General features: G+C 61.4%; 55 protein-coding genes and 1 tRNA gene (1 of these 56 only partly in view). 40 read left to right on the top strand and 16 right to left on the bottom strand.

The window, feature by feature from the left end:
- The 7 genes from ACSQ2A_RS14860 to ACSQ2A_RS14830 form a co-directional block, all read left to right on the top strand.
- Positions 1-1,004 carry the 3' portion of an ABC transporter substrate-binding protein gene (locus ACSQ2A_RS14860; RefSeq protein WP_436072872.1) on the top strand. The gene continues 289 nt to the left of window position 1, outside the view, so the window shows 1,004 of its 1,293 coding nt (coding positions 290-1,293); its start codon lies off the left edge, out of view; the stop codon is at positions 1,002-1,004.
- A gap of 160 nt (positions 1,005-1,164) precedes the next feature.
- Positions 1,165-2,106 carry a carbohydrate ABC transporter permease gene (locus tag ACSQ2A_RS14855; protein WP_295413621.1) on the top strand — a complete coding sequence of 314 codons (942 nt, stop codon included), beginning with the start codon at positions 1,165-1,167 and terminating at the stop codon, positions 2,104-2,106.
- 7 nt (positions 2,107-2,113) lie between these two features.
- A complete protein-coding gene (locus tag ACSQ2A_RS14850; RefSeq protein ID WP_295413624.1) occupies positions 2,114-2,983 on the top strand; it encodes a carbohydrate ABC transporter permease in 870 nt (289 codons plus the stop codon).
- A 4-nt stretch (positions 2,984-2,987) separates the two neighbouring features.
- Positions 2,988-4,007, top strand: coding sequence for a Gfo/Idh/MocA family protein (locus tag ACSQ2A_RS14845; RefSeq protein WP_436072871.1), 1,020 nt, complete (start codon positions 2,988-2,990; stop codon positions 4,005-4,007).
- Positions 4,004-5,083, top strand: coding sequence for a Gfo/Idh/MocA family protein (locus ACSQ2A_RS14840; RefSeq protein ID WP_295413629.1), 1,080 nt, complete (start codon positions 4,004-4,006; stop codon positions 5,081-5,083). The genes ACSQ2A_RS14845 and ACSQ2A_RS14840 overlap by 4 nt, the downstream gene beginning before the upstream one ends.
- A gap of 17 nt (positions 5,084-5,100) precedes the next feature.
- Positions 5,101-6,156 (top strand): ABC transporter ATP-binding protein, encoded by a 1,056-nt coding sequence (locus ACSQ2A_RS14835; RefSeq protein WP_295413632.1) that lies wholly within the window; start codon positions 5,101-5,103, stop codon positions 6,154-6,156.
- 108 nt (positions 6,157-6,264) lie between these two features.
- Entirely contained in the window at positions 6,265-7,077 is an 813-nt protein-coding gene (locus tag ACSQ2A_RS14830) for an alpha/beta fold hydrolase (protein ID WP_436072870.1), read from the top strand.
- An 87-nt stretch (positions 7,078-7,164) separates the two neighbouring features.
- On the opposite strand, the gene ACSQ2A_RS14825 is transcribed toward ACSQ2A_RS14830, so the two are convergent.
- Positions 7,165-7,446: a hypothetical protein gene (locus tag ACSQ2A_RS14825; RefSeq protein ID WP_436072869.1), complete on the bottom strand. Its 282-nt coding sequence runs from the start codon at positions 7,444-7,446 to the stop codon at positions 7,165-7,167.
- A gap of 285 nt (positions 7,447-7,731) precedes the next feature.
- Here ACSQ2A_RS14825 and ACSQ2A_RS14820 point away from each other — a divergent pair, with 285 nt between their 5' ends.
- The 8 genes from ACSQ2A_RS14820 (at position 7,732) to ACSQ2A_RS14785 (ending at position 17,198) form a co-directional block, all read left to right on the top strand.
- Entirely contained in the window at positions 7,732-9,591 is a 1,860-nt protein-coding gene (locus tag ACSQ2A_RS14820; protein ID WP_436072868.1) for an ABC transporter substrate-binding protein, read from the top strand.
- A 246-nt stretch (positions 9,592-9,837) separates the two neighbouring features.
- Entirely contained in the window at positions 9,838-10,839 is a 1,002-nt protein-coding gene (locus ACSQ2A_RS14815; protein WP_436072867.1) for an ABC transporter permease, read from the top strand.
- Positions 10,836-11,753 carry an ABC transporter permease gene (locus tag ACSQ2A_RS14810; RefSeq protein WP_436072866.1) on the top strand — a complete coding sequence of 306 codons (918 nt, stop codon included), beginning with the start codon at positions 10,836-10,838 and terminating at the stop codon, positions 11,751-11,753. The genes ACSQ2A_RS14815 and ACSQ2A_RS14810 overlap by 4 nt, the downstream gene beginning before the upstream one ends.
- Positions 11,750-12,664, top strand: coding sequence for an ABC transporter ATP-binding protein (locus tag ACSQ2A_RS14805; protein WP_436072865.1), 915 nt, complete (start codon positions 11,750-11,752; stop codon positions 12,662-12,664). Before ACSQ2A_RS14810 ends, ACSQ2A_RS14805 begins: the two co-directional genes overlap by 4 nt.
- Positions 12,661-13,485: an ABC transporter ATP-binding protein gene (locus ACSQ2A_RS14800; protein ID WP_436072864.1), complete on the top strand. Its 825-nt coding sequence runs from the start codon at positions 12,661-12,663 to the stop codon at positions 13,483-13,485. The genes ACSQ2A_RS14805 and ACSQ2A_RS14800 overlap by 4 nt, the downstream gene beginning before the upstream one ends.
- Positions 13,486-13,529: 44 nt before the next feature.
- Positions 13,530-15,128, top strand: coding sequence for a DUF5060 domain-containing protein (locus tag ACSQ2A_RS14795; protein WP_436072863.1), 1,599 nt, complete (start codon positions 13,530-13,532; stop codon positions 15,126-15,128).
- Positions 15,125-16,636, top strand: coding sequence for a DUF5060 domain-containing protein (locus tag ACSQ2A_RS14790; RefSeq protein WP_436072862.1), 1,512 nt, complete (start codon positions 15,125-15,127; stop codon positions 16,634-16,636). Before ACSQ2A_RS14795 ends, ACSQ2A_RS14790 begins: the two co-directional genes overlap by 4 nt.
- A gap of 91 nt (positions 16,637-16,727) precedes the next feature.
- The gene (locus ACSQ2A_RS14785) at positions 16,728-17,198 is read left to right on the top strand and encodes a VOC family protein (protein WP_295413655.1); all 471 of its coding nucleotides are present in this window, start codon (positions 16,728-16,730) and stop codon (positions 17,196-17,198) included.
- A gap of 170 nt (positions 17,199-17,368) precedes the next feature.
- Here ACSQ2A_RS14785 and ACSQ2A_RS14780 read toward each other — a convergent pair whose 3' ends face one another.
- The gene (locus ACSQ2A_RS14780) at positions 17,369-17,815 is read right to left on the bottom strand and encodes a DUF305 domain-containing protein (RefSeq protein WP_295413658.1); all 447 of its coding nucleotides are present in this window, start codon (positions 17,813-17,815) and stop codon (positions 17,369-17,371) included.
- A 142-nt stretch (positions 17,816-17,957) separates the two neighbouring features.
- On the opposite strand from ACSQ2A_RS14780, the gene ACSQ2A_RS14775 reads away from it, so the two are divergent.
- A complete protein-coding gene (locus ACSQ2A_RS14775; RefSeq protein WP_295413660.1) occupies positions 17,958-19,145 on the top strand; it encodes a hypothetical protein in 1,188 nt (395 codons plus the stop codon).
- Positions 19,146-19,198: 53 nt separating this feature from the next.
- Positions 19,199-19,633, top strand: coding sequence for an Rrf2 family transcriptional regulator (locus ACSQ2A_RS14770; RefSeq protein ID WP_436072861.1), 435 nt, complete (start codon positions 19,199-19,201; stop codon positions 19,631-19,633).
- Here the strand turns inward: ACSQ2A_RS14770 and ACSQ2A_RS14765 are convergent.
- Both ACSQ2A_RS14765 and ACSQ2A_RS14760 read right to left on the bottom strand, forming a co-directional pair.
- A complete protein-coding gene (locus ACSQ2A_RS14765) occupies positions 19,630-20,328 on the bottom strand; it encodes a glutathione S-transferase N-terminal domain-containing protein (RefSeq protein ID WP_295413662.1) in 699 nt (232 codons plus the stop codon). The two genes, ACSQ2A_RS14770 and ACSQ2A_RS14765, sit on opposite strands and share 4 nt — an antisense overlap.
- Positions 20,329-20,472: 144 nt before the next feature.
- Positions 20,473-20,547 (bottom strand) — tRNA-Gly (locus ACSQ2A_RS14760).
- 194 nt (positions 20,548-20,741) lie between these two features.
- Between ACSQ2A_RS14760 and ACSQ2A_RS14755 the strand changes: the two genes are divergently transcribed.
- The 3 genes from ACSQ2A_RS14755 to ACSQ2A_RS14745 are packed head-to-tail and all read left to right on the top strand — an operon-like array spanning position 20,742 to position 22,600.
- Positions 20,742-21,686: a tetratricopeptide repeat protein gene (locus ACSQ2A_RS14755; RefSeq protein WP_436072860.1), complete on the top strand. Its 945-nt coding sequence runs from the start codon at positions 20,742-20,744 to the stop codon at positions 21,684-21,686.
- 12 nt (positions 21,687-21,698) lie between these two features.
- A complete protein-coding gene (locus ACSQ2A_RS14750) occupies positions 21,699-22,364 on the top strand; it encodes an LON peptidase substrate-binding domain-containing protein (RefSeq protein WP_436072859.1) in 666 nt (221 codons plus the stop codon).
- Positions 22,364-22,600 carry a Trm112 family protein gene (locus tag ACSQ2A_RS14745; protein ID WP_436072858.1) on the top strand — a complete coding sequence of 79 codons (237 nt, stop codon included), beginning with the start codon at positions 22,364-22,366 and terminating at the stop codon, positions 22,598-22,600. Before ACSQ2A_RS14750 ends, ACSQ2A_RS14745 begins: the two co-directional genes overlap by 1 nt.
- A gap of 16 nt (positions 22,601-22,616) precedes the next feature.
- On the opposite strand, the gene ACSQ2A_RS14740 is transcribed toward ACSQ2A_RS14745, so the two are convergent.
- Positions 22,617-23,831, bottom strand: a complete 1,215-nt coding sequence (locus ACSQ2A_RS14740; RefSeq protein ID WP_436072857.1) for an FAD-dependent monooxygenase — start codon at positions 23,829-23,831, stop codon at positions 22,617-22,619.
- A gap of 277 nt (positions 23,832-24,108) precedes the next feature.
- Between ACSQ2A_RS14740 and ACSQ2A_RS14735 the strand changes: the two genes are divergently transcribed.
- From ACSQ2A_RS14735 to ACSQ2A_RS14725, 3 genes are all read left to right on the top strand, one after another.
- Positions 24,109-24,447 carry a P-II family nitrogen regulator gene (locus tag ACSQ2A_RS14735; RefSeq protein WP_295413691.1) on the top strand — a complete coding sequence of 113 codons (339 nt, stop codon included), beginning with the start codon at positions 24,109-24,111 and terminating at the stop codon, positions 24,445-24,447.
- A 21-nt stretch (positions 24,448-24,468) separates the two neighbouring features.
- The gene (locus ACSQ2A_RS14730; RefSeq protein WP_295413693.1) at positions 24,469-25,833 is read left to right on the top strand and encodes an ammonium transporter; all 1,365 of its coding nucleotides are present in this window, start codon (positions 24,469-24,471) and stop codon (positions 25,831-25,833) included.
- Between the two features lie 400 nt (positions 25,834-26,233).
- Positions 26,234-28,876 carry a DNA translocase FtsK 4TM domain-containing protein gene (locus ACSQ2A_RS14725; RefSeq protein WP_436073220.1) on the top strand — a complete coding sequence of 881 codons (2,643 nt, stop codon included), beginning with the start codon at positions 26,234-26,236 and terminating at the stop codon, positions 28,874-28,876.
- A gap of 54 nt (positions 28,877-28,930) precedes the next feature.
- Here the strand turns inward: ACSQ2A_RS14725 and ACSQ2A_RS14720 are convergent, their stop codons facing one another.
- Positions 28,931-29,230, bottom strand: a complete 300-nt coding sequence (locus ACSQ2A_RS14720) for a hypothetical protein (protein WP_436072856.1) — start codon at positions 29,228-29,230, stop codon at positions 28,931-28,933.
- A 97-nt stretch (positions 29,231-29,327) separates the two neighbouring features.
- Here ACSQ2A_RS14720 and ACSQ2A_RS14715 point away from each other — a divergent pair, with 97 nt between their 5' ends.
- A complete protein-coding gene (locus ACSQ2A_RS14715; protein WP_295413697.1) occupies positions 29,328-29,960 on the top strand; it encodes a LolA family protein in 633 nt (210 codons plus the stop codon).
- Between the two features lie 191 nt (positions 29,961-30,151).
- Here ACSQ2A_RS14715 and ACSQ2A_RS14710 read toward each other — a convergent pair whose 3' ends face one another.
- Positions 30,152-30,964 (bottom strand): undecaprenyl-diphosphate phosphatase, encoded by an 813-nt coding sequence (locus ACSQ2A_RS14710; protein WP_436072855.1) that lies wholly within the window; start codon positions 30,962-30,964, stop codon positions 30,152-30,154.
- A gap of 113 nt (positions 30,965-31,077) precedes the next feature.
- Between ACSQ2A_RS14710 and ACSQ2A_RS14705 the strand changes: the two genes are divergently transcribed.
- From ACSQ2A_RS14705 to ACSQ2A_RS14685, 5 genes are all read left to right on the top strand, one after another.
- Positions 31,078-31,755, top strand: a complete 678-nt coding sequence (locus ACSQ2A_RS14705; protein WP_295413703.1) for a glutathione S-transferase family protein — start codon at positions 31,078-31,080, stop codon at positions 31,753-31,755.
- A gap of 14 nt (positions 31,756-31,769) precedes the next feature.
- The gene (locus ACSQ2A_RS14700; RefSeq protein WP_436072854.1) at positions 31,770-32,639 is read left to right on the top strand and encodes an SDR family oxidoreductase; all 870 of its coding nucleotides are present in this window, start codon (positions 31,770-31,772) and stop codon (positions 32,637-32,639) included.
- A complete protein-coding gene (locus ACSQ2A_RS14695; protein ID WP_436072853.1) occupies positions 32,636-33,286 on the top strand; it encodes a GNAT family N-acetyltransferase in 651 nt (216 codons plus the stop codon). Before ACSQ2A_RS14700 ends, ACSQ2A_RS14695 begins: the two co-directional genes overlap by 4 nt.
- On the top strand, positions 33,283-33,801 hold the full coding sequence (locus ACSQ2A_RS14690; protein ID WP_436072852.1) for a DUF6886 family protein: 519 nt from the start codon (positions 33,283-33,285) through the stop codon (positions 33,799-33,801). The genes ACSQ2A_RS14695 and ACSQ2A_RS14690 overlap by 4 nt, the downstream gene beginning before the upstream one ends.
- 71 nt (positions 33,802-33,872) lie before the next feature.
- Positions 33,873-34,172, top strand: a complete 300-nt coding sequence (locus tag ACSQ2A_RS14685) for a GIY-YIG nuclease family protein (protein WP_436072851.1) — start codon at positions 33,873-33,875, stop codon at positions 34,170-34,172.
- A 60-nt stretch (positions 34,173-34,232) separates the two neighbouring features.
- Here ACSQ2A_RS14685 and ACSQ2A_RS14680 read toward each other — a convergent pair whose 3' ends face one another.
- Complete coding sequence (locus ACSQ2A_RS14680; RefSeq protein ID WP_436072850.1) at positions 34,233-35,000, bottom strand: alpha/beta hydrolase; 768 nt, start codon at positions 34,998-35,000, stop codon at positions 34,233-34,235.
- 165 nt (positions 35,001-35,165) lie between these two features.
- On the opposite strand from ACSQ2A_RS14680, the gene infC reads away from it, so the two are divergent.
- Positions 35,166-35,702 carry a translation initiation factor IF-3 gene (gene infC, locus ACSQ2A_RS14675; RefSeq protein WP_295414453.1) on the top strand — a complete coding sequence of 179 codons (537 nt, stop codon included), beginning with the start codon at positions 35,166-35,168 and terminating at the stop codon, positions 35,700-35,702.
- Between the two features lie 172 nt (positions 35,703-35,874).
- On the opposite strand, the gene ACSQ2A_RS14670 is transcribed toward infC, so the two are convergent.
- On the bottom strand, positions 35,875-36,579 hold the full coding sequence (locus ACSQ2A_RS14670) for an NADPH-dependent F420 reductase (protein ID WP_436072849.1): 705 nt from the start codon (positions 36,577-36,579) through the stop codon (positions 35,875-35,877).
- Positions 36,580-36,590: 11 nt separating this feature from the next.
- Here ACSQ2A_RS14670 and ACSQ2A_RS14665 point away from each other — a divergent pair, with 11 nt between their 5' ends.
- Positions 36,591-37,484, top strand: coding sequence for a LysR substrate-binding domain-containing protein (locus ACSQ2A_RS14665; RefSeq protein WP_436073219.1), 894 nt, complete (start codon positions 36,591-36,593; stop codon positions 37,482-37,484).
- Here ACSQ2A_RS14665 and ACSQ2A_RS14660 read toward each other — a convergent pair.
- From ACSQ2A_RS14660 to ubiE, 6 genes are all read right to left on the bottom strand, one after another.
- Entirely contained in the window at positions 37,478-38,209 is a 732-nt protein-coding gene (locus ACSQ2A_RS14660) for a HesA/MoeB/ThiF family protein (RefSeq protein ID WP_436072848.1), read from the bottom strand. The two genes, ACSQ2A_RS14665 and ACSQ2A_RS14660, sit on opposite strands and share 7 nt — an antisense overlap.
- Complete coding sequence (locus ACSQ2A_RS14655; RefSeq protein WP_436072847.1) at positions 38,199-38,945, bottom strand: DUF2259 domain-containing protein; 747 nt, start codon at positions 38,943-38,945, stop codon at positions 38,199-38,201. Before ACSQ2A_RS14655 ends, ACSQ2A_RS14660 begins: the two co-directional genes overlap by 11 nt.
- Positions 38,899-39,357 (bottom strand): dUTP diphosphatase, encoded by a 459-nt coding sequence (dut, locus tag ACSQ2A_RS14650; protein ID WP_436072846.1) that lies wholly within the window; start codon positions 39,355-39,357, stop codon positions 38,899-38,901. The genes ACSQ2A_RS14655 and dut overlap by 47 nt, the downstream gene beginning before the upstream one ends.
- The gene (locus tag ACSQ2A_RS14645) at positions 39,354-39,956 is read right to left on the bottom strand and encodes a hypothetical protein (protein ID WP_436072845.1); all 603 of its coding nucleotides are present in this window, start codon (positions 39,954-39,956) and stop codon (positions 39,354-39,356) included. The genes dut and ACSQ2A_RS14645 overlap by 4 nt, the downstream gene beginning before the upstream one ends.
- A gap of 63 nt (positions 39,957-40,019) precedes the next feature.
- Complete coding sequence (gene ubiB / locus ACSQ2A_RS14640) at positions 40,020-41,567, bottom strand: 2-polyprenylphenol 6-hydroxylase (RefSeq protein WP_436072844.1); 1,548 nt, start codon at positions 41,565-41,567, stop codon at positions 40,020-40,022.
- A 3-nt stretch (positions 41,568-41,570) separates the two neighbouring features.
- Positions 41,571-42,335 (bottom strand): bifunctional demethylmenaquinone methyltransferase/2-methoxy-6-polyprenyl-1,4-benzoquinol methylase UbiE, encoded by a 765-nt coding sequence (ubiE, locus tag ACSQ2A_RS14635; RefSeq protein ID WP_436072843.1) that lies wholly within the window; start codon positions 42,333-42,335, stop codon positions 41,571-41,573.
- A 116-nt stretch (positions 42,336-42,451) separates the two neighbouring features.
- Between ubiE and mutM the strand changes: the two genes are divergently transcribed.
- The 8 genes from mutM to ACSQ2A_RS14595 all read left to right on the top strand — a co-directional run bounded on the left by mutM (position 42,452) and on the right by ACSQ2A_RS14595 (position 54,654).
- Entirely contained in the window at positions 42,452-43,339 is an 888-nt protein-coding gene (mutM, locus tag ACSQ2A_RS14630; protein ID WP_436072842.1) for a bifunctional DNA-formamidopyrimidine glycosylase/DNA-(apurinic or apyrimidinic site) lyase, read from the top strand.
- Between the two features lie 312 nt (positions 43,340-43,651).
- The gene (rpsT, locus tag ACSQ2A_RS14625) at positions 43,652-43,918 is read left to right on the top strand and encodes a 30S ribosomal protein S20 (protein WP_035080045.1); all 267 of its coding nucleotides are present in this window, start codon (positions 43,652-43,654) and stop codon (positions 43,916-43,918) included.
- An 899-nt stretch (positions 43,919-44,817) separates the two neighbouring features.
- Positions 44,818-46,290: a chromosomal replication initiator protein DnaA gene (gene dnaA / locus ACSQ2A_RS14620; RefSeq protein WP_436072841.1), complete on the top strand. Its 1,473-nt coding sequence runs from the start codon at positions 44,818-44,820 to the stop codon at positions 46,288-46,290.
- A gap of 147 nt (positions 46,291-46,437) precedes the next feature.
- On the top strand, positions 46,438-46,851 hold the full coding sequence (locus tag ACSQ2A_RS14615) for a hypothetical protein (RefSeq protein ID WP_436072840.1): 414 nt from the start codon (positions 46,438-46,440) through the stop codon (positions 46,849-46,851).
- A 173-nt stretch (positions 46,852-47,024) separates the two neighbouring features.
- Complete coding sequence (gene dnaN, locus ACSQ2A_RS14610) at positions 47,025-48,146, top strand: DNA polymerase III subunit beta (protein ID WP_436072839.1); 1,122 nt, start codon at positions 47,025-47,027, stop codon at positions 48,144-48,146.
- A 143-nt stretch (positions 48,147-48,289) separates the two neighbouring features.
- Positions 48,290-49,402, top strand: a complete 1,113-nt coding sequence (gene recF / locus ACSQ2A_RS14605) for a DNA replication/repair protein RecF (protein ID WP_436072838.1) — start codon at positions 48,290-48,292, stop codon at positions 49,400-49,402.
- Between the two features lie 123 nt (positions 49,403-49,525).
- On the top strand, positions 49,526-51,979 hold the full coding sequence (gyrB, locus tag ACSQ2A_RS14600) for a DNA topoisomerase (ATP-hydrolyzing) subunit B (RefSeq protein WP_295413747.1): 2,454 nt from the start codon (positions 49,526-49,528) through the stop codon (positions 51,977-51,979).
- A 431-nt stretch (positions 51,980-52,410) separates the two neighbouring features.
- Positions 52,411-54,654, top strand: a complete 2,244-nt coding sequence (locus tag ACSQ2A_RS14595; RefSeq protein ID WP_436072837.1) for a hypothetical protein — start codon at positions 52,411-52,413, stop codon at positions 54,652-54,654.
- On the opposite strand, the gene ACSQ2A_RS14590 is transcribed toward ACSQ2A_RS14595, so the two are convergent.
- Complete coding sequence (locus ACSQ2A_RS14590) at positions 54,655-55,251, bottom strand: hypothetical protein (RefSeq protein ID WP_436072836.1); 597 nt, start codon at positions 55,249-55,251, stop codon at positions 54,655-54,657.
- Between the two features lie 222 nt (positions 55,252-55,473).
- On the opposite strand from ACSQ2A_RS14590, the gene ACSQ2A_RS14585 reads away from it, so the two are divergent.
- Positions 55,474-55,662: a hypothetical protein gene (locus tag ACSQ2A_RS14585; RefSeq protein WP_436072835.1), complete on the top strand. Its 189-nt coding sequence runs from the start codon at positions 55,474-55,476 to the stop codon at positions 55,660-55,662.
- Positions 55,663-55,668: the final 6 nt, after the last annotated feature.

Below are 55,668 nucleotides of genomic sequence, written 5' to 3'. Positions count from 1 at the left end.
ACATCGTCGAATACGCCAAGCGTAACGCCATTGCCCCGCTCGACGAATTCGTCGGCGGCGCTTTGAAGCTGGACGGCTTCGACGAAGACCAGCTCGAAGGCGGCAAGGTCGACGGCAAGCTCTATGGCATCTCGCTCGGCGCGAACTCGGTGGCGACCCTGGTCAACACCGTGGCCTTCCAGGAAGCCGGCGTCGAGCCCCCGACCAATGACTGGACGCTCGACGACATCATGACCAAGGGTGAAGCCTTCGCAAAGGCCAATATCCGCAATGGCATGAAGATGATGTCGGACGGCTCCTATACCGAGCCCATGCTCGACAACTGGCTGCGCCAGAAGGGCCTTGCGCTCTATACCGCTGACGGCAAGCTCGGCTTCGGCGCCGATGAAATGACCGAGTGGTTCAACCTCTGGAAGACCTTCCGCGATGCCGGCGTGATCGTGGCCCCGGATGCGCAGGCCCTCGACACCGGTCCGCTCGAAACCACCATGCTCGTTTCGGGCAAGTCGGCTCTGATGCCGTCGAACTCGAACCAGCTCGTCGGCTTCCAGGCTCTCGTGCCCGACAAGCTCGACATGGTCGGCTATCCGCGTCTTGCGGCTGGCGTTGGCGGCGGTCACTACCGCAAGCCCTCAATGTTCTTCTCGGTCTCGGGCACGTCTGCGGCCAAGGAAAAGGCTGCCGAATTCCTCAGCTTCTTCATCTCGGATCCGGAATCGGCAAAAATTCTCGGCGTCGAGCGTGGCATTCCCTGCCTGCCCGAAACCCGTGAAATCGTTGCCCCGACCCTTGATGAAGCCAACCAGATCGCCCTGAACTTCGTGGCGAACCTGGGCGACCTCCTCGGCAAGCTGCCGCCGCCGCCGCCGGCCGCCGCCGGTGAAATCGACCTCTCACTGCTGCGCGTCATCGGCCAGGAAGTGGCCTTCGGTGCCCGTACGCCGGAAGATGCTGGTCCGTACTTCGTCTCCGAAGCCACGGCCATTCTCGAACGCGCGAGCTGATTTTTCGCAAAAGCCACGCGCCCCATTGGGGTGCGTGGCCGATTTTCGGTTTCAAGGGCCGCTGCGCTGCACGGGAATGCCCTTGCACAGTGACACCGGCCGCTACCGGCCCTGCCCTTGTATGACCAGGTGACGAGCGCCTGGGGAGGACGAGCTAAGCATGACAATGCAACACGTCGCGACGTCGTCGCCGACAGAGGTGGAAAAGCCTTCCGTCTGGCGACGCATCTGGCAACAGGATGCCCCCGGCTACCTGTTTCTCCTGCCCTGGTTCATCGGCTTTTTCGGGCTGACGCTCGGGCCGATGATCTCTTCGCTCTATCTGAGCTTTACCCATTTCGACCTGTTGACGGCGCCCCGCTGGGCCGGCGTCGACAACTATGTCCGCATGTTCACCAATGACCCGAAATTCGCCGCCTCCATGCGGGTGACGATGTTCTTCGTGGTCTTCTCGGTACCGCTGAAGCTTGCCTTCGCGCTCGGCGTCGCCCTGCTGCTCAATCGCGGCATGAAGGGTCTCACCCTCTATCGCTCGCTGTTCTATCTGCCGAGCCTTCTGGGCGCTTCGGTCGCCATTGCCATTCTCTGGCGCCAGATCTTTGCCGCTGATGGCCTCGTCAACAAGTTCCTCTCCCTCTTCGGCATTATCGGGCCGAGCTGGATTTCGAACCCCAATTATTCGCTCTGGACCCTGATCGTGCTTTCGATCTGGCAGTTCGGTTCGCCCATGATCATTTTCCTCGCTGGCCTGCGCCAGATTCCGCAGGACATGTATGAGGCCGCTTCCCTTGATGGCGCCAGCAAATGGCGCCAGTTCTGGAAGATCACCCTGCCGCTGCTTACACCGGTCGTCTTCTTCAACGCGATTATTCAGACGATTGAGGCCTTCAAGAGCTTTACGCCGGCCTTCATCATCTCGGGCGGCACGGGCAATCCGATCAATTCGACCCTGTTCTATACGCTCTATCTCTACCAGGAGGCGTTCGGCTTCTTCCGCATGGGCTATGCCTCGGCTCTGGCCTGGGTGCTGTTGGCGCTCGTCGCCGTCTTTACCGCCTTCTCGTTCCTCACCTCGAAATACTGGGTGCACTACGATGACTGATGCCCCCATGAAATTGACCGTTGTCGGCGCCGAAGCCCCGATCTGGCGCAAGCGCCTCCTGTCGGTGGTGAGCCATGGGCTGCTGATCGGTGCGTCGATCCTGATGCTCTATCCGCTGCTCTGGATGCTCGCGGCCTCCTTCCGGCCGGAAAACGAGATTTTTACCTCGGCCAGCATCATCCCCTCCTCTTGGAGCATCGATGCCTATATCCGCGGCTGGAACGGGCTGAGGACGTCGTTCTCGGTCTTCTTCACCAACAGCTTCATCATCTCGACCCTGTCGGTGATCGGCAATGTCTTTGCCTGTTCGCTGGCCGCCTATGCCTTTGCCCGCCTCGAATTCCGCGGTCGCAAGATCTGGTTCGCGCTGATGCTGATGACGCTGATGCTGCCCTATCAGGTGACGCTGATCCCGCAATATGTGCTGTTCCGCCAGCTCGGCTGGGTCGACACCTTCCTGCCGCTGGTCGTGCCCCGCTTCCTCGCCGCCGATGCCTTCTTCATCTTCCTCATGGTGCAGTTCTTCCGCGGTATTCCGCGCGAACTGGATGAAGCTGCGATGATGGACGGCGCCGGCCCCTGGCGCATCTATTGGAAGATCATGCTGCCGCTCTCGACCCCGGTCCTGGCGACGGCTGCCATCTTCACCTTCATCTGGACCTGGGACGACTTCTTCGGTCCCCTGATCTACCTCAACCGGATGAGCGACTACACGGTGATGCTCGGCCTCCGCACTTTTACGGACTCCACCGGCATGTCGGACTATGGCGGGCTCTTCGCCATGAGCGTCCTTTCCATCGTGCCGATCTTCCTCTTCTTCCTTGTTTTCCAGCGCCTGCTCATCGAGGGCATCGCGACTACCGGTATGAAGCGTTAAGCCTATGTCAGACTTGAAATTCGCCGCCATCGGCATCAACCACGCGCACATCTATGGGCAGGTCGACTGTCTCAAGCGCGCGGGCGCCCAGTTTGTCGCCTTCCACGCCGTGGAAGACGACCTGGCCGCCACGTTTGGCGCCAAATATCCGGAAGCGCGGCGCGTGTCAGATCCGCGCGCTATTCTGGAAGACGCGTCCATCGGCATCGTCGTGACCGCCGCCATTCCGGGCGATCGCGCCGATATCTGCCTTGCCGCCATGCGCCACGGCAAGGACGTGCTCACCGACAAGCCGGGCATGACGACCCTCGCCCAGCTTGACGAGATCAAGCGCGTGCAGAAGGAAACGGGCCGCATCTTCTCGGTGCTCTATTCCGAGCATTTTGAAGTGCCCGCGACCGTCGAAGCGGGCAATCTCATTGCCAAGGGTGCCATTGGCGAAGTGATCAATACCGTGGGCCTTGGGCCGCACTCGCTGCGCCTCAACAACCGTCCCGACTGGTTCTTCACTCGCAATCGCTATGGCGGCATCCTCACCGATATCGCCAGCCACCAATTTGAACAGTTCCTGTTCTTCTCGAACGCCAATGATGGCGATGTGACCTCTTCGAGCGTCTACAATCGCAATCATCCCCATCGCCCGGGCCTCCAGGATGTTGGCGACGCCCATGTCCGCACCGAGCGCACGACCGGCTATATCCGCGTCGACTGGTTCACGCCGGAAGGCCTGCCGACCTGGGGCGACGGGCGCCTGACCATTTTGGGCACCGAGGGCTATATCGAGCTCAGGAAGTATGTCGACATCGCCGGCCGCCCCGGTGAGGATCACCTGTTCCTCGTCGACAAGAAGGGCGTGCAGCATATCGACTGTTCGCAGGTCGACCTGCCCTTCGGTCGCCAGTTCCTTGATGACGTCAGGAACCGCACCGAGACGGCTATGCCGCAGGAACGTTGCTACAATGCCATGAAGATGGCGCTGACTGCCCAGGCCAAGGCCGAACAGGGTACGGAGTGGGTGAAATGAGCCGCGTTCTTAACGTCGCCGTCGTCGGTTGCGGCATCGGCCGTTCGCACATCGTCGAGGGCTATCTGCCCAACTCGGACAAGTTCAAGGTTCTGGCGCTCTGCGACCTCGACCCGGAGCGCCTCGCCAAGATCGGTGATGAATTCGGCGTCGAACGTCGGATCACCAATTTCGACGACCTGCTCACCATGGACGATATTGACGTGATCGACGTCTGCACCCCGCCGGGCGTGCATTTCTCCATGGTCACCAAGGCGCTCGCCGCCGGCAAGCATGTCGTCTGCGAAAAGCCGCTCGTCGGTTCGCTTCAGCAGATCGACGAGATCGTGGAAGCCGAAAAGTCGGCCAAGGGCAAGCTGATGCCGGTGTTCCAGTATCGCTTCGGCGATGGCATCGAGCAGGCCAAGAAAATCATCGATGCCGGCATCGCTGGAAAACCCTATGCCGGCACGGTCGAAACCATGTGGCGCCGCGAGGCCCCCTATTATGCTGTGCCGTGGCGCGGCAAGTGGAAGACCGAACTGGGCGGCGTGCTCATGGGCCACGCCATCCACCCGCACGACATTTTTACCTATTTGATGGGCGATATTTCGCGCGTCTTTGGTCGTGTGGCGACGCGCGTCAACCCGATCGAGGTGGAAGACACGATCTCCGCCTCGCTCGAAATGAAGAGCGGGGCGCTGGCGAGCCTGACGGCGACTTTGGGTTCGGTGGATGAAATCACCCGCATTCGCCTGCAGTTCGAAAACGTCACTATCGAGAGCGACCACGCCCCCTACAATCCGGGCAAGGAACTCTGGAAGATCCTGCCGCGCAATGACGAGGTGAAAGCCAAGATCGATGCGCTGCTGGCCAATTGGCAGCATGTGCCGAGCCGCTTCCAGACGCAGATGGCGCGCTTTTACGATGCCATCGACGGCAAGATCCCGCTGCCGGTGACCTCAGCCGATTCCCGTCGCTCGCTTGAACTGGTGACGGCGTTCTATCATTCCTCTTCCACCCACCAGGAGGTCGTTCTGCCCCTGGGCCCCGACCACCCGCTCTACCAGAGCTGGGTTCCGGCCGAGTTCCGGTAAGATTTAGGAGAACACCCATGGCGACCAGCATTCAACTCCGCCAGATCAAGAAATCCTACGGCGACGTGGCCGTGATCCATGGCGTTGATCTCAATATCGAACCCGGTGATTTCACCGTCTTCGTCGGCCCTTCGGGCTGCGGAAAATCCACGCTGCTGCGCATGATTGCCGGGCTGGAGCCGATTACCGGTGGCGATCTGATCATCGATGGTCAGCGCATGAACGAGGTCCCGGCGGCCAAGCGCGGCATCGCCATGGTCTTTCAATCCTATGCGCTCTATCCGCATATGAGCGTTTACCAGAACCTCGCCTTCGGCCTTGAAACGGCAAAGATGCCCAAGGCCGAGATCGACAGCCGTGTGCAGCGCGCGGCCGCCATCCTCAAGATCGAGCCACTGCTCAAGCGCAAGCCAAAACAGCTGTCGGGCGGCCAGCGCCAGCGCGTTGCCATTGGCCGCGCCATCGTGCGCGAGCCGAAGATCTTCCTCTTCGACGAGCCGCTGTCGAACCTTGACGCCGAACTGCGCGTCGCCATGCGCGTGGAAATCGCAAAACTGCACAATGATCTGGGTAACACCATGATCTATGTGACCCACGACCAGGTCGAAGCCATGACCATGGCCGACAAGATCGTGGTGCTGCGGGCCGGCATCATCGAGCAGGCCGGCGCCCCGCTCGAGCTCTATAACAATCCGCGCAACCTCTTCGTCGCCGGCTTCATTGGGTCGCCGAAAATGAATTTCCTCACCGCCACCGGTGATGGCGAAACGGTCAAGACCGCGAGCGGTTCGCTGCCGCTTGGTCGTTCGGCGACCGGCACGGCGACGCTGGGCGTTCGTCCCGAGCACATCACCATCGTCGAGGGCTCGGGCGCCAAGTTTGCCGATCTGCGCGTCGATCTCGTCGAAAATCTCGGCGGCCAGACGGTGGTCTACGCGACCACCACCGACGGCCAGGCCCTGACCGTGGTGCTCGAAGGCCAGCGTCACGTCGAACTGGGTTCGACCGTCCCGGCCTATATCGATCCGGCCAAGGCGCATGTGTTCAATGCCGAAGGCATTGCCATCCGCTAACATCTGCCGTCATCGGAGAAATACCGTGTGATCCCCGCGCAAGCGGGGATTTCCGTTTTGGCGGCTTCCTCCCTCGTGCATACTGGCGCCCAAGAGGAGGATTTTCGCATGCCGCAGGTTGTTTCCAAGGATGGCGTCACCATCGGCTATGACGCGACCGGCAGCGGGCCGGCCATAATCCTCGTCGCCGGTGCCACCCAGTATCGGGCGGTGGACCGGGTGACCCCGATACTGATCGGCCTTTTGGCGCAGCATTTTACCGTCATCAATTTCGACCGGCGCGGTCGCGGCGACTCGAGCGATCAATGGCCCTATTCCGTGGCGCGGGAAGTGGAGGATATCGCCGCCCTGCTTGAGGTTGCAGGCGGCGAGGCCTTTGTCTTCGGCATGTCCTCGGGCGCCGTGCTGGCCCTGGAAGCCGCGGCTGCCATGCCCCGCAAGATCAAGGGTCTGGCGCTCTATGAACCGCCGATCGATCCCACTAGATCCAGCGACACCTATCGCGACGAGCACAAGCAGATGGCCAAGCAGGCAGCCGAGGGTCGTGCCGCCGAGATGATGAGCGATTTTCTCCTCGGTGTCGGCATGCCCGAAGAAGCGCTGGATGGGTTCAAGGCGAGCCCCGCCTGGCCGGCCTTTGCCGCCGTCGGCCTGACCCTGGAACACGACTACCGCATTCTCGCCGATGCCCGCGCCGGCGAGACACCGCCCGAGCGCTGGCAGAACGCCATCATGCCGGTGCTGGTGCTCGACGGAGACAAGAGTTTTCATTTCATGGCGGCGGGAGCCGATTGGGTGGCATCTGGCCTCCACAATGTCGAGCGCATTACCCTGGCCGATCAGAGCCACGAATATGACCCCAATATTCTTGCGCCGTTACTGACCGTATTTTTCCAGCGCGGTTCGGTCCAGGTTCACTAGGCGTATTTTTTGCCGCCTGGCCGACGGGAACACCAGCCCCCTCGCCGTCTGGCCTATGCGCCGACCTTTCCAACGGGGGCGAGAGGCTCATCCCGCCGGAAAAACGCGGGCAAAGCAGCCTGGGGTGGCGAGTTGTGACAATTTTTCGAATTTTCTTGTCTTTCGCCTGATGCGGAAAATTTGCGGATTTTGTGGTTTTCGGATCATTCCTGCGCGGTTCTGATCGCCTTGCTGGTCATCGCTGCCTGTTAACTCATTGGCATGGTTGGGTATGAGGGGGAAATGGTGCTGCGCATCGAGTCCTTCATGGGGCGAGTTTGACTGGATTTGACGCAGCTCGGCGCCTGTAGCGCGTGGTTTGAAGGCCATTGACAAGCTCGGGTTCCGTACATAATCGTTAGTAATCGCAAGAAATCGAAAATAACAAAACGATCTTGCGGCCGCTGCGGGAGCGCGCGGGAGGATACGGAAAGTTTTATGGCCAGACTGGTCGCGCCCGGAATGCACCCGGTGCGCGAGGCAGAAAACGCGTCCCTACTTCCCTAAACGCCTCGCGTTTCGTGGGTTGACCGGCTGGAGGGCTGGCGACCGGCAAAGGAGGAAAATATGGTTCGGCTTGGCCGTTCTTTGATGGCGTCTGTCCTTGGCGTCATGTTGACCACTACCGCATTTGCGCAAGGCGCCATGACCGATGTCGGCACGCCGCGCAGCGAAACGCTGATCGTGCAGACCTTCGATGGTCGTGCCGCCAACGCGTCCGCGCAGAACCCGATGAACTCCTATGCCATCTGGCGCGGTTTCCGCGAGCTTGGCTGGAGCTGGCTGTGGGAAATGGACACCGCCACCGGCGAATCCTATCCCGAACTCGCCGCCGGCCCCGTGGAAGTGCTCAATGACGAGCATACCCAGTTCCGCGTCAAACTGCGCGAAGGCGTCTACTGGAGCGACGGCGTCGAATTCACCGCTGACGACGTCATCTACTCGCTCGATACCTACACAAAATATCGCAGCCAGCTTGGCCGCGTGGCCGTGGTCGCCAATTTCGTCAAGAGCTGGAAGCAGGTCGACAAATATACGTTCGAGGTGGAAACCTCCCGTCCGTCCTTCGATTTCCAGACGGTGATGGGCGTCTATACCTGGGGCAGCCAGTTCGTCATCGTGCCCAAGCACATTTTCGAGCCCCAGGGCGACCAGGTCGTCACCTTCCAGAACACCAATGCGGTGACGCTCGGGCCCTATAAGATCAAGGAATTCGATCCCAACGGCGCCTGGCAGCTGTGGGAACTGCGCGAGGACTGGGAACGCTCCGGCTGGGGCAATCTCGGCCAGCCCAAGCCAAAATTCGTGCTCTACAAGGATTTTGGCGCCGAAGAGACGCGCGCTTTGGCCTTCGTGCAGAACCAGTATGACGTCGACACGTTCATGAGCCCGGACTCGATCCAGGCCGCCAAGGGTCGCAATCCCAATATCGAAAGCTTCTCCCCGACCTTCCCCTATCACGACATGAACGACGCCTGTTCCTATGGCGTCTATATCAACCTGCAGAAGGCGCCCTACGACAAGCCCGAAGTCCGCTGGGCCCTCGCGCTGGCGCTCAACATGCAGCAGGTCGGCATTTCCTCGATGAGCGGCCAGTTCAAGGCCGGCGCCCTGCCGCTGGCAGATACGCCGATCACCGGACCGCTCTATTATGAACCGCTCCAGTCCTGGCTCGAGGAACTGACGCTGGCCGATGGCTACAAGCCCTACAACACCAATTTTGGTGCTGAACTGAGCGATGCGCTGGCAGCGCAGGGCGTCGATGCCTCGCAACTGCCGACGGGCGATGCCGTGGAAAAAGGCTTCGGCATGGGGTGGTGGAAGCACGACCCGGCCCAGGCAGCAAAGCTGCTGGAATCGGTGGGCATGAAGAAGGGTGCCGATGGGTTCTTCGCGCTTGAAGACGGCTCGCCCTGGGTGATCGAATTCGTCATCCCCGGCGACTGGAACAAGGTCATCCAGCGCATCGGCTTCTCGATTGCCGATAGCTGGCGCCAGGCCGGGTTCAACATCAACACCCGCCAGGTGGACAATGGCGAATGGACCACGGTCCAGAACACCAATGCCCGCAACGAGCTGATGATCAACTGGGGGCAGTCGTGCACCTATAACGTCAACTGGCAGAATTCCTGGCGCCAGTTCGATGCCAAGTATGTGCTTCCGGTCGACTCGACCGATGCGCTCAACGGCAACATCATGCGCGTCACCGACCAGCGCATCTTCGACATCGTGGCCGATAGTGCGCAGCTGCCGACCGACGATCCGCAATTCCTCGCCAATGGCCAGGACATTGCAAAATACCTGACGGAAGACATGCAGATGATCAATCTCATGAACATTCCGACCACGATCCCGACCAACAAGACCTATTGGACCAACTTCCCCAAGCAGGACAATTTCTACGCTGCGCCCTACACCTGGTGGAGTTCCTTCAAGAAGACGGTCGTGTCGATCGAGCCGACCGGCCAGCAATAAGCGACTTGCGGGGCGGCCAATGTCCTCCTGGCTGCCCCGCTTCTTCTCTCTCGGTCACGTCGATTGGGTTCTCCCAACCTCGATTGTCGCCCCGGCCCCCGGATCAAGTCCGAGGGTAAACCGCGGGGCCCATCTTGAGATCTCAGGATGGATCCCGGCCCTTGCCGGGATGACAGCCGGGGGAGGAGACGGCACAACGCCACTTGCCCCGAAAGCGACGTGTAGGTTTTTGCGAAGGACTGACAGATGGGTGTTCTCGCCTATGTCGCCAAGCGGTTCGGCCTCTATCTCGCCGTGCTGTTTATCGGGCTGACCATAACGTTCATGCTGCCCCGCCTCATGCCGATCAATCCGGTCGACGGCTATATCGGGCAGATCCAGAGCCGCGCCAATGGCACGCTCACCCCCGAGGCCATCGAGGAAATGCGGGCCAACCTTGAAGTGCTCTATGGCCTCAAGGGCGACATCCTCACCCAGTATTTTTCCTATTTGAAGCGCGTCGTCATCGACTTCGATTTCGGCCCGTCCTTCACCTATTACCCCACCGAAGTCTCGACCATGATCGTCACGGCGCTGCCCTGGACGCTGGGGCTGCTGCTGACCTCGACCATGATCGCCTGGCTCCTGGGCAATATGGTCGGGCTCGTTGCCGGCTACTTCCACAAGCACAAGGCCGCTTCGGTGCTCGAATTCGTCGGCATCCTGCTCTACCCGATCCCCTACTATATTCTGGCGGTCACGGTGCTGCTGCTGCTGGCCTATGTCTTCCCGATCTTCCCGCTCTCCCCGACCTTCCCCGTGGGCGAGATGACCTGGGCCAAGGTGGGCATGATCATCTACAATTCGCTGCTGCCGGCGATCACGCTGGTGCTCGCAGGCTTTGGCTGGAACATTCTCTCCATGAAGGCCCTGGCGGTCGCGACCACCGAGGAGCCCTATGTCACCTATGCACGGTTGAAGGGCGCTTCGAACTGGACGCGCATGACGCGCTATGTGTTCCGCAATGCGCTCCTGCCGCAGGTGACGGCGCTGGCCCTGTCGCTGGGCATGATCTTTAACGGTGCGCTGCTCACCGAGATCATCTTCTCCTATCCCGGTATCGGCCTGATCATGCGCACGGCCGCGACGGGCGGCGACTACAACGTGCTCTATGGCGCGATCACGCTCTCGATCCTGGCCGTGGCGACGGCCGGCCTCGTCATCGACCTCATCTATCCTCTCCTCGACCCGCGGATCCGCACGAAATGAGCATGGACATCAACAATGCCGATCCGGTGGCGCTGGTTGTCGCGCCGCCCGTCGCTGGTAAACCCGGACGCAGGAAGGGCGGCCTGCTCTGGCTGCTGAACGCCCGTCTCGCCGTGGGTCTCGTCATCCTGCTCGTCATGGGGCTCGGCAGTTTTATCCTGCCTTACTTCGCGCCGGCCGATCCGTCGGTCCAGGCCACTTACATGCGCAATCTGCCCATGTCGGGCGTGCACTGGCTCGGCACCAATGCGCTGGGGCAGGACATTTTCTGGTTCCTGGTCTTTGCCATCAAGAACTCGCTGATGCTCGGCATTCTCGTTGCCGTCGGTGTGACCATTGTCGCGACCATTGTCGGCCTCAGCGCCGGCTATATCGGCGGCGCCTTCGAGCGCATCGTGATGCTGTTCGTTGATACGTTCATCACCATCCCGCTCTTGCCGATCCTGATCATTCTCGGCGCCCTGATCCGCGGCAACACCTCGTTCTTCACCGTCGGGCTGATCATCATCATTTTCGGCTGGGCCTGGGATGCGCGCACCGTCCGCGCCATGGCGCTGTCGCTGCGCGAACGCGAATTCATCAACATGGCGCGGTTCTCGGGGGCCAATACCGTCGACATCCTCGCCAAGGAAATCTTTCCCTATGTGTCGGCCTATATCCTAGTCGGCTTCATCAACACGGTGCTCTTTGCCATCAATACCGAGGCGACGCTGGCGGTGATCGGCCTGTCCAAGGTGGAAGTGCCAACGCTCGGCTCCATCATCTTCTGGGCCCTGAGCTACAATGCTCTGTTCACCGGGCAATATCCCTGGATCGTGGCGCCCATCGTCGCGACCGTTACCCTCTTCCTCGGGCTGTTCCTGACGTCCACAGGGTTCAATCAGGCCTTTGCCAGCAAGCGTGGTGTGTCATGATCCGGCTCAACGATCTGAAAATCAGCTATCGCATCGGCGGAAGGACGATTGATGCCGTCGATGGGGTGACCCTGACTATTCCGGACAATTGCGTCGTCGGCATTGCCGGCGAATCCGGCTCCGGAAAATCGACGCTGATGAAGGCGATCTATGGCGATATCCAGTCGCCCATGTCTCTCTCCCGCGGCAGTATCGACTACGGGCTCAAGGGCGCGGACGGCAAAGCCATCACCGCCGAGAACGTGCGCAAGGAATGGTTCAAGTCCATTTCCTATATTCCGCAATCCTCGATGAACTCGCTCAATCCAGTGATCCGCATTCGTGAGCAGTTCGTGGATTTTCCGGGGACCGACAGCGACAAGAAGCGCGTGCTGGAACGGGCGCGCGCTTACATCGGAAAACTTGGGCTTCCCCCGGAAGCGATGGACTCCTATCCGCACCAGCTTTCTGGCGGCATGCGGCAGCGCATGATGATTGCGCTCGCCACCTTCTTCCAGCCCGAGCTGATCATCGCCGACGAGCCGACTACGGCGCTCGACGTAGTGGTGCAGAAGGACATTCTCATGCTGCTCATGGAGCTGCAGGAGGAGATGGGTAATACCATCCTCGTCGTCTCGCATGACATGGGCGTCCACTATCAGGTCACCCACAAGATGCTGATCATGTATGCCGGGCGCGTCGTTGAGTATGGCGATACCGACAGCGTCTTTGCCGACCCGCAGCACCCCTATACCAAGATGCTGATCGACTCTCTTCCCACCATTGGCGACGACAGCATGCGCGGCGTCATTGCGAGCCAGGCCGGGGCGGGCGGCGACCGCGCCTATCGCGTCGAACCCAACCTCATCGAAGTAAAGCCGGGGCACTTTGTGGCCCAGCCGGCGCGGCAAAAGGAAGGAGCTTTGGCATGAGCGTCATTCTCCAGACCGAAGGTCTCAACAAGATCTACCGCCTCGGCGGCTTCATGCGATCCAAGCCGATCCAGGCGCTCAACGACGTCAACATCACCGTCGAGAGCGACAAGCCGGTGGTCATCGCCATTGTTGGCGAATCGGGTAGCGGCAAGACGACGTTGGCCAAGACGCTGCTGCGGCTGGAAACGCCGACCAGCGGTCGGGCCATCGTCTATGACCAGGTTGTTGCCGGGCAGGGCGCTATTCCCTCCAAGAAGGATTTTCTGGGATTGGTACAGCCGATCTTTCAAAATCCCTTTGAGGCGTTCAGCCGCTATCGGCCGGTGGATGTCTATCTCGAGGAGACGGCGCGGCGCGTGGCCGGTATGGATGGGATCCAGGCCGAGAATGCGGTGACCGAGGCGCTCAAAAATGTCGGCCTCAACTATGAAGAGGTGCGCGGCAAATATACGGCCCAGTTCTCGGGCGGTGAATTGCAGCGCATTTCGGTGGCCCGGGCGCTGATTCCGGACCCGAGGCTGATTGTCGCCGACGAGCCCGTGTCGATGATCGACGCCTCGCGCCGCATGATCATCATCAACCTCTTCAAGCGGCTGCGCGACGAGGCGGGGCGGAGTTTTGTTTACATCACCCACGATCTCGCCACGGCCTACTACATCTCTGACTATGTGGCGGTGATGAACAAGGGCCGCGTCGTCGAGTTTGGGCCGGCGCGAAAAGTCATGTCGGACCCCAAGCACGACTATACCCGCCTGCTGCTCAGCTCCATTCCCACGACCACCAGCCGCTGGCGCGAGCGCAAGCGCATCGCCAGCTAGTCGAAATTTCAGAACCACTCACTTTCAGACTACGGGACAGCAAGATGACCAATTCTGCTTCTGCCAACGGCGCCGCGTCGCTGTGGGCGACGTATGAACTCACCCTAAAAGGCCCGAGCGCGGGCAATCCATTTCAGGATGTCGACCTGCGCGCCACCTTTAGCCAGGGCGACCGACTGGTGCGGGTGAACGGCTTTTATGATGGCGAAGGCAATTACAAGCTGCGCTTCCTGCCGGATACGACCGGCACCTGGACTTATGAGACCAGGAGTAATGTTTCGGCGCTCGATGGGGTGAGCGGTAGCTTTGAGGTGGGTGCGGCGAAGCCCGGACATCACGGGCCGGTGCGTGTCTCCAACCGCCACCATTTCCGCTATGCCGATGGGAGCCGCTACATCAATATCGGCACGACGGCCTATGTCTGGAACCTGCAGGGCGATGCGCTTGAGGAAGAGACGCTGCAGACGCTGAAGGATGGTCCCTTCACGAAAATCCGCATGTGCGTGTTCCCAAAGCACTATCGCTACAATCAGAACGAGCCCGAGCGCTATCCCTTCCCCTTGGTGAAGAAGGGATCAAGCGAATGGACCGGCCGGTTCGGCGGCGACTATGGCTGGGCATTCGATTTCTCTCGCTTCGAGCCGGATTATTTCCGCCACCTCGAAAAGCGCATCAACCAGCTCGCCGAGATCGGCGTCGAAGCTGACCTGATCATCTTCCATCCCTATGACCGCTGGGGTTTTTCGAAGATGAGCCCCGCCGAGGATGACGCCTATCTGAAGTATCTCGTGGCTCGATTGGCGGCACTGCCGAACGTCTGGTGGTCGATGGCCAATGAATATGACCTGATGCCGTCCAAGACGATGGCGGACTGGGATCGGTTCATCCACATTACCTCGGACAATGACCCCTTTGGGCACCTCTTGAGCGTGCACAATTGTTTCGCCTTTTATGACCACAACCACCCACGCATCACCCATTCGAGCATTCAGCGCTCGGGGGCCAATCAGTCCTCGCTGTGGCGGGAAAAGTACGGCAAACCGGTCTCGATCGACGAGTGCTGCTACGAGGGCGACATTGCCGAGCTCTGGGGCAATATCTCGGCCAAGAAGATGGTTCGGCGGTTCTGGGACGGCACCGTCAATGGCGGCTACGTCACCCATGGCGAGACCTACTACAATGACGAAGAGAACCTCTGGTGGGCCAAGGGCGGCAAGCTGATCGGCGAAAGCGTCGAGCGTATCGCCTTCCTGCGCAAGATTCTTGAAGAGGGTCCGGATGAAGGGCTCGACCCCGTCAAATCGACCGGCGCCTATCGCACTACCATCGCTGGCGGGCTCGACAATGTCGTCCTCGCGCAACTGTTCCAGCCGACGCCGGGCGAAGAGGACTGGTCGCGGGTGCAGGCCTGGTTCGCCACGGCCGGCCAGCCGCATCGCTACTACCTCACCTATCTCGGCGAAAACCAGCCCAATGAATTCGCCGTAGCGACCCCGCCGGGCGAAAAATACTCGGCGACGCTGATCGACACCTGGGAAATGACCGAGAAGACGCTGGCCGAAAGCGTCGAGCGCGGCGATATCCTGCATTTTTCGCCAAAGCCCTACCAAGCCCTGTTGTTCAAGCGTGTGGACGGAGAATGACTATGTCTACAACAGCGCAATGGGATGTGTTTGAGGCCAGCTTTTCCGGTCCCACGGGCGGTAATCCCTTCCTCGATGTGACGCTGGAAGCTTTCTTCCAGCAAAAGAGCCGCGTCGTGCGCGTGCCGGGCTTTTATGACGGCGAGGGCAGTTTCCGCGTTCGATTCATGCCCGACAATGAGGGCGAGTGGACGTTTTCGACCAAGTCCAACGTGGCGGAGCTGGACGGCAAGACCGGCAGTTTCACGGCCACAGCGCCACGTCAGGGCGTGCATGGCCCGGTGCGGGTCGCCAACAAGTTCCACTTTGCCTATGCCGACGGCACGCCGTTCCTGTCCTTTGGCACTACCTGCTACGCCTGGACGCACCAGCCGCTGAGCGAACAGGCCAAGACGCTCGAAACGTTGAAGCAGACGCGCTTCAACAAGATGCGCATGGGCGTCTTTCCCAAGGACTATCCCTACAACGTCAACGAGGCGCTGCACGACGTCTATCAGAAGGGCGCCGACGGCGAATATGACTTCGACCGGCCCAATCCCGAGAGTTTTCGCCATTTTGAGAACCAGGTGAAGGCACTGGGGGAGATGGGTATCGAAGCCGATATCATCATCTTCCACCCCTATGATCGCTGGGGCTATTGCGACATGAGCGAGGCACAGGACTATGCCTATGTCCAGTATCTCGCCGCGCGTCTTGCGGCCTATCGCAACGTCTGGTGGTCGCTCGCCAACGAATACGATTTCCTCCTCAACACCAAGCCCATGCACCAGTGGGAGCGCTACTTCCATATCCTGGAAGAGAACGACCCCTATGGGCATCTCCGCTCGATCCATAATGGCGACCCGGAAGCCAATTACGATCACAGAAAGCCCTGGGTGACCCATGTCTGCATCCAGAACTGGGACGTGAAGCGCACCGGCGAATGGCGGCTGGCCTATGGAAAGCCGGTGGTCAATGACGAGCCCGAATATGAGGGCAATATCATTCAGGTCTGGGGCAATATTTCCGCGCAGGAACTGGTGCACCGCTTCTGGATCACCGCCATGCGAGGTGGCTATACCGGGCATGGCGAAACCTTCTCCAATCCCGACGATCTCATCTGGTGGGCCAAGGGCGGGGAACTGCATGGCGAAGCCTGGAAGCGCATCGGCTTCCTGCGCGATCTCATGGAAGAGGACGCCAGGCATGGTTTTGAACCGATCGATCCGCAGACGCGCTACCCTTGGAATCGCGTGTCCGGCGCACGAGATGGTGACACGACCATCATCTACTTTGGTGAGCACCAACCGGTGATCTGGGCGGCGGGCCTTCCCAAGGACGATGGAAAATATCAGGTGGACCTGATCGATACCTGGAACATGACCGTCGAGCCGGCAAAGATCGTCCCGGCGCCGCAGAATCATCCCACCCGGCACGGGGCGGTGGTGATGCAGCGAAAACCCGATGCCGCTTTTGCAGTGGAACTGCCGGGCCGCCCACATCTGGCGATCCGCATTCGCCCGGCCTGATTTTCAGGAATCTGGGCGACCATGTCGAAGTCTCCCGCGTTGAACCGTCTTGAAGGCAGGCGCCCTCGAGGCGGTTCAACAGGAGGAACAGATGAAGGTCACCCAGCATCTCTGGTTCGAGAAGGATATGGACGCGGCGATCAAGTTCTATACGTCGCTGATTCCGGGCTCGAAGATCGAATGGGTCTCGGCCATTCCGGCAGATAATCCCAGCGGCCCGGCCGGCAGTGTCGGCATGGCCGCCTTCACCATTGGCGACCAGCGCTATATGGCGATCAATGCCGGCCCGCTTGACCCGTTCAACCACAGTTTTTCCATTATGGTTGAATGCGACACCCAGGCCGAGATCGACCGGCTCTGGGATGCGCTGAAAGAAGGCGGCGCGACCGAACAATGCGGCTGGCTGCGCGATCGCTGGGGCCTTTCCTGGCAGATTGCGCCGAGGCAGCTCGGCGAACTGATGATGGACCCTGATCCTGCCGTGTCGAAGCGCGTGACTGAAGCCATGCTCAAGCAGGTGAAATTCGACATCTCGGCGCTCGAAGCGGCGGCGAGGGGATAGTCGCTTCAATTTCGGTGATTGCCGACACCCCCACCCGGCCTCCTCCATCAAGGGGGAGGTGGAGGGCTGGAGGTTTTGACTGCATCTCGCCAAGCACTCGATGCGGCACCTCCCCCTTGATGGGGGAGGATGGGTGGGGGTGTGGGGAGCCACTGCTCAAGCGGTATAGCCTACTTCGCCGGCAGTCTTGCGAGCCAGGCCTGCATCTCGCGGATTTCCACCTGCTGGGTGGTGATGATCTCCTGGGCGAACATCTTGATCCAGGGATCGGTGGCGAACTCCTGCGCCACCTTGGCCATTTCGACCGCGCCCTGATGGTGCGGAATCATCGAGCACACGAAGGCAGTCTGGAAATCCTCGGCCGTCATGCCGCGCATCATGTCCGAATGCATCGGCTCCATGGTTTGCAACAGCGCGGCATGGCTCTCATCGGCATGGGCAGCCATCATGTCGATATGCTCCTGCATGGACATGCCGCCGTGATCGGCCATGTCATCGCCGCAGACCGGCGGCAGCGGCAGCACGGCGACCGCCTCGGCCGGCTGATCCCGCACAAGGAGTGCGCCGACAAAGGCTACAGCCAGCACGCCCGCAGCGCCCCATTTCATGACGTCCATTTCGAAGACTTCTCCGATTTCGTTTCGGCCATGACTATGGACCAGAAAATCTTGGACGGTTTGATCAGGATCAAAGATGCGCGTCAGATGCATGTTTACCTCGACATCGACTGCAGCTGTTGCAGAACCGATGGAGTGCAAAGTGACAACGCATCTCGAAAACGTAGCCGAAGACCGCGGGGGGCGCGGCCTGAAGCGCTGGCTCGCTCTCGGTCTGCCCCCTGTTCTCGCGCTGATGAGCCTGGGCGCCGCAACGCCGGCCTATGCGCACGTAAAATGGTTCGCCCCCTATGTGGTTGGCGCCTCGCCCGCGCCGATCACCGGCACGCTGACCAATTTCTGGTTCTGGCTCGGCATCATCCTCGTGCTGGCTTTCTTTGCCGTGACGGTCGCCGTCGAGCGCAGCAAGCTTGGCACCACCATTGGCGGGGCGCTCGATTGGGCCAGCGCACCGCTCTGGACGCGCTCGGACGATTTCATGCGCGCCATTATCGGCGGCTTCTTCGTTGCCATCTTCGCCGTCGGCGGCGTTTATCTGACGCCGGACCTGCAGACGCCCAATGAATGGGTATCGTGGCTGCAATTGCTGATCGCGCTGCTGGTGTTTTCGCGCCGCACCATGCCGCTGGCTGCGGCCGGCATTATCGGGCTCTGGGTCATTGCCCTCAGGGACTATGATTTCTTCCACCTGCTCGACTATCTGGCTCTGGGCGTCGGCGTTGCCGGCTATCTGGTGCTGGCCAGCAATCCCGAAGGCAAATGGTACCAGCATCGCTTCGCCGTGCTGCGCTGGGGCGTTGCCATCGCGCTGATGTGGTCGAGCCTTGAAAAGTTCGCCTATGCCGAATGGTTCTATCCCCTCGTGGAAGAACGGCCCTTCCTGACTTTCGGCATGCCGCGTGATGCCTTCATCCCGATGGCGGGTGTCGCCGAGTTCACCATGGGCTTTGGCCTCCTCTGGACGCCGCTGATCCGCCGGCTCTCGGCTGTGGCGCTGATCATCATCTTCACCGCCGCCGTCTATCCCTTCGGACGCATCGACCTTGTGGGCCACGCCCTGATCATGGGCACGCTGTTCCTGATCGCCGCCGATCCCATGCCTTCGGGGCCGCGGGTGAAGAGCCTCGTGCCGGCCATCGCCGCGGTGCCGGCGGGTCTGCTCGCCGCTATGGTGATCATCGCGGGCAGCTACTGGGGTCTCCACGCCGCCTTCTACGACTACGACACGGCCAATCCGCCCGTGGCGCCGAGCGGTGAACTCTTGACGCACCGGCCCAATGCCGAGAACCCGCATGGCATGACCATGCCCTCGGCCCAGCCCCAGCAATAGAATCACCGGCAACCCCGCTCCGGCGGGGTTGCTTTCTTGCGAGGGAGGCAAGAATGCGCCTGACCCAGTTCACCGACTATGCCTTGCGCCTGCTGATGGTTCTGGCCAGCGAGCCGGACCGGCGGGTGACCATCCAGCAGATCTCCGAGTTTCACGGCATTTCCCGCAACCACCTGATGAAGGTCGCCAGCCGGCTTGCCCGTGCAGGCATCCTCAGTCCCAGTCGCGGCCGCAATGGTGGGCTGGTGCTGGCACGACCGCCTGAAGAGGTGCGGGTCGGAGACGTCATCAGAGCCTCCGAACCTGATTTTGCCCTCGTCGGCTGCATGGCGGGCGAGCACTGCGTCAACACCCCCGATTGCCGGCTGACCGGCGTGCTCAACACTGCGCTGGCCGATTTCCTGGCATCGGCCAATCGCTATTCGCTGGCCGATATTGTTTCACCCTCAAGCCCGTCGCGCCTTGCCCTTGCGCCCAAACCGGCTTAGGCCGCCGGGATAGTCAGGCCACGTTGCACCGCGGGGCGCGCCAGGCCGCGTTCAAGCCAGGCGGGCACGTGCTTGAGCGTGTCGAAGGCGACGAGGTCGCGCGCACCATAAAAGCCGATGAGATTGCGCACCCAGCCCAGCGTCGCGATATCGGCGATGGAATAGTCATCCATGATCCATTCGCGCGCTTCGAGGCGCCTTTCCAGCACTTCGAGCAGCCGCCGCGATTCCACGCGGTAGCGCTCGAGGGGCCGCTTGTCCTCAAATTCCCGCCCGGCGAATTTGTGGAAGAAGCCGACCTGGCCGAACATCGGCCCGATCGCCGCCATCTGGAAGAAGAGCCACTGGATGGTTTCGTAGCGGCGGAGCGGGTCGGCGGGGAGGAAGCGCCCGGTCTTCTCGGCCAGATAGAGCAGAATGGCGCCTGATTCGAAGAGGGCCAGCGGTTTGCCGCCGGGGCCGTGGGGATCGATGATCGCCGGAATTTTGCCGTTCGGGTTGAGCGACAGAAATTCGGGCGTCCAGGTCTGGTTCTGGCCGATATGAACGGCATGGGCCTCATAGGGCAGGCCCAGTTCCTCAAGCATGATCGACACCTTCACCCCATTGGGCGTCGGCCAGGAATAGAGCTGCAGGCGATCGGGATGGATCGCAGGCCAGCGCTGGGCGATGGGAAAACTCGACAGGTCGGTCATGAAGGGTCTCGCATTCTCTGGGCTCAAGGCGCGCCAGCTAGATCGCGAGTCGGGCGCCTCGGCAATGGTGCGAGAGATCAATGCCGGAAAAACAAAAAGGGTCCCGAAGGACCCTTTGTTTCTCAAAACCGAAGTCTTGAGAATTGGAGCGGGCGATGGGATTCGAACCCACGACCCTAACCTTGGCAAGGTTATGCTCTACCCCTGAGCTACACCCGCGCTCCACGTCGCTGCGCCTTGAAGCGCTTCAACGAGGCGCTATATGCCTAATCATCAGACCGATTGCAACCCCAGTTCTTCGCTTTCCTGTCATCTTGTTGAAAGCCTGTGGGAACTAGGACTTGCAACCGGGGTGAGGCGGGCGCAAAAAGGCCCGCGACTGCTCCCTCAATGCCCATTCGCGAGAGCTCTTTATGTCGATTTCCATCAACGGCGCCGCCGGCGCTGCCCCGGCCGCCCCCGTCGGCCTCATCAGCGAATCTTCCGATGCCGGCTTCCGTGCCGACGTGCTCGAAGCTTCCCGCGATGTTCCGGTTCTCGTCGATTTCTGGGCGCCCTGGTGCGGCCCATGCCGCCAGCTGACCCCAGCCCTTGAGAAGGTGGTCAACGAAAAGGCCGGCAAGATCAAACTTGTGAAGATCAATATCGACGATCATCCGGGCGTTGCCGGGCAATTGGGCGTGCAATCGATACCCGCCGTCTTTGCTTTTGCCGGCGGCCGTCCGGTGGATGGTTTTATGGGCGCTATGCCTGAAGGCGAAGTGCGCAAATTTGCCGATCGCGTCATTGCTGCCGCCCCCGCCGGCGCGCCGCCCGCTGATTCGATCGAAGCCCAGATTGCCGATGCGCTAAAAGTGGCCGAAGAGGCCTTTGCCGCAGGCGATCTCGGTCAGGCCGCGCAGATCTTTGGCATGGTGCTGCAGCACTCCCCTGAAAACGAGCTGGCGCTGATCGGCCTTTCCCGCGTCTATGTCGAGGCTGGCGAATTCGAACAGGCGCGGGCTACGCTGGACCTGGTGCCGGAAGACAAGCGCAAGGGCGAAGCCTATACGACCCTGGCCAATACGATTCGCCTGCAGGACGAAGCGGCCGGCCTTTCCGAATCGGCGGCGCTGGAAGCGGCTGTTGCTGCCGATCCCGACAATCACCAGGCCCGATTCGATCTCGCTGTGGTGCTCAATGCCGAAGGCAAGCGCGTCGAGGCGGCCGAGGCCCTCGTTGCCATCTTCAAGCGCGACCGCACCTGGAACGAGGACGGCGCGCGCAAAAAGCTGCTCGAATTCTTCGAGGCCTGGGGCGCCAAGGATCCGGCAACGCTCAAGGGCCGCCGGCTCCTGTCTGCCGTACTCTTCTCCTAAGGGACTAAAAATATGCCGCAGCGCCCAGCGAGCCCTCTTGAGGTGCCGGACGTGGTCCCGATCTTTCCACTGACCGGGGCGCTGCTGCTGCCCTATTCCCATCGCCCGCTCAATATTTTTGAGCCGCGCTATATCGAAATGGTCGACTTCGCGCTTTCAACCGACCGGCTGATCGGCCTGATCCAGCCTGAGGACGCAAGCGAGGAAAGCCCGGTCGGCCAGGTGCCTCTGCACAAGGTCGGTTGTCTCGGCCGGTTGACCCATTTCGAGGAAAGCGGCGACGGACGCTATTTCATCATCCTGGAAGGGGTGACGCGGTTCCGCATTCAGAAGGATCTCGATCGCGGGACGCCCTATCGCCTGGCGGAAATTTCTGCCGAGGGTTTTGCGGCCGATTTTGTCCGCAATGACGGGGAAGAGGCAGTCGACCGGGCGCGCTTCGTGAAAATGATGCGCGATTATGCCGAATTCGCCAGTATCGATCTCAATTGGGAAGAGATCGAGCGCACCGGCACCGCTGATCTCGTCAATTTCTGCGCCATGGTCTCGCCCTATGGGCCGGCGGAAAAGCAGGTTCTGCTTGAAGCGCAGACGCTGAACGACCGGGCGGAAACGCTGATTGCCATGACCGAGTATGAAATGGCCGGCGGCGGCAAAGGCGCCGTGCCGCTCAACTGATGACAGAACCCCCGGTCGATCCTCGCCACGTCGTCGACCGGCAGGTGCTGGAAATGCTGGTCTGTCCATTGACCAAGACGCGGTTGACCTTGTCCAGCGACCACAAGGAGCTGATCTCCATTGCCGCGCGGCTGGCGTTTCCCATCGTGCAGGGTGTGCCGCTTCTGAGCCTCGAAGAGGCGCGCAATGTCGAACCCGAAGAAATTCAGGCCCTTTCCAAAAAAGCAGCGGACTAGAGAAGGCCTCGCTTCCCTAGATCGGTAGGCCACTCAGCAATTTCGGGCCGCTCTGGGACACACCGGAAGCCGCGCGGATCATGGCGTCCTTGAGTGGTCCGGCGCGGTCAACCAGGCCCAGGCCGAAATCTCGGATGGCGCGCACCGGCGCCACGTCATTGGAAAAAAGCCGGTTCATGCCATCGGTCACCATGACCATGCTGGCCGTGTCGAGCCGGCGCCAGGCCTGGTAGCGGGCGAGAACGTCGTCGCTGCCATGGTCGAGCCCGAGGCGGATGGCGTCGACGATCACCTCGGCCAGCGCCGCGACATCCTTCAAACCCAGATTAAGACCCTGGCCGGCGATGGGGTGGATCACATGCGCGGCGTCGCCAACCAGCGCGAGGCGCGGGCCGACAAAATCGCGGGCGATCTGCAGGCGCAGCGGAAAGCCCATCAGCTTGTCTTCGAGCGTCACGGCACCAAGGCTCGACCCCATGACGGCCTCGATCTCGAGAGCCAGCTGGGCACTGTCCATGGCGAGGAACGACTTCGCGTTTTCGCTCGTCTCGGTCCAGACCAGCGAGGAGCGGTTGCCCTTGAGCGGCAGGCTCGCAAAGGGGCCGGATGGCCTGAAATGCTCATAGGCGACCCCGTCATGGGGCAGCTCATGCGCAATGGTCGCCACGAGCCCCGTCTGGCGATAGTCGTGGCCTGACGTTGCGATGCCGGCGCGCTGTCGCAGGGCCGATTGCGCGCCATCGGCGGCAATGATCACGGGCGAAACGATGGTGCGGCCATCGGCAAGGGTCAGCTGGCCTTCTGACCAATCGGCGATTTCAGCCGGGGCGATGACGGTAACGAGGTCACCCATGGCGCCAAGCAGGGCTGCCTGGCTCGCCGTATTGGGCACCATATGGGCAAAGGCCTCGCCGGGCGCGACTTCGCCGTCGAATTGCAGGAAGAGCGGCCGCGCAATGTCCCCGCTCCCCGAATCGGTAATGCGCATGGCGGTGATCGGCTGGGACTGTGTCTCCATCTCCGCCCAGACGCCCAGGGCATCAAAGACCCGGCGCACGCCTGCGGCAATGGCCGAGGCGCGATTGTCCTTGGGCACGCTCAGCGGCCGGCGATCGATGAGGGCGACGCGCATGCCGCGCATGGACTGGACCAGCGCCAGCGCCATTGTCATGCCCACCGGCCCGCCGCCGACGATAGCCACATCGAAATGATCTTTTCCCGCTGCGCTCATCGCCGTCTCCTTGCCTCTTCTTCCATTGTCGGGCCGGCCGTGGCGCTGTGCAAGTGCACCCAATGCCGCGGGCCGATTTGCTGTGTTCAAAAAACAGGCAAAAGCGAAGTGATCCGCACAAAAAAGCGGCGCTGCTCTGCCCAATTCCGAGTCGCCGCTGTTCGGCTTCTGGTTAAGTCATTGTAAAAATGGCGAAAATCCGTGCCGTTTGGTTTGGCACGGCACTTGAATTCCATGTTCCCGTTCCAACACGCGCCCAAGGCGCCAAGGGGGTCATATGAAACTGGTGGTTGCCATCATCAAGCCGTCCCGGCTGGAAGAGGTCCGGCAGGCGCTCAACTCGCTCGATGTTCACGGCATGACCGTTACCGAGGTGAAGGGTTACGGGCGCCAAAAGGGTCATTCCGAAATCTATCGCGGCACCGAATATGCCGTGCACTTCCTGCCCAAGCTCAAGCTGGAAATCGCTGTCGACGACAGTCTCGCCGATTCCGTGAGTAACGCCATTCGCGACTCGGCTCAGACCGGCCGCATCGGCGACGGCAAGATTTTCGTGCTCGACCTGCTCGCGGTCACCCGTATCCGCACCGGTGAAACCGGCGCGTCCGCCCTCTAAGCGTCTTCGGGAGAAAACAAGATGAAGATAGATAAGCTCGTTGGAGGCGCTGCGCTTGCCTCCCTCCTGCTGGCGCTGCCAGCCTTTGCCCAGGACGCGGCTGCGCCCGTCGTCGAAGAAGCTGCTGCCGTCGTCGACAAGGGCGACACTGCCTTTATGCTCATTTGTACCACGCTGGTCATTTTCATGACCGTTCCGGGCGTGGCGCTCTTTTACGGCGGCCTCGTGCGCGCCAAGAACATATTGTCGGTTCTGACCCAGGTGTTCCTCGGCTTTTCGCTGATCGCCATTCTGTGGGTGGCCTATGGCTACTCGCTCGCCTTTGCCGGCCCGGCTGAAGGCGGTCTGTCGGCCTTTATCGGCGACTTCTCGAAATTCTTCCTCAACGGGGTGACCCTCGAATCGACCGCGGCAACCTTCTCGGCCGGCTACGAACTGCCCGAGCTGGTCTTCGTCACCTTCCAGCTGACTTTTGCCTGCATCACCGCGAGCCTGATCGTGGGCGGCATTGCCGAGCGCATGAAGTTCGGCGCCCTGCTGACCTTCCTCGCCATCTGGTTCACCTTCTCCTACCTTCCCATCGCGCACATGGTCTGGTCCGGTCCGGGTCTGCTGTTCGGCATGGGGGCCTATGACTTCGCCGGCGGTACCGTGGTTCACATCAATTCCGGTGTGGCCGCTCTCGTTGCCGCCATCGTTCTGGGGCCGCGCATCGGCTTCATGAAGGAACCGATCCCGCCGCATAACCTCGTCCTGACCTATATCGGTGCAGGCCTGCTGTGGTTCGGCTGGTTCGGCTTCAATGCCGGTTCGAACCTCGAAGCCAATGCCCTGACTGCCGTGGCGCTGATCAACACGGTTCTCGCTCCCGCCGCCGGCGCTCTTGCCTGGGGTCTGGGTGAAAAGATCACCCGTGGCCATGCTTCGGCTCTCGGCGCGGTTTCCGGTGCCATTGCCGGTCTCGTCGCCATCACCCCGGCCGCTGGCTTCTCCGGTATCGGTGGCGCCATCGTGCTTGGTGCCATTGCCGGTATCGTCTGCCTCTGGGCTGTCGTGACCCTCAAGCCGCTCCTCAAGTATGACGACTCGCTCGACGTCTTCGGCATCCACGGCGTGGGTGGCATTGTCGGCGCCCTCGGCACGGCCATCGTCGCAGCCCCCGGCCTCGGCGGCTACCCGCTCGGCGATGCAGCTGCCTACTCGATCGGCGGCCAGTTCATGGTCCAGCTCACCGGTGTCGTCATCGCCATCGTCTGGTCCGGCGTCGTGGCCCTCGTCGCCATGCTCATCGTCAAGGCCATCTTCGGCGGTGCCCGTGTCAGCGAAGCCGGCGAAAGCGACGGCCTCGATCTCACGAGCCACGGCGAACGCGCCTACAACGGCTAACGAGCTTTCAGGTGGCGCTTCGGCGCCACCTGTTCCCCAAAGAACTTTCTCGCGGTGTGCGGCCTGCTTCCTCTTGGCCCGCCACAGAGGCTTCCCACGCACAATGGTGGGCCGCACTCCACGGGAAAGTTTTGGCACCTCGCCCAGGCCATTCGAGCACCGCGCTCGTGGTCTTCGCCCCCAAAATCGCCCCACTGGAGCGAATTTGCCTGCGGCACGGTTGGGAGAGGGTTAGCACCCAATTAACCACACGCCTTTAGCATGGCAGGCGATACGGGGACCGCGAATGGGTCGTGTCCCCCGAACAGTAATGCGTGTCATGCCCAGCCATCCCGTTCCGACGCTCGACGATGTCCGCCCCGTGCCACCACGTGGCGCCGCCCGCCAGAAGACGGCTTCCATGCCGAAGCCTGCGCCGGTCATCGCTATTCGCATTCCGCTTCGAATCGCCGGCATGGTGCTTCTGGGCATTGTCACGATCCTGCTGCTCTCGCTGAGCTCCTGGTCGGTCGATGATCCCTCGCTGTCCTACGCGACGAGCAAGATTGCCGAAAACTGGCTGGGCTTTCCGGGCGCCGTCATTGCCGATCTCGTCTTCCAGTTCCTGGGGCTGGGCGGCATTGTCGCCATTGTGCCGCTGGCACTTTGGAGCTGGGCCTTGCTGCGAAAGCGCCGGCTGACCCATGTTGTGCTGCGCACGCTCTCCTGGCTCGGCACCATCCTGCTTTCGACCGGCGTTTTTGCCTTTCTGCCGACGCCTGAAACCTGGCCGCTGCCGACCGGGCTCGGTGGCCTCACCGGCATGCTCTTTACCAACCTCGCTGCCATGATTGCCGGCGCCGAGCCGCAGCCGATCACCGGCGCGCTGTTCGCCGTCATCATCGCCGTGCCCGCTCTGGCCCTCCTCTGGATTGCCATGGGTCTTGGTACCTCCGTGCCGGCAATGCCGGCCAAGGGCTCGCGCAAGTCCGCAGCCCAGGTGGAAGAAGAAGACGAGCGCGAACCCAATCCGCTGATGGAAGTGGCGCTCGGCGCCGTGGTGCATATGGGCTATTCCCTGCGCACCGCCTGGCGCCGCGCCCGCGCCGCGCAGGCAGCGCGCCACGAGGAAGAAGAGGAATGGCGCGAGCACGGCCAGGAGCCCGATCTCGACGTTTCGGTGGCCCCGCGCAACCGCGCCGCCGAAGAGCCGGTTCTGGCCCCGACGCAGCGCCGCATTCACGCCCCGGTCGAGCCCGCTTTCGACGCGGAGCCCGCGGTCTCGCCACGCATCAATGCGCGCCCCTCCTATGACGAGACCGAGATCGACTATCCCGACGAGGTTGAAGACGATTCGATCCCGTTCGTGCCGGATATGCCGATCGCCCAGCATCCGGCGGTGGTCAACCACACCCAGCGCGGCGATTCGCGCTTCCAGCCGGTCGATCATTCCGCCCCGCGCGTCGCAGCGCCCGCGCCGCGCCCGGCCCAGGGTCAGCGCGTGTTCCGCGAAGCGCAGCCGAGCCTACTCGATGAGCCGCAAGGCTTTGAGCTGCCGGCGCTGAGCCTGCTCGCCGAGCCCAAGCGTTCGGGTCCCTCGGCGGAACATTCGCCGGAGCGGCTCGAAGCCATGGCGCGCCGTCTCGAAGAGGTGCTTGGCGACTTTGGCGTCAAGGGCGACATCATCAATGTCCGCCCCGGTCCCGTCGTGACCCTGTTCGAACTCGAACCCGCGCCGGGCATCAAGTCGAGCCGCGTCATTTCGCTGGCCGACGATATCGCCCGCTCAATGTCGGCTATTTCGGCCCGCGTCGCCGTGGTGCCGGGCCGCAATGCCATTGGTATCGAACTGCCCAACCAGACGCGCGAAACCGTCTATTTCCGCGAAATGCTGGCTTCGTCCGATTTCGAGAAGATGAAGGGCAAGCTGCCGATCTGCCTGGGTAAAACCATCGGCGGCGAGCCGATCATCGCCGATCTCGCGCGTATGCCGCACTTGCTGATCGCCGGCACCACCGGCTCGGGCAAGTCGGTGGGTATCAATACCTTCATACTCTCGCTGCTCTACCAGATGACGCCCGAGCAGTGCCGCATGATCATGATCGATCCAAAGATGCTGGAACTGTCGATCTATGACGGCATTCCGCATCTGCTCACCCCGGTCGTGACCGATCCGCAGAAGGCCGTCGTGGCGCTCAAGTGGGCCGTGCGCGAGATGGAAGACCGCTATCGCAAGATGAGCAAGATCGGTGTGCGCAACATCGACGGCTTTAATCAGCGCGTTTCGGAAGCGGCCAAGGAAGGCCGCACCATTACCCGTACGGTGCAGACCGGCTTTGACCGCGAAACCGGCGAGGCGATCTATGAGAGCGAAGAGTTCGATCTCGAGCCATTGCCCTATATCGTTGTGATCGTTGACGAAATGGCCGACCTGATGATGGTTGCCGGCAAGGACATCGAAGGCGCCATCCAGCGTCTTGCGCAGATGGCCCGTGCCGCCGGCATCCATATCGTCACTGCTACGCAGCGCCCCTCCGTGGACGTCATCACCGGTACGATCAAGGCCAACTTCCCGACCCGTATTTCGTTCATGGTGACCAGCAAGATCGACTCGCGCACCATTCTTGGCGAGCAGGGCGCCGAACAGCTCCTGGGCAATGGCGACATGCTCTACATGGCCTCGGGCGGCCGCACCAAGCGTCTCCACGGCGCCTTCGTTTCGGATGCCGAGGTCGAGGCGGTGGTCAACCACCTCAAGAGCCAGGGCGCGCCGGACTATCTCGATTCCGTCACCGCCGACGAAGACGAAGGCGGCATGGAATCAGGTGGCTCCAGCGGCGGCGACGACTATGCCGGCTCGGGCGACGAGCTCTATGACAAGGCCGTCCATGTCGTTCTTACGGACAAGAAGGCCTCCACCTCCTATGTGCAGCGGCGCCTTGCCATCGGTTACAACAAGGCGGCGACGCTGATCGAGCGCATGGAACGCGAGGGCGTCATCAGCCCGGCCAACCATGCCGGCAAGCGCGAAATTCTCGTCGGTAACAATTCCGACGGGTACTAAGTAGTTTTACGTATCGCTTGAAAAACCCCGGCCTTGGTCCGGGGTTTTTCGTTTTCAGCAGGTAAGGGGATCGGGCACGGCTTCGAACTCGCGCGGACCGGCCCAGCCGGTCTCGCGCTTTTTCGGTGCGTCGACAATGCGCACGGTGAGCGTGCATGTGCCCGAGCGCACGGAATAGACGTCCGGCTCGCTCAATTCGATGCCGTCGATGAGCTGGCCAATACCCAGGACTTCGGTCGCAATATTGAGAACGGCGGTCAGTTCGGCTTGCCGCTGATATTGTGGTGGCAGGGCCGCAAGGGCGGGTAGAGTGGCGGCAAAAGCCAGCGTTAAGCACATCACCAATTTGCGCATCGTCATTCCCCAGGGCGGGTGGAACTTTCCACCTCTTGCCGCAATTGCTTCCTAGGTTAGTTTATCAGACTAAAAACCCAGCGAGGATATCCCGCCGATGATTCGCCGCCATGCTCTCCTTCTTGGTGTTGCCGCCGTCCTGGCTCCAATCGTGCCGGCCCTGGCTCAGGGACGGACGCTGACGCCGGAAGAGCAGCAGCTCATCACCGAGATCAACACGCATAATTCGGCGATCCGCACCATGGTAGGGCGCTTCCTGCAGATCGATACCAATGGCGGGCGCACGGAAGGAACCTTCTTCCTCGAGCGTCCCGACAAGGTGCGTTTCCGCTACAATCCGCCGAGCCGCGAAGAGATTGTCTCGGTCGGCCGCGGTTTCTACGTGCTCAACCGCCAGGAAGAGACCTATTACGCCTATCCGCAGGACACGATCCCGCTGCGCCAGTTTTTGGGCGACCAGATCAACCTGCTCAATGCCAATGTCATCGATATCACGACCTCGGATGGCTATATGGCCATTACCATCATCGACGAGACGGTGGCCGGCACGGTGCAGGTGTCATTGATTTTCGACGTCGAAACCAAGGACCTGGCGCAGTGGAGCCTGGTTGAACCCAGCGGCTCGGAACTGACCTTTTCGCTCTATGACGTGGAACAGGGTGTCGAAATCCCGCGCTCCTATTTCTCGATTCCGGCGACCTACAAGGGCGTCGAGCCGGGGACGCGATAAGGCGTTCGGCCGATGAAAGAAAGGGCCGTCCCGGTTGGGGCGGCCCTTTTGTTTTGCGGAGTCGTCGGCGCGACCTGATCTAACTTTGGTCGTCACCACCGGGCTTGTCCCGGTGGTCGATGCTTGTGGCGGGTGGATTGCCGGGACAAGCCCGGCAATGACGACTGAAGAGAGGCCGAGGCCGTCAGGCCTCAGCGCCCGAAAAAGTAAATCCCGACAAGCCCAAAAATACCGACGGCGATGCGCCACCAGGCGAAGGGGGTAAAGCCGTAGCGGGAGACGAAGTTGAGCAGGTACCGCACGACGATCGTGCCGACGATGAAGGCGGCAGCAAAGCCGACCGCGACATTGAGCGCGATGGAAGCGTCGATCAGGTCGCGGCTCTTGTAGAGATCATAGCCGAAGGCGCCGACCATGATGGGCAGGGCGACAAAGAAGGTGAATTCGGCGGCGGCGCGCTTGGAGGCGCCAAAGAGCATGCCCCCCACCACCGTCGCGCCTGAACGCGAAACGCCGGGGACCAGCGACAGCATCTGGAACAGGCCGACAATGAGGGCCAGGTGCCAGGGAAAAGTGTAGATATCGTCGTACTTTGGCTCAAGTTTCAAACGGTCGACGATCAGCAGGATGAAGCCGCCGATGAGCAACGTCCAGCAGATCAGCGCCGCCGATTCCCACAGGTCGCCCTGGATGAAATCGCGCAGCAGCACTCCGGCAAAGACCGCCGGGAAACAGGCGAGAAAGACCGAGAGGGCGAATTGCCAAGCGTAGCGCTCGCCGGTCAGGGCGTCGCGGATGAGCAGGCCCAATTTTGCAAAATAGACGGTGACGATCGCAAGAATTGCACCCAACTGGATGAGTACAACGAAGGTTGCCGGCTGGGTCAGGCCGAAGAAGTGACCTGCTAACAAAAGGTGTCCGGTGGAGCTGACCGGTAGGAATTCGGTAAGGCCTTCCAGAATTCCCAGAATAAGGGGCACAAAAAGACCTTGATCCGCGTTCATCTGATCTCCTAACTCGTCTCTTGGGCCGTTTTGCCCCCTCTCTTAACGGTGTTCGCCCACTGCGCCAAGCGAGGGACCAAGCAAGGCAGCTTCGCGTCAACCGGGGCCCCTTCATGCCGACACTCGTGCACCATCCTCTTGATCCTGCCTCACGGCTTATTCGGCTCATGTGCGCCGAATATGGCGTGCCGCTGGATGTGGAGGAGATCAAGCCGTGGCTGCGTGAACCGCATCTGCTGGACCTCAACCCCGCGGCCACGCTGCCAATTCTCGTCACCGACGACGAGGTGCCGATCATCGGCATTCTGGCATCGATCCATGTCGTGGAAGATATTTATACCCTTGAAACTGTTGGCGGTCTGATGCCGACCCATCCGCTCGACCGCGCCGAAATGTGGCGACTGGTCGAATGGATGCTGGTCAAATTCAACGACGAAGTGACGCGCTATCTCGTTGAGGAAAAGATCGCCAAGCGCGACCTCAAGGGCGCGACGCCCGAACCCTCGGTCTTGCGGGCGGCCAAGGCCAACCTTGCCGAGCACATGCTCTATTTCAACTGGCTGCTGGCGAGCCGTAAATGGCTGGCCGGCGATGAAATGACCCTCGCCGATTTTGCACTGGCCGCGCATCTGTCGACGCTCGACTATCTCGGCGACATCGATTGGTCCAAGGCCGCCGAGACGCGCGACTGGTATTCGCGGCTGAAATCGCGCCCGGCTTTTCGGACCCTGCTCAACGATCGCGTCGTTGCCATGCCGCCGAGCAAGGGCTATGCCGACCTGGATTTTTAGGCCGGGGATAAAATATGCGCGCATTCTTTTTCGGCCTTGGCTACTCGTCGCAGGCGAGTGCGCAACTGCTCGCAAAGAGCGGTGGATTCGTTGACACACTGGGAACGGTGAGAACAACGGATAAGGCGAATACGCTAACGCAAAAGGGCCTTTCGGCGGTCGTCTTCGATGGTACCGCGCCGGGGCCGAACGTGGGCGCTGCGCTGTGGAATTGCACGCATGTCGTCGTCTCGATCGCGCCCGACGAAGCGGGCGATGTGGTGCTGCGTCACCACCGGGCCGATCTCGATGCCATGCCTGATCTGCAATGGCTCTGCTATTATTCCACGGTTGGGGTCTACGGGGATTTCGGGGGCGCCTGGATCGACGAATCGGCGCCGCTGAGCCCGCGCAATCTGCGCTCGGGCGTTCGCGCCAGCGCCGAGGAAGAGTGGATCGCCTATGCCAGGGCGCGCGGTGTGCCGCTCTGCATCTTGCGATTGGCCGGCATCTATGGCCCGGGGCGGTCGAGTTTTGACAAGCTGGCCGATGGTACGGCGCGACGCGTGATAAAACCGGGGCAGGTTTTTAACCGCATCCATGTCGAAGACATCGCCCGCGTCACCATGCTGGCGGCGGAACGGCGCCTTGCCGGCAGTTTCAACCTGGCCGATGACGAGCCGGGTCCGCCGCAGGATCTCATCACCTATGCCGCTCAGAAAATGGGCGTCGAGCCACCACCCGAAATTGATTTCGAGACGGCCGAGATGACGCCCATGGCGCGCAGTTTTTATCGCGACAACAAGCGCGTTTCGAACAAGGCCATCAAGACAGCGCTCGGCATCGAGCTGCTCTACCCCAATTATCAGGCTGGCCTTGATGCCATCTGGAAGGATTTTCGATGAGCGTCAAACCGGCAAAATCGGCTCCCGAGCGGATCGTGCTTGAAGGACACTATGTGCGATTGGAACCGCTGGACAAGGGCCACGCAGCGGACCTCCTGGCCGCGGCGCAGGGCGAGGGCGTGCCGGAGCGGTTTCGCTGGCTGTTCGAATATGCACCCACATCGCTGACCGAGGCCGAGAGTTTTGTCGAGCGCATGAATGCGAGCCCCGACCGCTTCGTGGCGGTGGTGGACAAGGCCACGGGCAAGGCGCAGGGGCGGCAGGGCTGGATGCGCATTTTCCCCGAGCACGCCTCCATCGAGATCGGCGGCGTCTATTGGGGCCCGGCCATGGCGCGCTCGCGTCTCGCGACCGAGGCGCTGTTTCTCTTTGCCCGGCACGCCTTCGATGACCTCGGCTATCGACGCTTCGAGTGGAAGTGCAATGATCGCAATGAGCCATCCAAAGCGGCGGCGACGCGCTTCGGCTTTCAATATGAGGGCCTGTTCCGGCAGGACCGCATCGTCAAGGGCGAGAGCCGGGATACGGCCTGGTTCTCGATTGTGGACGGCGAATGGCCGGCTCTGCGGGCTGAATATGAGCGCTGGCTAAGCCCCGATAACTTTGACGATCTGGGACAGCAGAAGACCAAGCTGGTCACGCGTTGAAGCTGTTTCATCTCAGCGATGATCCGGGGATTGCCCGGTTCGAACCGCGGCCTTCGGCCTATACGGCGGAGCCAGTGGTTTGGGCGATTTCGGACCAGCGCATCGCCAATTATCTGCTGCCGCGCGACTGCCCGTGGGTGTGTTTTCGCGCGGGGGCGGAGAGCCTTGGCGCGGATGTCGAGCGGTTTCTCGGTGATGAGACGGTGGTGATCGCCATCGAGGCGGATTGGGCAGAGCGGCTGCGGGCGGGAAAACTGCATCGCTATGCCATGCCCAATGATGGCTTCGTGCTGCAGGATGACAGCGCGGGATATTGGGTGTCCTATGGTGCCATAGAACCCATGGGGGTCGACGTGCTTGATGACCTGCCGGGGGCGATTGCGGCCGAGGGCGTGACGCTGAAAGTGCTGCCATCGCTGTGGGAGCTGCATGATGCGGTGAAGGAATCGAGCCTGGTGTTCTCGATGATCCGGATGCGGAATGCTCTACCCCGAAGGGGAATGACAGGCTGGTAGGTTAGCGCAATATTTTACACAAACTCGGTGTCATTCCCGCGAAAGCGGGAACCTCTGTTTGGATGTTTGCAATGGGGAAGACTTACTTCGTCTATATCCTCGCCAGCCGCAAATACGGCGCGCTCTATATTGGCGTTACCAATGACCTCGTCGGGCGCGTCTACACGCATCGCGAGGAACTGGTGCGCGGGCAGACGAGTCGCTACCACATCCATAATCTCGTTCATTTCGAGGTTTTCGAGGATATCGATGAAGCCATCCTGCGTGAGAAGCGGCTCAAGAAATGGCGGCGAGCCTGGAAGATCGAACTGATCGAAGCGGGCAACGCGGACTGGGCAGACCTTTATCCCCAGCTTGCAGCGAACTGGTGAAACGGAGGTTCCCGCTTTCGCGGGAATGACACCGTGGTTGGGGTGGCGCTGGTGACAGAGTCACATCATCCCCAGCACTGCCTGGCGCAAGCGCTCCAGATCCTCTTCCCGGCTCAGCCTGTGATCACCATCCGGGATCAGCGTAAACGTCACCGGGTCGTGGAGGATATGCGTCAGCAGTTTTTGCGCATGGGCCGGGGGGACGTCGGGGTCTTGCCCGCCTTGCAGAATGTGGACGGGGCAGCCGGTTTCGATGACGCGGCCGAAGAGCAGGTGGTTTTCGCCATCGTCGAGCAGCGCCTTGGTATAGCGATAGTCGCCATCGCCATATTTGCTGAGGCGTTCGACAAAACCCTGTTCGGCAAGGGCGGAGAACTGTTCCGGGGTAAAACGGGTGGGGATGAGGTCGCGCGTGGCGTCGACCGCCGGGGCGATGAGAATGAGACCTTGCAAGCGCTTCTGGCCGGTTTGAAGCAGGTGCCGGGCAAGGAGTAGAGCGAGCCATCCGCCCATGGAGGAGCCGACGACGATCTGAGGGCCGTGGGTCCGCTCGAAGACAGCAATGGTTTCTTCGAGCCAGCTTGCAATGGTCGCCTGGTCGAAATCGCCACCCGACTCGCCATGACCGGAATAGTCGAATCGCGTCACCTCAAAACCTTGTTCGGCGCCGAAAGTGTCGAGTGCGCTGGCCTTGAGACCGGTCATTACCGAGCGGAAACCATTGAGCCAGAAAAGTCCGGGCGTTTTTCCCGGGCGCTGGACATAGGCGATATTGCGGTGCTTTTCGCCCCCGCCAATGCTAAGGAACTGTCGTGGAAGGGAAGTCACGCGGAACTCTTTGGTCGTTTGCGATCTTTACCGGCAAACGGATAAGCGTCCCCCGGGCGCAACACCGGGAAAATCACCATATCCGGCTGTTGACTTCTTACCCCGCTAACACGATTTTAGGCCCGAATTCACCCCCTCGCTTGAACAGCACAAGGAACGCTTGCCATTCGTCGTCCAATGAGACCAACGGCGCCCCAAAAAGATGGGCCGCTTGCCAATGAGGACATTACCAGCCCCGACGTCCAGCTTATCGATGCCGAAGGCGAAAACCGCGGCATAGTTCGAACGCGCGATGCACTTGCCGAAGCCCAGGAAGCCGGGCTCGACCTCGTGTTGATCGCTGCGAACTCTGCCCCGCCGGTTGCCAAGATGCTTGATCTTGGCCGCTTCAAATATGCTGCCCAGAAAAAGGCAGCCGAGGCCCGCAAGAAGCAGAAGGTTATCGAAGTCAAGGAAGTTCAGCTCCGGCCGAACATCGACACCCATGACTACGAAACCAAGATGAAGGCTGTGCAACGGTTCCTGGGCGAAGGCGACCGTGTGAAAGTGACGATGCGTTTCCGTGGCCGCGAAATGGCGCACCAGGACATCGGCATGTCGCTGCTGGTCAAGGTCAAGGAACAGATGGAAACCATCGCCAAGGTGGAAAGCCAGCCCCGTTCCGAAGGCCGCCAGATGGTCATGGTGCTGGCGCCCAAGTGAGGCGACGGCATTTTTGGAATTGAAGAAGGCGGGCTTTGGCCCGCCTTTTTTGTTTTTGGCTACCCACCGACGCCGTCACCCTCGGGCTTGACCGAGGGCTCTGCACTTGCCGGACAGTCGTGAAGTGAAGTGTCCTCGGGTCAAGCCCGAGGATGACGTTCAGCGACTAGGCTCAAACGCTGAGCCAAGCCGGCGCGATGGCGGTGCCGCGGCCGAGGCCGTAGCCGAAGCGGATGTTGAGCATGCCGACCGGTTCGAGTAGGCGGGCGGCGTCGAGTGTGCCGGTCTTTTCGACGGCGAAGCCGGAATTCTTCACCAGCGTCTCGACCTGAGCCACGGCGGCATCCTCACCCGCGAGGAAGACCGGTACATTGGCCGTGTCATCGGCTGGGGCGGCAAAGAGACCGGCAAAGATGGTGTTGAACGCCTTTACGACCGTTGCGCCAGGCGCGGCCTTCTGGATTTCCTCGGCGGCCGAAGTCTCAAAGCCGATGGAGAGGCCCGAAAAATCCGGCTTTACCGGGTTGGAGATGTCGACAACCACCTTGCCATCGAGTGCGCCTGACTTTGCGAGGTCGAGCGCCGAAGCATAGGGCAAAGCGAGGACGACGGTGTCGGCACCGGCAATGGCGGCCTCGATGGAGGCGCTCGTGGCGCTGATCTCGGCGGCCAGCGCTGCGGCAGCGGCTTCATTGCGGGCGGCGAGCACCAGATTGCCCTTGCCGGCAAGACGACGGGCGAGGCCCGAACCCATATTTCCAAGACCGATGATTGCGGTGGTCATTTCGTTTCTCTCCGTGTGGCGGTTTCGATGGAGAGAATTTAGGCCTGGACTATTCTCGCGAGAATGTCTTGAGTTGGAACAAGATAATTGCATAAATGTATCGAATGGTTGATCTCGTCAATTTGCGCACCTTTGTCACCGCCGCAACCTCGGGCAGCTTTTCCAAGGCGGCAGGGCGGCTCAATGTGTCCCCGGCCATGGTCGGGCGGCGTATCCTCGCGCTGGAAGCGGACTACGGCGTAAAACTGATCGAGCGGACGACGCGCAGCCAGCGGCTGACCGAGACCGGGCAGATGTTTCTCGCCAAGGCCATGCGCATTATCGAAGAGGTGGAGGAGCTGGACGATATTGCCCATCCGCAGGCCGAGGACCTCGTCGGGCATATCAGGATCAGCGGCTCGACGACGCTGGGGGTGAAGCTGCTGACGCCGGCCCTGGCGCGCTTCACCAATGCGCATTCGGCCGTGTCGGTGGAAATGCGGCTGCTCGATCGCAATGTGGACCTTGTGGCGGAAGGCTATGACCTGGCCTTTCGCATCGGCAATCTCAAACCCTCGAGCCTGATCGCGCGGCGGATAGGCACCTATGACTTCGCCTGTTGCGCGTCGCCGGACTATTTGAGGCGCGAGGGTACGCCGGGGCATCCGGACGAGTTGGGAAACCATCGCTGCGTCATCAGCCTCAATCTCTCGCCGCGCGACCATTGGAGTTTTTGGGATTTTGAGGGGCGCGAGGTTTCGGCGGCGGTCCGGGGCAATTTTGGCGTCGACAATGGCGAGGCCATGCGGGCGGCGGCGCTGGAGGGCGTGGGGCTGGCCTATGCGCCGCGCGTGCTGGTGGAGGAGGATCTGGCGAGTGGAGCGCTGGTAGAGGTGCTTTCGGGCTGGAAGAAGCTCGCTCTGCCCATTCACGCGGTCTATCCGTCACGGCAATTCGTGCCGCGGAGATTGGCCGGGGTGATCGAGTGGATCGCGCGGGAACTGCGCGAACTTCAGTAGGCGATCTCAGAGAACTGGGCGTCCCGCGCGTCATAGACCAGTACGCGGCCGATCAGTGGCGTGCCGGTACCGGTAATGAGTTTTATGGCCTCCATGGCCATGAGCGTGCCGATGACGCCGGTGACCGGCCCCAAAATGCCGTTGAGTTCGCAGGAGGGGAGGTTTTCATCGTCCGCTTCGTCGGAAAACAGCGCGTCATGACTGGGGCCGCCGAGATGCGGCGCGAAGACCGTCACTTGCCCCGAGAACATCGAGACGGCGCCGGAGACGAGGGGCTTCTTTTGAGCTGTTGATGTCTTGGCGACGAGGCGGCGGGTGATGAGATTGTCGGTGCCGTCGAGGATGAGGTCGTAGGGCGCCAGGATTTTTGCGGCATTCGCATCGGTGACAGCCTCGGGGATCGCGTCGACCGCGACGTGCGGATTGAGGTTTTCGGCAAAAGTCTTGGCACTCTCGGCCTTGCCTGAGCCCACGCTGGCGGTGGTGTGCGCAATCTGGCGCTGGAGGTTTGAGAGCGAAACCGTGTCCGGGTCGATGATCCCCAGCCGGCCAATGCCGGCGGCGGCGAGATAGGCCACGGCCGGGCTGCCGAGGCCGCCGGCGCCGACGACGAGCACGCTGGCAGCCTTGAGTTTTTGCTGGGCGGCGCCGCCAAATCCCTTGAGGACGAGGTGGCGCGCATAGCGGCGCGTTTCCTCAGGGGAGAGGGGCGTCTCAGAAGGCAAAGGGCACCGCGAGGAAGCGCCGGTCCGGGCCCTCAAAACCGCCCGGATAGGTGGAGACAACAGCGACGCCCGTGCCCTGCGGCGCATCGAGCCCCGGAATGACCACGGCATAGAGCCGGTAGTCGAGCACGCAGCCGCGCGATTTCGGCAGGACCTCGTCGCGATGGATCGTCACGCTGGCCTCACCCCCCGAAAGGGTCAGTTCAAAGCCTTGCGGCGGCGTATCGAACCAGAGTTCGCAATCTTCGCTGGATTTGAGGGGGAAGGTTTTGAGGGTGAGGAGGCGCTCTTCCTGCACCTTGCCGCGTTCGTAACCGGGGATGCCAAAGGCAAGGTTTTGCGCGTCGGCTTCGACCGCGCCGTCGCCGATGAGGACGGCGATCTCGGCCGGTACAAAAATTTCCTTGTCGGCGATGATCTTTATGGCTTCGCTATTGGCCTCGGAGCGAACCTGCAGCAGCGGCTTGTTCTCGTCCTCGGTGCGCACGCGAATGGGCGTGCCTTCGAGCCAGGTGTCGGTTTCGAGGTCGACGACGAAAATATTGGAATAGGCAAAGCCGGAGCCGTCCTGGATGCCGAATTCCTCGAAGGCGAAATATTTGGCATCGGGCGAAAAGCCGATGAAGTCGATCAGTGCCCGATCACCCGCCAGGGCGGGTGAGGCCATCAGACCAAAAAGCCCAAAAAGACTAGCGACCCGTCGAGCCGAAGCCACCAGATCCACGTTCGGTTTCATCAAGCGCCTCCACTTCGGCAAAGACCGGCTGCACCACCGGGGCGACCACCATCTGGGCGACGCGCTCGCCGCGGGTGACGACGAAATCTTCGGCGCCCAGATTGACGAGGATCACCTTCACCTCGCCGCGATAGTCGGCATCGATCGTACCGGGGGAATTGAGCACCGTCACGCCGTGTTTGGCGGCAAGGCCGGAGCGGGGGCGGACTTGCGCCTCATAGCCGGCGGGCAGGGCCATGGCAAAGCCGCAGGGGATCAGCGCGCGGGCGCCGGGCTTCAGCGTGATTGGCGCATCGGCCGCAACGGCGGCGCAGAGATCAGCCCCGGCCGAGAGGGCGGTCTGCACCTTTGGCACAAAGAGGCCTACGCCATGGGGGAGCCATTGCAGGGCGATGGAGACAGAAGCGGTCACTTGGCGCGCACCACGGCAAAAATTTCGTCGGGAAGGTCGGCGGTGCCGTTGATGAGGTCGAGGAAGGGTATTTCGATCTCGGCCGATTTCTTGTCGTCGCTGAGCTCGAGATTGGTTTCGGTGACTTCGGCGCCGGAAATGCGGATGGTGACGGCGTGGCCGGTGAAGAAGGCTTCGACCATTTGCTTGGTTTCGGCATCCATGTCGTCGCTGGAGCCGAGTTCCCCGGTCAGTTCGGCCGTCGGCAGCGCGACGCGCACGAGGCCAGGGCCGGCGGAGGTGAAGTGGAGGGCGTTGTCTTCGCCTTCGAGCGCTGCCAATTCCTCGAAAGTGCCTTCCTCGACGAGCGTGCAGGTGGCGCTGCCATCGGCATTTTCGACGAGGTCGCCTTCGGTGCAGAACTCGCTGGTCGCCGTTTCGCTTTCCTCGGCGCTCATCTTCATCATGGCGTAGAAATCGGCCGACATGACCTGGGTCAGGGTGGCCTTGGCGGTGGTTTCGCTGGTGAGTTCGACATCGACCGTTGCGTCGATGCAGCCCGCAAGCGAGGCGCCGAGCATCAGCATGGCGCCCAGTTTTGCAATGGTCTTCAAACCCATAAAAGTCTCCCGGAGCCGATTTGGCGGCAATCTAGGCACTTGCCCACCAAGCGGCAAGTTGGGCTAAAAATTACCTGTGAGGAGGCGCCAGCCGGCAAGGACGAGAACCACGAAGGCCGCGATCAAGACAGCCACAAGGGCGTTGTTGATGAAGCGATTGGGCGGCTTGGCCATCATGGCGCGGTGTTCGGCAAGGGCGATTTCGGCCTCGGCGATGAGGACGGGCACGCGGCCGAGGGCTTCGCTCATGCGGCTAAAATGGCCTGCGAAATCTTCGAGGCGCCCGATGGGGCCTTCCTCGCGGCGCAGCCAATCGCCCACGACGGGCTCGGCGACGGTCCAGATATCGAGATCGGGATCGAGATTTCGCGCGACGCCTTCGACCAGCACCATGGACTTTTGCAGCAGGACCAACTCGGGGCGGGTCTGCATGTCGAAAAGTTCGGTGATGACGAAGAGCTGCCCCAGAACCTTGGCCATGGAAATGTCGGCGGCGGTGCGGCCATGCAGCGGTTCGCCGATTGAGCGAATGGCGAGGGTGAAATCGTCGACCGACTGGTGTTTTGGAACGTAGCCGATGTCGAAATGGCGCTGGGCGACGAGGCGATAATCCCTGGTGATGAAGCCGAACAGGATATCGGCAAGGAACTTTCGTTCGCGCTTGGAAATGCGGCCCATGATGCCGAAATCGACGGCGATGACATCGCCTGACTTCGGATCGGCGAAGAGATTGCCCGGATGCATGTCGGCGTGGAAGAAGCCGTCGCGAATGGCGTGGCGCAGGAAGGACTGCAACAGTTTTGAGGCCAGCGCCTTGCGATCGATCCCGGCCGCGTCCATGGCGGCGAGATCGCGGATCGGAATGCCGTCCATCCAGGTGGTGGTGAGGACGTTTTGCGCGACCTGGTCCCACTGGACATCGGGGATGACGAAGCCGGTATCTTGCCTGATGTTTTGCGCCATTTCGGAAATGGCGGCGGCTTCAAGGCGCAGGTCCAATTCAATGCGCATCGAATGGTCGAGAGTTTTGACGACCTCGGTCGGTTTCAGGCGCCGGCTCGAAGGCGCAAAGGTTTCGGCGAGACGGGCGCCGGCATAGAGCGCCTGGGTGTCGGAGTGAAAACGCTCGGAGACGCCGGGGCGCAGCATCTTGATCGCCACGGTTTTTGGCAATGCGCCGGACTGGCGCAGCTTTGCCTTGTGCACCTGGGCAATGGAGGCAGCGGCGACGGGCTCGCTGATCTCGGTCAGCAGTTCGGCCTTGGAGCCGAGGGCAGACGCCAAAATACCGGGAACCAGCGTGGGATCGAAGGGCGGCATGCGGTCCTGTAGGCCCGACAGGTCTTCGGCTGCCTGAGCGCCGACGATGTCGGGACGTGTGGCAAGGGTCTGGCCGAATTTGACAAAACTCGGGCCGAGCTTGTTGAGGGCGGCATTGAGCCGGTCGACGCGACCGGTTTTGCGCACGCTCGGCCGCTCGACAAGACGCGCCAGGCCAATGCCCAGTTTCATCGAGGGCGGCAGGGATTCGGCGGGAAGCACGGAGAAGGCGCCTTCACGCGCCAGCACCCAGCCGGCGTTGACGAGGCGGAAATAAGAGCCAAGACCCATGCGTCAGATCTTCCAGCCCGAAAACACCGTCGCGATATTGCCCGAAAAGGCGGTGTGCCTTGTGCGCTTGAAGCCGGCCGTGTCGAGCATGGCGGTAAAGCGCGCGGGGTCGGGGAATTTGCGGATCGATTCGACGAGATATTGATAGGGCTGGGCATCGCCGGTGACGGCGCGGCCCATGGGCGGAATGACCGTATCGGAAAAGGCGCGATAGACCGCGTCAAAGCCGGGCACGTCGACCTGGGAGAATTCGAGGACGAGGATGCGGCCGCCGCGCTTCAAGACGCGATGGGCTTCGTTGAGCGCCACCTGGATGCGCGGCACATTGCGGATGCCGAAGGCGATCGTATAGGCGTCAAAACTGTTGCTCTCGAAGGGTAGCTCTTCGGCATTGGCTTCGACAAAGCTGGCCTGAGAGGGATAGCGCCAGGTTTTGGCGCGCTCGGCGCCGACGCGCAGCATGTCCGAATTGATGTCGGAGACGACGACTTCGGCATAGCCGTGTGACGCATTGACGATGCGTTCGGCGACGTCGCCGGTGCCGCCGGCCATATCAAGCACCTTGTAGCCGCGGCTGCCGGCGCGGGGCGGCGCGAGGTCGGCGATCATGGCATCCTTCCAGAGGCGGTGGATACCAAAGCTCATGAGGTCGTTCATGAGGTCATAGCGGTCTGCGACGTCGTGAAAGACCTTGTTGACGAGGCCCTGCTTGTCTTCAAGCGCCACGGTCTGTTCGCCGAAATGGGTGGTTTCGCGCGCCTCGGTCATGGCTCACGCCTCTTTGCTGGTCTAGTAAAACATCCACATGGGATCGGCGCGCACCATATATAAGGCGCGCGAAAAAGCCCATGGCGCAAAGAACCGCAGGGTGAAGGAGATTTTGAGTGCCCGAATTGCCCGAGGTCGAAACCGTCCGCAGGGGGCTGGAGCCCTGGTTGCTGCATGCGCGTATAGAAAAGGTGGAGCTGCGGCGGCCGGACCTGCGCTTTCCCTTTCCAGAGGGGCTGGCGGAAAAGGTGACGGGCGCGACGGTGACCAATGTCGGGCGGCGGGCAAAATACCTTCTTATTGGTCTCGACAATGGCCTTACGGTTTTGAGCCATCTGGGCATGACCGGCTCCTGGCGCTTTGCCGAGCACGGTATCGACAAGCCGCCGCGCTATTATGAGCCGGGCACCGAGCCCAAGCATGACCATCTGATTTTTTCGATTGATCATCCCGAGCATGGGAAGAGCCACCTTATCTATGCCGATCCCCGGCGTTTTGGATTTTTGGACCTTTTTGAGCGGCCCGAAGACAGTCCCTATTTGACGGGGCTGGGGCCGGAGCCGCTCGGCAATGATTTCAATGCCGAGGAGATGGCCACCGCTTTCAGGGGCAAGAAGGCGCCGATCAAGGCGGCGCTGCTTGACCAGCGCGTCGTGGCGGGGCTGGGCAATATCTATGTCGCCGAGGCGCTGCATCGCGCCCATATCCTCCCCACGGTCGAGGCGCGGACGCTCGTCACCAGGGCGGAAAAGCCCAAGAAGGCGCTGGAGGATCTCTCCTATGCCGTGCGGGAGGTGCTTACCGAAGCCATCGAGGTGGGCGGTTCGACGCTCCGGGATTTTCGCAATGCCGAAGGCGGGTCGGGCTATTTCCAGCACCGGTTTGCCGTCTATGACCGGGAAGGGGAGCCGTGCCCCACGCCTTTGTGCACGGGAACGATTGAACGCATCGTGCAGTCGGGGCGCTCGACATTCTTTTGTCCGGTGTGTCAGAAGCAGCCTTGAGGGACGATACCCCGCTGCAGGCGCGATACCATCCATCATCTTCACCACCGGGCCTGTCCCGGTGGTCCCCAGCGGAAGCAAGATGGATTGCCGGGACGAGCCCGGCAATGACGATGGCAGGGAGAGGGCGGTGCCTGAACGCAGTAGGGCGCTAATGGGCGGCTTTGGCGACAGAGTCCTGTTGACGCCTCGGCGCCTTTCCCCTATAGACCGCCCAACTTGGCGGCAGTCGAAAGCCGCCGATTTCATTTTATCCCGGACGCCTGCGACTTTGTACGCTTGTTGGCCGGTTGGACGCTAAAGAGGACCGTTATGGCCAATACGCCTTCAGCCAAAAAGGCTACCCGCAAGATCGCAGCCCGCACCGCGGTCAACAAGTCGCGTCGTAGCCGCGTTCGTACCTTCATCCGCAAGGTCGAAGAAGCGATCACTGCCGGCGATCACGCCGTTGCTTTCGCCGCCCTCAAGGCTGCCGAACCCGAAATCAACCGCGCAGCGACCAAGGGCATCGTTCATGCCAACCTCGCCGCTCGCAAGGTTAGCCGTCTCAATAGCCGCGTTAAGGCCCTCCAGGCCTAAGCGCTGGATCTGAAGCGGCGCCCTCAAGGCAGACGCGACAGAAGAAACGGGCTCCGCGAGGAGCCCTTTTTCTTTGGTGGTCGAACGGACAGTTTTTTCGTCTTGCTGACGTCACATTTCATTTCCGTGACGGTGTGGTAGAATGCCTCACCTTTGAGCAGCAGGCTGGAAAGCGCTTCAGATTTAACGGGTTACCCGGGGGAAACCCGCTCCCGTTAAACCGCGTTCAAATCGACATAAAATCGGCGAGATCTGGGGACGAGAATAATTTTTTCACCCTTTGTTAAAGGGACAAAAAAGCGATTCTGCATTGAGTCACAGGCTCTTGTGGAAAGGCAATTTTGGACCTCGCCCGAGGGTTAAAACTCTGCCTCCGAGTCAAGACCCTATTTCAACGATTCACCAGTTGCAGGGCCAAAACCAACCCCCTAAAGTGAACTGGTCAGCACGGAAAAGCGGGGCTCGAAAAGACCTCGGCACGGTGCGGACACGATCACTTCGGGCAAGAGTTTGGGGGCTGTCTCGGCACACGAGGCCGGAGCAGCATGGGCTGGTTATGACCTTTTTGACGGAACGGTGTGCTGCCGGATTCCTCCGGGGTGGCACGGCGTATTAGTCCTTCGGCCGTTCGGCCGAACTCACGACATTGATTGATCTGGACCGCTGGCGGGCGACTGCTGGGGTCGATGCTTCTCCTCTCCGGGGAAGCAAGGTGATGCTCGTCTCTTAAGTGGAGAGGCGGGCGCAAGAACAACAAGCTCCGGCGGCATGCGGACCGTTCGGGCACAACGAAACAGGGCATGAAAACAATGATGCGACAGGCAATCGCAGGACGGGATGACTGGTCGGTGGCCGCCTCTCCCTCCTCTTCCTCCGTCAACCAGAGTGGCGACCCTGTCATGAGTGAAAATTCCCCCGCCGCCATTCAGCGCGATCTCTGGATGCGCGTGCGTGCCCGCCTCAAAGCGGCCGTTGGCGAGGATGTCTTCACTTCCTGGTTCGCCCGGCTGGAGCTTGAAGAGCTCGTCGACGACCTCGTGCACCTTTCTGCCCCCACGCGCTTCCTCTGCTCCTGGGTGCAGTCCAATTATTCCGACCGCATCGTCGAAGCCTTCCGCCACGACGTTCCCGATGCGGCCCGCCTGCACGTAACCCTGCGCGTCAATGGCCAGGCCCGCCCGCGTCTGGCTCCAGCGCCGGTCGTAGCGGCCGAACCGGTTGAAGAAACCTCCACCGCAAAGCCCGTTTCCGCCCAGGCAGCGCCCGTCGAAGCAGCCTCTGCCGCTCCGGTCGCCCGCCTCGTACAGCCGGCCCAGAAGGGCGATGCCCTTGCCGGTAGCGCCATCGATTCCCGCATGACCTTCGACACCTTCGTGTCGGGCGAAGCCAATGAAATGGCCTTCGGTGTCGCCAAGCAGATCGCCAATGCGGCGATCAACAACACCGTCACCTTCAATCCCGTCTATATTCATTCGACGGTTGGCCTCGGCAAATCGCACCTGCTCAACGCCATCGCCCATGCCGTCAGCCAGGCCGATAGTTCGAAAAACATCGTCTACCTGACCGCCGACCATTTCATGTACCACTTCATTACCGCCGTGCAGCGCCAGTCCGCGCTCGGCTTCAAGGAGTGGCTCCGGAAGGTCGATCTGCTGCTGATCGACGACATGCAGTTCCTGCAGGGCAAGTCGGCCACCGAATTCGGCCACACGCTCGGCGCGCTTCTTACCGGGGCCAAGCAGGTTGTCGTGGCCGGCGATGCGCCGCCGCGCGATCTCGAAATGCTCGATGAGCGCGTCCGTTCGCGGCTCTCGGGTGGCCTGGTCGTGCCGATCTCGACCTTTGACATGGACCTGCGCCGCGCCATTGTGCAGCGCCGCGCCGACCAGTCGACCGCCCGCTTCGGCATGCATTTCCCGCCGGCCGTGCTCGACTATGTCGCTCGCGCCGTCACCAGCCACGGCCGCGACCTCGATGGCGCCGTCAATCGCCTCGTCGCTGCCAACCAGCTGACCGGCGAACTGATCACCGTGCCGTTGGCCGAAAAGACCCTGGCCGACCTGATCCGCGCCCGCGACGCCAAGCGCGTCCGCATCGAAGATATTTTGAAAATTGTCTCGCGCCACTACAAGGTGCCGCGCAACGAATTGCTCTCGGCCCGCCGCTCGCGCGACGTGGTGCGTCCGCGCCAGATCGCCATGTATCTGGCCAAGGCTCTCACCTCCCGCTCGCTGCCGGAAATTGGCCGTCGCTTCGGTGGTCGCGATCACACGACCGTCTTGCACTCGGTGCGAAAAGTCGAGCAGATGATCAAGGATGATCTGGAACTCGGCCAGGAAATCGAGCTGTTGAAGCGCATGCTTGAAGAATAGGGGTCGGGCGGTCTATCCGCCGGATCCCATGTCGATGACGTGATCCCCGCGCAAGCGGGGATTTCGCATTTTCGGCATGGGGAGGGGCCACCGCTGTGTCCCCCGCGCGACAATTTCCAATTCTCTTCAAATTGACAGAACTGTGCCTTGATCTCGCCCGGGCCGACCGGCACCCATGGGCGCATGATCAGATTTGCCGTTCTCTTTGCCACTCTCCTCCTGACCTCGCCCGTCCTTGCGCAAGGCCTTTCTGCTGACGCCATCGCCAAGCAGAACCAGGCCATTGCCATTCGCGTGCAGCAGCAGCTCATGGCCTGCTGGATCGTGCCGCCGGGCGAGGAAGATCAGCGCCTGGCGCTCGACATTGCCTTTTTTGGCGATGGCCGGCTCGATGGCGAGGCCATGCTGGCGCCGGAATCGGCCAAGGCGGCCAGCAAGCGCGGCGCGCTGACCGACAGCGTTCTGGCGGCGGTCGATCGCTGCGTGCCGTTCGAGGGGCTCGAGGCGCTGGGGGCGGAAGCCGATGAGCGTTTTTCCGTAACGGTCTACTTCCAGAGCTGATCCACAGATTGGCGCAATTGGTGGGCCGCGTGGTTTCCTGCGGAAAACCGCTCCCCACTTTTCCGCACCACGCTCTAAACGCCTCGCTGGCCTTGCCAAGCGGTTACGGGAATGTAAACGTCCCTGCCCGGCCTCGGCCGGATTGCTGCGCTTTTTTGGGATAGATGCCGAATATGAAAGTCACGCTCGAACGCAACCATCTGCTCAAGTCCCTGAGCCATGTGCATCGGGTTGTGGAACGCCGCAACACCTATCCCATCCTCGCCAACGTGCTGTTCAAGGCGAGCGACGATCATGTCGAGCTGCGCGCCACCGACCTCGATATCGAGGTGACGGAATCGGTGCCGGCCATGGTCTCGACCCCGGGCACGACCACGGTGCCGGCGCATACGCTCTATGAAATCGTCCGCAAGCTTTCCGACGGCGCCGAAGTGCGCCTCGAAACCGATGGCGGCGAGAACATGGTTCTCACCTCCGGTCGCTCGCGCTTTAACCTGGCGTGTCTCTCGCCCGATTCCTTCCCCGATCTGAAGTCGGGCGCCTTCGCGCATGAATTCGACGTTTCGGCCGCGCTGCTGCGCGAGCTGATCGAGCGCACCCAGTTCGCGATCTCCAATGAAGAGACGCGCTACTATCTCAACGGCATCTATTTCCACGCCGTCGACAATTCCCAGACCGGCCCGCTGTTCCGCGCTGTTGCGACCGACGGTCACCGCATGGCCCGTGCCGAAATCGCAGCACCCGAAGGCGCGCGCGGCATGAGCGGCATCATCGTGCCGAAAAAGACCGTGGGCGAAGTGCAGAAGCTCCTCGACGGTGTCGATGGCGATGTGAAGGTGGAAGTTTCGGATACGAAAATCCGCTTCACCGTCGGTCCGGTCGTGCTGCTCTCAAAACTGATCGAAGGCACGTTCCCGGACTACGATCGCGTGACCCCGAAGAACAATGACAAGCAGATGCTGGTCGATCGCGGCGCCTTCGCCGTGGCTGTCGACCGCGTCTCGACCATTGCCTCCGATCGCGGCGGCAAGGCGGTCAAGCTGCAGGCCCATGATGGCCTGCTGGAACTGTCGGTGACCAATCCGGACCATGGCACGGCGAGCGAGGAGCTGGCGGTCGATTTCGACGTCGACAGTTTTGAGATCGGCTTCAATGCGCGGTATCTGCTCGACATCATCACCCAGATCCGCTCGGAAAGTGCTGTCTTCCTTTTCAACGACGCCAATTCGCCGACGCTGGTGAAGGAAGAGGGCGAGGCAAATGCACTTTATGTGCTGATGCCGATGCGCGTGTAGTCGGCAATTTTCTGCCTGCATCAAACTCGACCGTCACCCTCGGGCTTGACCCGAGGGTTCTTCACTTGCGAATGCAAAAGTAAGTGCAACGCCCTCGGGTCAGGCCCGAGGGTGACGAGCGGTGGAGGTGAAATCACTTCGTCATGATCCGCCACATCTCCCGGCTTCGGCTTTCTGCCTTCCGCAACTACGCATCCGCCGCGCTCGATCTTGATGAGCGCCATGTCGTGCTGACCGGGTCGAACGGCTCGGGCAAGACCAATCTGCTTGAGGCCGTTTCCGTACTCTCGCCGGGGCGCGGGCTGCGCGGCGCCAGTTTTGAAACTTTGCAGCAGCAGGGTTCGGATATTGGTTGGGCTGTGGCAGCAACCATAGAGACCAATGACGGGCCGGCCGATATCGGCACGGGCGCCTTGCCCGATGGCGGGCGGCGGGTGCGGGTCAATGGTGCCAATGCGCGTTCCATTGAGGCCATGAGCGACTATCTGCGCGTGCTCTGGCTGACCCCGGCGATGGATGGGCTCTTTTCCGGCCCCGCGGGCGAGCGGCGGCGGTTTCTCGACCGGCTGGTAACGACGCTGATCCCGTCGCACTCTTCGGCCGTTTCGGACTATGAAAAGGCCATGCGGCAGCGCAACAAGCTGCTCGAAGACGGCACCGACCCGCGCTGGCTCAATGCCGTGGAAGTGCAGATGGCCGAGCTCGGCGCATCGATCCATCTCAACCGCGCCGATAGCCTCGCTCATCTTCAGGCGCTGATCGCCGAAAGCCTCGACGATGCCAGTTTTCCGGCGGCACGGCTGTCGCTGACCCCGCTCTTCGAGGATGGAGCCGAAGCCACGACCTCGGCCGAGCTTGAAACTCTTCTGACGCAGCGCTGGCATGCGGCGCGCGGCCTTGATCGCGCGGCTGGGCGCACCACATCAGGTCCACACCGGGTCGATCTCGACGTCATGCATGCGCAAAAGCACATGCCTGCGGCTCTGGGGTCGACCGGAGAGCAGAAGGCGCTGCTCATCGGGCTGATCCTCGCCCATGCGCGGCTGGTGCGCCTCAGGACCGGCATCGTGCCGTTTCTGCTGCTCGACGAGATTGCGGCCCATCTTGATCCGGATCGCCGGCGGGCACTGTTTCTGGCGCTCGACGGGTTGGGGACGCAGTGTTTTCTGACCGGGACCGACCCAGTTCTCTTCGAGGCTCTCGAAGACCGGGCGCAGCGATTTACCGTGCGCGAGGGCCGCGTGGCGCGGGACTAGTGCAAAGGGCGGCAAATGTGCCCCTTATGCCCACCAAAAGCCACGAAAACCGGCAATTTTCTTGGGGTTCAAGCCCCGTTCCGGTAGAACCAAGTAACCAAAAGTACGAGTGATTCGGACCCCATGAGCGATAGCGAAAATCCGACCCCGAACGAGTATGGCGCCGACAGCATCAAGGTGCTCAAAGGGCTCGATGCCGTGCGCAAGCGCCCCGGCATGTATATCGGGGACACGGATGACGGTTCGGGCCTGCATCACATGGTCTATGAGGTGGTCGACAACGCCATCGACGAGGCTCTGGCCGGCCATGCCGATCTTGTGACCGTCACCCTCAACGCCGACGGGTCCTGCTCGGTCAACGACAATGGTCGCGGCATTCCGACCGGCATTCACGCTTCTGAAGGCGTCTCGGCGGCCGAGGTCATTATGACCCAGCTCCATGCCGGCGGCAAATTCGACCAGAATTCCTACAAGGTTTCCGGCGGTCTCCACGGCGTGGGCGTGTCCGTCGTGAACGCGCTCTCGGTTTTCCTGAAACTCAATATCCGCCGCGATGGCTCCATCCATGAGATGAGCTTCACCCACGGCGTGGCCGATGCGCCGCTCAAGGTGATCGGCACCTATGTCGAGAACAAGCAGCCGGGCACCTATGAAGGGCGCTCGGGTTCGGAAATCACTTTCCTGCCCTCGACCGACACCTTCACCATGGTGGATTTCGACTTCAAGACGCTCGAACACCGCCTGCGCGAACTGGCATTCCTCAATTCGGGCGTGCGCATTCTCCTGCGCGATCATCGCCATCCCGAGCCGCTTGAGGTGGAGCTGTTTTACGAAGGCGGTCTCGAGGCCTTCGTTCGATATCTCGACAAGTCCAAGGCGCCGGTGATCGAAGCCCCGATCACCATGATCTCGGAAAAGGACGGCATTACCGTCGAAGTGGCGCTGCAGTGGAACGACAGTTACCACGAGAACGTGCTGTGCTTTACCAACAACATCCCGCAGCGTGACGGCGGTACGCACCTTGCGGGCCTGCGCGGTGCACTGACGCGCCAGGTGACGGGCTATGCGACAAGCTCGGGTATCGCCAAGAAGGAAAAGGTCGAGCTCAACGGCGACGACACGCGCGAAGGTCTGACCTGCGTGCTGTCGGTCAAAGTGCCGGACCCGAAATTTTCGAGCCAGACCAAGGACAAGCTGGTTTCCTCCGAAGTGCGCCCGGTTGTCGAAAACATCGTCAACGAGAAGCTCGGCCAGTGGTTCGAAGAGCATCCGAACGAAGCAAAGATCATCGTCGGCAAGGTGGTGGAAGCCGCCGCTGCCCGCGAGGCCGCGCGCAAGGCACGCGAACTGACCCGCCGCAAGGGTGCGCTCGAGATCTCCTCGCTGCCGGGCAAGCTGGCCGACTGCCAGGAACGCGATCCTGCAAAATCGGAAATCTTCATCGTCGAGGGCGACTCGGCAGGTGGTTCGGCCAAGCAGGGCCGTGACCGTTCCAACCAGGCCGTGCTGCCGCTGCGCGGCAAGATTCTCAATGTGGAACGCGCGCGTTTTGACCGGATGATCTCGTCCGACCAGGTCGGCACGCTGATCACGGCGCTGGGCACCGGCATTGGCCGCGAAGAGTTCAACGCCGACAAGCTGCGCTACCACAAGATCATCATCATGACGGACGCCGACGTCGACGGCGCCCATATCCGCACGCTGCTGCTCACCTTCTTCTACCGGCAGACGCCGGAACTGCTGGAGCGCGGTCACATCTACATTGCCCAGCCGCCGCTCTATAAGGCGACGCGCGGCCGCTCCGAGCAATATCTGAAGGACGAGCGCGCGCTCGAAAACTACCTGCTCGATGCCGGGCTCGACGAGGCCGTGTTTACGACACGCGACGGCGTCGAACATGCCGGGCCTGACCTCTTGTCGATCCTGCAGCAGGCGCGCGACATCGACTATGCGATCAAGAACCTCAACACGCGCTACAATCGCAATCTTGTCGAACAGGCCGCGATTGTCGGCGGGCTCGATCCCGATGGCATGGCCGATCCGGAAAAGAGCGCCGAAACGCTGAAGCGCGTCGCCAACCGCCTCGACCGGATTTCGGACGAGCTGGAGCGCGGCTGGAGCGGCGTCATCACCGACGAAGATGCGCTGGCCTTTTCGCGCACCGTGCGCGGCGTCACCGAGACGCACCAGATCGATCGGGCGCTGCTGCAATCGGCCGACGCACGAAAGCTGCGCCAGCTGGCAGGCCGGCTCGACGAACTGTTTGGCGGCGTACCGACGCTCAAGCGCAAGGGCGATACGATCAGCATTTTTGGGCCGAGCTCGCTGTTCAAGGCGGTCACCGATGCCGGTCGCAAGGGCGTTTCCCTGCAGCGCTATAAAGGTCTTGGCGAAATGAACGCCGAGCAGCTTTGGGAAACGACGCTCGATCCCAATGCCCGCACCCTGCTGCGCGTCGAAATCGACGAGACCAGCGAAGCTGACCAGATCTTCACCGCGCTCATGGGTGACCTCGTGGAGCCGCGCCGCGAGTTCATTCAGGACAATGCGCTCAATGTGAGCAATCTGGACGTCTAAAAGTTCCCGGTGTGCTTCCAAGCATAAGTTGAACAATCCAACCATAAGACGGTTGGGTACAGGGGCATAAGATGGAACCGAGTTCTGCCGGATGGTTAGCAGAACCACGTTCGGTCTCGGTTCGCAGCTGGTGTGCCCTGCGATTCGCTTTCAAATAGGGACGCTTGGCCAGCTCATCGCAGTGGACGGCGATCGCATCGAGCTCGACCGGATTTCAGTTCTGACGCGGTCTTGTGTAATCCGCCATTGTACCGCGTTGGCCGGCGCGTCTGCGTTCGCCGCTGGCAAAGCCTTCCCAGTCGGTCCGAAATTCTTGGGGACTCAGAGAAAGATTGGCGTGGAATTAGGCGGGCATAAACCCAGCTCCTTGATGTGGCGACCTCCCAACCTGGAGGTATCCATTGCCACGACCACAATCTCTCACACCCCGAATGATCACGGATTTCTGCCGCGTGCGGCTGACGGGGAAATTCAGCACCGACCAGAGGGAAAGGATATCGGCATACCTAATCGGGCTGCTTGAGCTGATGGCGTTCCCGCCCTATCGAGGCAAATGGATTCACTGGGAGCAAATAGCGACATCAACCGGGCTGGTTGTTGCCGATTTGGTTGAGAACCGTCAGCACCTACAGCCCATCTTCGACGCGGTTTCCCGCACCTTGGCAATGCAGGAGGGCGGTGATCCATTTCGCCCACCGGCAGTCTCGAAGCCCGCCAGATCGCATCCTGCCAAACCTGCGATCAGTGCAAAGCCACAACGAGCGCGGTCTGGGCCGCCGCCGAAGACTATCGTCGAATTTCCAGAGCCTATCACAACAGATTGGGTGGATGTCGCCGATTTCGGAACAGCCCTCGTCATGCACATGCGCCGGCATGGCGACAGCGTGCGGCATCTTTACCTGGCGCTCGAATCCCGCGGGGAGGCGCAGGACCAGCGGACGCTGATGAAATGGTGCACGGGCCAGCTTCTGCCGCGAACGGCGCGCAGTCTCGTCGTCCTCAACAACATCGAGCGTCGATACAAGCTGCCGATGGGGTACTTCCGCGCCAAGCTCCCCCACCAAGCGAGAGCAATCAGGGGTGTGACGCTCTCCAGCATTCCTGCGTCCGAACGCCGACGATTGGCTTGGCACCTGCCAGACGACTTCCCAACTCGCCCAAAGAGAGAGCAGGAAGAAATTCTGGAATGGGTGCGAAACGTCATTATCTCGGGATCAACCGATTACCGCCGGTTCCAGGCTGCAGCGATGCGACAACGGTATGCCGTTCGCTTCCCTTCGTTCCTGGGATCGAGCAGACGGCCGGCAATGCCGCAGGTCGAGGACGAGGTCAGCGACCTCGACTTGGAGCTGGAATCGGCCGTGACGGACGCGCCAGAGTCCCTCGATGCAGAAATGCAGGACCTGCTCCGGTTCAAGACGGCAACGTTGACGGCCTTTGGATTCCAGCGCAACGGCGTTTGGAATGGGGAAACGGCGAGCCAGAAGGTCGAGCATCTCGGCCTGATGTTCGGGGCCTTGGCTTCCGATCCGCGTAGCACGGTCAAAGGCGCGGGTGTGCCGCTCGACAGAATCTGTTTTGCAATGCTGATCTTTCCAGCCGTGTGGGACTGGTACCTGCAGTGGCGTGAGCGCAGGCGCGGTTTCTATACGAAATGGGAAGTCGACATGCTCAGCGTCGTCCTCAGCATGGCTCGCGCCGAGACCGGCTGGATACGGCAAAATCCGGATCTGGCGCACCGACTTCGCCCCATCCCGGGCATGATCACCCAAGGGGAGATCGATCGGGTACGCAAGGACTGGGGTGGCTCCTGCGACGCCTTCTACAAGCACGCTCGGCATCGTATCCGCGAGATACAGCGCGTCGCCAAGATCCATCGGGATCCGTTCGAGCCCATACTGCCTGTCCTCGAAGCTGATAGCCCAGTGGGCGAGTACCGCAAGATCACCGATGAGATCATGCGTCTCATGCCTGATGAAACCAGATATCCGCGGGCGGCGGCCGAGGCTGTGAGATCCTTCCTGCTGATCCGCTTGGGTATGCACACTGGCTTGCGTCAACGCAACCTGCGCGAGCTGTTGGTCTGCCCGCGTGGCCGCATGCCGACGTCGGAGCGGCATCTAGAGGACAAGAAGCGGGGCGAGATGCGGTGGAGCGATCGCGATGGTGGTTGGGAAGTCCTGATCCCTTCAATCGCCTTCAAGAATTCGACGTCGTCTTTCTTCGGGTCAAAGCCATTTCGGTTGGTACTGCCGGATCTGGCGGGGCTCTATGACGCCATAGAAGCCTATGTCGACCGTCACCGCGCCGTCCTGATCGGCGATGCAAAAGATCCGGGCACCTTCTTCGTGAAATCGGTCAAGCGAACCAGCGCTGATGCTGCCTACAACCAGAATACGTTTTATGAGGCGTGGCGCCTGACGATCCAGCGCTATGGCATATTCAATCCCTACACTGGTCGCGGAGCGATCAAGGGACTGCTCCCTCATGGCCCGCACAATGTCCGCGATGTGTTGGCCACGCACATCCTCAAGCAGACTGGCTCGTACGAGCAAGCGAGCTATGCCATCCAGGACACCCCTGCCATGGTTCAGCAGCACTACGGCCGGTTCCTGCCGCAGGACAAGGCGGCGATCGCGGCCAAGATACTCAATCGAGTATGGGAGGCCGCATAACTACCTTCCCATGCCGAGCATCAGGGGCTCTGCCTCTGGCTCGGCATCAGGCCAGCGATAGCCAGCAGCTAAGAGGTCGATGAGAGCGTGCTGCTGACCGTCCAACAGCCTCGGCAGACGCGACCCGTTCTCCTTGATGCGCAATTTCATGATTTCGAGGTAGGCTACCGAGAACGTCGGGACGACAGGGGCGAAGGCCCCGTTCTTCCAGAGCCTAGAATCGATCAGCAAGCTGTCAGGCCGCACGATCCAATCCTTGGCCAAGGCGAAGCAATACAGCGGGAACATGCCCGTGCGGGTCAGGGTCAGGAGCAAACTCAGATATTTGGTCGCGAACCAGCGGCGCGAATAGCGCGTGTGGAACGTGCTTCCAGGATGTCCCTCGCAGACCTTGTCCATGAGCTCGCGAGCGACCTCCTGGGGGAAATCCATCGATCCCTGGAAGCCTTGGTCCAGCAGCAACTGACCGACATTGGTGCCAACGGGGTGTCCAGCGTTGTCGAGCGCGGTGGCAAAGATTTCGGCCTTGGCGACGCTCCCACAATCGGCGATGTTCTTTTCGGCCCGACCGTGACCAGCAGGCGTGGACGATGTCAACGTGGCCCTGCCGCGGGTGTCCTGCTGATTGATGAAGCAGACGTGATTGTCCGACCTGCTCTCGCGAACTAATTGTCCACGTCTGTTCGGCCGCCAAGGCATTCGTCTTCTTTATCGGTGATGGGAAGGATGGGGGCAGGCACGCATAGAACCAGCGGTCGGCCCATCGCCTCAAGAATACAGCAGCGGCAAGCTGATGGCAGAGCGCATTGGGGGAGATCGATGCGGGTTCCGGATTATCCACCAAAGCCGATCCAGCCGATTACTCGGCTGTCCCAGTTCCGCGACGGTGGCTGCGTCCTCATAAGCCATCGCTCCTCAGGGCTGGGCCACCAGCATGTCATCGTCTATGACACTGTGTTGTCGACACATGGCGATGCCGAGGTCGACTATTTTTCAAGCAGGCAATGACGTGCC

It is taken from the genome of Devosia sp. LjRoot3 (assembly GCF_964252865.1).
Classification (GTDB): domain Bacteria; phylum Pseudomonadota; class Alphaproteobacteria; order Rhizobiales; family Devosiaceae; genus Devosia.
This window is presented reverse-complemented; position numbering and strand designations above follow the sequence as displayed.

What these genes read in the sequence shown, in the direction of transcription:
- ACSQ2A_RS14855 (WP_295413621.1), top strand. Translation starts at nt 1,165, where the DNA reads ATGACAATGCAACACGTCGCGACGTCGTCGCCGACAGAGGTGGAAAAG.
- ACSQ2A_RS14850 (WP_295413624.1), top strand. Translation starts at nt 2,114, where the DNA reads ATGAAATTGACCGTTGTCGGCGCCGAAGCCCCGATCTGGCGCAAGCGC.
- ACSQ2A_RS14845 (WP_436072871.1), top strand. Translation starts at nt 2,988, where the DNA reads ATGTCAGACTTGAAATTCGCCGCCATCGGCATCAACCACGCGCACATC.
- ACSQ2A_RS14840 (WP_295413629.1), top strand. Translation starts at nt 4,004, where the DNA reads ATGAGCCGCGTTCTTAACGTCGCCGTCGTCGGTTGCGGCATCGGCCGT.
- ACSQ2A_RS14835 (WP_295413632.1), top strand. Translation starts at nt 5,101, where the DNA reads ATGGCGACCAGCATTCAACTCCGCCAGATCAAGAAATCCTACGGCGAC.
- ACSQ2A_RS14830 (WP_436072870.1), top strand. Translation starts at nt 6,265, where the DNA reads ATGCCGCAGGTTGTTTCCAAGGATGGCGTCACCATCGGCTATGACGCG.
- ACSQ2A_RS14825 (WP_436072869.1), bottom strand. Translation starts at nt 7,446, where the DNA reads ATGGCCTTCAAACCACGCGCTACAGGCGCCGAGCTGCGTCAAATCCAG.
- ACSQ2A_RS14815 (WP_436072867.1), top strand. Translation starts at nt 9,838, where the DNA reads ATGGGTGTTCTCGCCTATGTCGCCAAGCGGTTCGGCCTCTATCTCGCC.
- ACSQ2A_RS14810 (WP_436072866.1), top strand. Translation starts at nt 10,836, where the DNA reads ATGAGCATGGACATCAACAATGCCGATCCGGTGGCGCTGGTTGTCGCG.
- ACSQ2A_RS14805 (WP_436072865.1), top strand. Translation starts at nt 11,750, where the DNA reads ATGATCCGGCTCAACGATCTGAAAATCAGCTATCGCATCGGCGGAAGG.
- ACSQ2A_RS14800 (WP_436072864.1), top strand. Translation starts at nt 12,661, where the DNA reads ATGAGCGTCATTCTCCAGACCGAAGGTCTCAACAAGATCTACCGCCTC.
- ACSQ2A_RS14795 (WP_436072863.1), top strand. Translation starts at nt 13,530, where the DNA reads ATGACCAATTCTGCTTCTGCCAACGGCGCCGCGTCGCTGTGGGCGACG.
- ACSQ2A_RS14790 (WP_436072862.1), top strand. Translation starts at nt 15,125, where the DNA reads ATGACTATGTCTACAACAGCGCAATGGGATGTGTTTGAGGCCAGCTTT.
- ACSQ2A_RS14785 (WP_295413655.1), top strand. Translation starts at nt 16,728, where the DNA reads ATGAAGGTCACCCAGCATCTCTGGTTCGAGAAGGATATGGACGCGGCG.
- ACSQ2A_RS14780 (WP_295413658.1), bottom strand. Translation starts at nt 17,815, where the DNA reads ATGGACGTCATGAAATGGGGCGCTGCGGGCGTGCTGGCTGTAGCCTTT.
- ACSQ2A_RS14770 (WP_436072861.1), top strand. Translation starts at nt 19,199, where the DNA reads ATGCGCCTGACCCAGTTCACCGACTATGCCTTGCGCCTGCTGATGGTT.
- ACSQ2A_RS14765 (WP_295413662.1), bottom strand. Translation starts at nt 20,328, where the DNA reads ATGACCGACCTGTCGAGTTTTCCCATCGCCCAGCGCTGGCCTGCGATC.
- ACSQ2A_RS14755 (WP_436072860.1), top strand. Translation starts at nt 20,742, where the DNA reads ATGTCGATTTCCATCAACGGCGCCGCCGGCGCTGCCCCGGCCGCCCCC.
- ACSQ2A_RS14750 (WP_436072859.1), top strand. Translation starts at nt 21,699, where the DNA reads ATGCCGCAGCGCCCAGCGAGCCCTCTTGAGGTGCCGGACGTGGTCCCG.
- ACSQ2A_RS14745 (WP_436072858.1), top strand. Translation starts at nt 22,364, where the DNA reads ATGACAGAACCCCCGGTCGATCCTCGCCACGTCGTCGACCGGCAGGTG.
- ACSQ2A_RS14740 (WP_436072857.1), bottom strand. Translation starts at nt 23,831, where the DNA reads ATGAGCGCAGCGGGAAAAGATCATTTCGATGTGGCTATCGTCGGCGGC.
- ACSQ2A_RS14735 (WP_295413691.1), top strand. Translation starts at nt 24,109, where the DNA reads ATGAAACTGGTGGTTGCCATCATCAAGCCGTCCCGGCTGGAAGAGGTC.
- ACSQ2A_RS14730 (WP_295413693.1), top strand. Translation starts at nt 24,469, where the DNA reads ATGAAGATAGATAAGCTCGTTGGAGGCGCTGCGCTTGCCTCCCTCCTG.
- ACSQ2A_RS14725 (WP_436073220.1), top strand. Translation starts at nt 26,234, where the DNA reads ATGCCGAAGCCTGCGCCGGTCATCGCTATTCGCATTCCGCTTCGAATC.
- ACSQ2A_RS14720 (WP_436072856.1), bottom strand. Translation starts at nt 29,230, where the DNA reads ATGCGCAAATTGGTGATGTGCTTAACGCTGGCTTTTGCCGCCACTCTA.
- ACSQ2A_RS14715 (WP_295413697.1), top strand. Translation starts at nt 29,328, where the DNA reads ATGATTCGCCGCCATGCTCTCCTTCTTGGTGTTGCCGCCGTCCTGGCT.
- ACSQ2A_RS14710 (WP_436072855.1), bottom strand. Translation starts at nt 30,964, where the DNA reads ATGAACGCGGATCAAGGTCTTTTTGTGCCCCTTATTCTGGGAATTCTG.
- ACSQ2A_RS14705 (WP_295413703.1), top strand. Translation starts at nt 31,078, where the DNA reads ATGCCGACACTCGTGCACCATCCTCTTGATCCTGCCTCACGGCTTATT.
- ACSQ2A_RS14700 (WP_436072854.1), top strand. Translation starts at nt 31,770, where the DNA reads ATGCGCGCATTCTTTTTCGGCCTTGGCTACTCGTCGCAGGCGAGTGCG.
- ACSQ2A_RS14695 (WP_436072853.1), top strand. Translation starts at nt 32,636, where the DNA reads ATGAGCGTCAAACCGGCAAAATCGGCTCCCGAGCGGATCGTGCTTGAA.
- ACSQ2A_RS14685 (WP_436072851.1), top strand. Translation starts at nt 33,873, where the DNA reads ATGGGGAAGACTTACTTCGTCTATATCCTCGCCAGCCGCAAATACGGC.
- ACSQ2A_RS14670 (WP_436072849.1), bottom strand. Translation starts at nt 36,579, where the DNA reads ATGCAATTATCTTGTTCCAACTCAAGACATTCTCGCGAGAATAGTCCA.
- ACSQ2A_RS14665 (WP_436073219.1), top strand. Translation starts at nt 36,591, where the DNA reads ATGGTTGATCTCGTCAATTTGCGCACCTTTGTCACCGCCGCAACCTCG.
- ACSQ2A_RS14655 (WP_436072847.1), bottom strand. Translation starts at nt 38,945, where the DNA reads ATGAAACCGAACGTGGATCTGGTGGCTTCGGCTCGACGGGTCGCTAGT.
- ACSQ2A_RS14645 (WP_436072845.1), bottom strand. Translation starts at nt 39,956, where the DNA reads ATGGGTTTGAAGACCATTGCAAAACTGGGCGCCATGCTGATGCTCGGC.
- ubiB (WP_436072844.1), bottom strand. Translation starts at nt 41,567, where the DNA reads ATGGGTCTTGGCTCTTATTTCCGCCTCGTCAACGCCGGCTGGGTGCTG.
- ubiE (WP_436072843.1), bottom strand. Translation starts at nt 42,335, where the DNA reads ATGACCGAGGCGCGCGAAACCACCCATTTCGGCGAACAGACCGTGGCG.
- rpsT (WP_035080045.1), top strand. Translation starts at nt 43,652, where the DNA reads ATGGCCAATACGCCTTCAGCCAAAAAGGCTACCCGCAAGATCGCAGCC.
- dnaA (WP_436072841.1), top strand. Translation starts at nt 44,818, where the DNA reads ATGAGTGAAAATTCCCCCGCCGCCATTCAGCGCGATCTCTGGATGCGC.
- dnaN (WP_436072839.1), top strand. Translation starts at nt 47,025, where the DNA reads ATGAAAGTCACGCTCGAACGCAACCATCTGCTCAAGTCCCTGAGCCAT.
- recF (WP_436072838.1), top strand. Translation starts at nt 48,290, where the DNA reads ATGATCCGCCACATCTCCCGGCTTCGGCTTTCTGCCTTCCGCAACTAC.
- gyrB (WP_295413747.1), top strand. Translation starts at nt 49,526, where the DNA reads ATGAGCGATAGCGAAAATCCGACCCCGAACGAGTATGGCGCCGACAGC.
- ACSQ2A_RS14595 (WP_436072837.1), top strand. Translation starts at nt 52,411, where the DNA reads ATGATCACGGATTTCTGCCGCGTGCGGCTGACGGGGAAATTCAGCACC.
- ACSQ2A_RS14585 (WP_436072835.1), top strand. Translation starts at nt 55,474, where the DNA reads ATGCGGGTTCCGGATTATCCACCAAAGCCGATCCAGCCGATTACTCGG.